We start from the raw sequence: 54,769 nt of genomic DNA on the forward strand, positions 1-54,769 counted from the left end.
CCCTCCTGCACGCCGTCGCCGAACACGCCTGCCAGTGCTTCGACGCTGTCTCGGCCGCAGTGATCCTGCTCGACAAGCGCGCCGACAGCAGCGGCATCCAGATCGTGGCCGAAGCATCCCGTGAAGACACCGTCGCCGACCCGCGCCTGCACATCAGCGGCCCAGGTCTGACAAGCGCACGCGACGGTGCCGTCGCCATGATCACCGATATCGACCAGCCCGACGAAGGCGCCCGCTGGCCCGACTACCGTCAACGCGCCCGCGCGGCCGGTATGCGATCGATGCGCGCGTTCCCCGTCAAAGCCATGACCGAGCCGCTCGGCTCGGTCGTCGTCCACGCCGACGAACCGTGGGGCAATGAGCGTCCCAACGACTTCGGGCAGATCCTGGCCGACCTCACCGCGATCGCCCTGTCCATGGGAACCGAACACGGGCGGGTGAGCACCACCGCCGACACAGTCGCAGCGGTCCTCGACGGCACCAGCGTCATCGCCACAGCCGTCGGGATCCTCGCCGAATACTTCGACCTCGACCTCGATGCCGCCCGCGCCCGGCTCCGCAAACTCGCCCGCGCGCACCAGAGCACCCCCACCGAACAGGCTGCGGCCATCGTCGACGCCCAGAACACCAACCCCACCGACCCGGGCGCCGTGCCTGCCCTGCACATCCCCGACGAGCCCGTAGCACCCCCACACATCGACCGATAGGTGCCGGCGCCTACTCCTTCACAGAGTCGGGCATGTGTGCGGTGAGTAGCACATGGTCCAGCCTGGTGCGCAACTTCACCTCGTCGCCGGCAACTTTCGGCAGCTCGGCGACCACGCGCTCCGCGATCGTGCGCAATTTGACATTGGTTTCCTGCGAGCGCCACCGCAACACGCGGAACGCCTGCTCGGCGCTGATCGCATACACCAGCATCAACGCGCCCTTGGCCTGCTCGATCACTGTGCGCGCCTCGAGCACACCCGGCAACGTGGTGTCGAGCGCCTCCCGCCGGAACTCCTCGGCGGTCTCGGTGACATCGATGTAATACCCCGCGGTGCCGATCACCGCACCGCTCTCGTCGCGCCACGGTTCCGATACCACGAGGACGTCCCTGACCTGGCCGTTGGTGTCGACGATGCGGTGATGACTCGAGAACGCGCCGCCGTCCTCCACCGAGGTGATCATCGCCTCGAGCCGGTCGCGGTCACGCGGATGTTTGTGCGACAGGAGCAATTCCGTCGTCGGCTGGGTTCCCGGCGCATAACCGTGCATCGCGGCGACCTCGTCGGACCACTCCCACCGATGCGTGCCGAACCGGTACCGGAACCACCCCACCCGCAACGGATCGCCCACACCGACAACTCGCTCGACGAGCAAGCGCTCGTCGGAGGACACATCCCGCCGATCGGTCATGCCCTCAGTATTCACCGCCCGCGCGGTCGCGGCGCCGGGGCACAGGTCACGGCTGCGTCCCGAATTTCGGCATCGAGTCGGTCACAGTCCATGACAGCGGCGTACCGACGTGCTCAAATGGGTAGTACCAGCCGATCTTGAGGATCCAGGACCGGTCGGCGCAGCGCGCGAGGCCTGCCGGTGCCGAGGAAATCGAGTACTCGTGAACACCCATTCCAGCCACGTAGAACGATACGAACTACCCGCTTTCGACGGCGAACCACCGGATGTGTCGGCGCGCGTGAGTGCCGACATCGAGACCCGATCGAACGCGATCGTCCTGTACGTACACGGCGACATCGACGCCTACACCATCACCCGCTGGCGCCACGTCCTCGACGACGCCTTCCAGCGAGCATCGGGTGGCAGGCAGTTGGTCGTCGACCTCGACGAGGTCACCTTCATGTCCTGCCGATCGATCATCGATCTGGCCTGTCGCGCCCAGCAACACCACACCGTCCGGGTGAGCGTGGTCAAGGCCGCGCCTTCGGTCCTCGACCGCATCATCACCGCCGCCGGACTCGCCCAGTGGCTGACCCTGCACACAGACCTGGCCGACGTCATCTCGACGTCGACCGATCCGCCCCGACCGAGCCTGCGTGTGTGGACACACCGCGAACCCGACCGGGGCACCCCAACACATCAGTGAAGAAGCAGTTCAGTTCTCTCGAGGAAGTTGTGCAATGCGCTATTCCGATCATCCTGTCTTCGACACCACCGAACCGGCGACCGAGCCGGACGCCACCGTTGTCAGCTGGCCCGAACCGAGCCCACTGCAGTCGTGGTGGAACGACATCATGCAGGGCGTGAAGCCGCCGCGCACTCGAACCGGCGGCCAGAAATCCTCACGTCTGCCGCAGAACTAGCCCGATCGGTGCCGCAGGGCCGTCCGCCCTGCGGTGCCGTCCGGACTGGTCACCCGGTCACCGTGGTACCAGCGGAAATCATCAGATACGCGGTCATCAGGATGAACAGGAACCATCCCGCCCCCTGCCACACCCGCCACGGCCGCCCGTCGCGATAACGCTGATAGGTGTGCACGAAAGCACCGATCCCACCGGCCAGCAATACCAGCGACGGACCGATCATCACGGCGGCCTGCGCCGGGGTATCGCACAGGTGAGTCTGCGCGCCCGCACAATTCGTGCGTGTCGCGGCCCAGAAGTTCACCACGGCGAAGACGATCGCCGCGAAGCCGATCACACATACGCCGTAGAGCACGGCGCGACCGTATGCCTGGTCGTCACCACCGCCGCGGGCGGTCATCTCAGGACCGCGCCCGCGCGGTCGCACGCCGGTTGGCCTTCTCGATGGCTTCGACCAGTTCCTCCTTGGTCATCCGCCACCTTCCGGTGATCGACAACCGCCCGGCGACATCGATGAGGTGACTCTTGGTCGCGTTCGCGTTCACCCCTTCGGCGCTCTCACCGCGCGGCGTCCGCCCGCCGGAAGCAGCCCGCGAATCCGACGGCCCCCTGGTACCTTTCGGTTCCCAGTGATCCCCCACCTTCTCGAAACTGTGCTTCAAAGCGCTGTAGGCGACCCGGTTGGCGCGTTCCTCGGTGCCGTACTCGTCCAGCGCCGCGTCGTGGGCCTTGGCGAACGTCCGCTGTGCCTTGGCGCTGGAACGCTGCAAAGTGCTCGGCAGCTCCGATGTCCGCGCCCGGCCCGAGCTCGTGGTCTTCGGCATCTCGACAGCCTTTCTCTCGCGGTCACTGTGGCGCTACCCAGGCCGGAGCAGCCGAAACCCGCAGATCGAACCGAAAATAACGGTTTAGTAACCGCGGTTCCTGGCAACTATGAAGATATGACCCACTCACGTAATCGGACACCGAATACGACGAGTACGGATCTGACCAGCACCGCCATCATGTTGGCCACCTGCGTGTTCTTCTTGTTCGGTCTCACGACCCTCACCGGATCCCTGGCCGTCGCCGCTCTCGGCGCACTCGGCCTGGCCGCCGCCATGGCTACCGCGACCAAGATGGTCGGCCTCAACCACCTCTGACCCGCGCGCCTACTCGATCAGGTTCGCGCTCTTCAACCACTCGTAGGCGACATCGGCCGGGTCCTCCCCGTCGATGTCCACGCGACCGTTGAGCTCACGCATCAGATCGTCGGTGAGCCGCTCGGAGATGGCGCCGAGCAGCGGACGCAGCTGCGGATGCGCCTCGATCACCGCACCACGCACCACAGCGGTCCCGCTGTAGGGCAGAAAGAACTTCTTGTCGTCTTCCAGCACAACCAGATTCAGGTTCTTCACCCGACCGTCGGTGGTGTAGACCATGCCGAACCGGCACGGCTCACCCTTGGCGGTCGCGGTGTAGACGACCCCCGCGTCCATCCTGGTGACATTGCCCGCGGGCACCCCGTTGGGATCGTTGTAGGGAATGCCGTACTTCGCCAGCATTGGGATGAAACCGTCCGAGCGACTGAAGAATTCGTCGTCGACACAGAACGTGCGCTCCGCTACCGGCAGCTGCGCGACCGCCGACAACGACCGCACCCCCAGCCGTTCGGCCGTCGGCGTCGAGGCGGCGAAAGCGTAGGTGTCGTTGAAATTCGCGGGCGCCAACCACTCCAGATCGTGGTCACGCTTCTCCACATCGTGCACCCGCTGCCACAACTCCTGCGGGTCGACGATCGTCTCGGTCTCGTTGTGGTAGTTCACCCACCCCGTACCCGTGTACTCCCACAGCACATCCGCGTCGCCGTTGAGCTGCGCCTGCCGCGACGACGCCGACCCCGGCGCACCCGTCAGATCCGTGATCGACGCGCCCGCCGCGGCCAGATACGTGGCGGTGATCTTGCCCAGCAGCACGCCCTCGGTGAAACTCTTCGACGTCACCGTCAGCTTCGCGCCCTCGAGCGGCCGATCGCCACCGGGCAGACTCGCGTCGTGGAACGTCCCCGACGAGCTCACCAGCCCACACCCGGCGAGCAGCGAAACACTCGCCACCAGCGCGCACACCAGCCGTCTCATGAGATACCTCGCGGGGTCGCGGCCAGCTCCACGAGCCGGCCGAGCCAGTCGATGATCAACGCGAGCAGCCCGACGAGCACCGCACCGGAGATGAGCAACTTCGGCAGGAACAAGGTCACACCGGTCGTGATGAGCGTCCCGAGACTGGTCGCACCGATGAACGTGCTCAAGGTCGCGGTACCGACCAGGATCACCAGCGCCGTGCGCACACCGTTCAGGATCACCGGCACCGCGAGTGGCAACTCCACCTGCACCAGCGTCCGCAGCCCGGAGAACCCGATCCCCCGCGACGCCTCGATCGTGCGCTGATCCACCTGCCGCAACCCGACGATCGTGTTCTGCAGAATCGGCAGGATCGCGTAGACCACCAAACCGACCACCGCCGTGCGGAACCCGGTTCCCAACCAGAACGTGAAGAGCACGAGCAGACCCACCGCCGGGGCGGCCTGCCCGATATTGGCGATGTTCACCGCCAGCGGTTCGAGCCTGCGCAACGCGGGCCGGGTCAGCGCGATGCCGAGCGGAATCGCGACCGCGACCACGATCAGCGTCGCCACCACGGTGAGCCGCACATGCTCGACGATCGTCGTCCGCAGATTCGCCCAGCCCAGCGACGCCTGCTCGGTCGCGGTGAACGTCGACGCCCGGTACCACAGCAGGTACCCGATCCCGATCACCGCGATGATCAACGGTTCGAACCACACGTCGATCGGCAACGCGCGCAGCCGCTTCACGCCGGATCACCCGGCCCCGGCTCCGCGGCGACCACCGGGGTCGGCGTCGGATCCGAACCATCGACATAGGTCTCGTAGGACGTCTCGCCCTCGGCATTGTGCGCCTCGGCCAGCTTGGTCTGGATCACGTCGGTCACCGCACCGATACTGAGCGAACCGACCACCCTGCCCCGCCCGTCGGTGACCAGCGTGGCGCCCTGGCTCGCCGCGAGCATCGCGTCGAGGGCGTCGTTGAGCGTGGAGGACTGCGCGACCACCGGCAGCCGCCGATCCAGATAGTCCGACACCTCCGGCTTGCTCGACACCTCACGCAGCGACGGCCACGAACGGGGCCGCCCCGCCGAATCGACCACGACCACCCAGGTGTGGCCGGCGCGGGTGGCCCGGCCGATCACCTCTTTGGCTGGCTCACCGATCCGCGCGGTCGTCACCGGATCGACCTCCACATCACCCACCCGGGACACCGTCAGATACGCCAGTTTCGCGCCCGATCCCACGAATTCCTCCACGAACGGTGTCGCCGGATCGGTGAGGATCTCCTCGGGCCGCGCGTACTGCTCCACATGCCCACCCTCGGACAGGATGAGCACCCGATCGCCGAGCTTGGTCGCCTCCTCGAAATCGTGGGTAACGACGACGATGGTCTTACCCAGCTCGTGCTGGATCGCGATCAGGCTGTCCTGCAAGCGAACTCGCGTGATCGGATCGACGGCGCCGAACGGTTCGTCCATCAGCAGTACCGGCGGATCCGCGGCGAGTGCCCGCGCCACACCCACGCGCTGCTGCTGACCGCCGGACATGTCCTTGGGCAGCCGGTCGGCGAAGGTCGCCGAGTCCAGACCCACCAGATCCAGCAGATATTCGGTACGCTCGGCGATGCGCTTCTTGTCCCAGCCGAGCACCCGGGGAATCGCCCCGATGTTCTTGGCCACCGACCAGTGCGGGAACAACCCACCCGACTGGATGACATAACCGATGGACTGACGGAGCTTGTCCGGATCCTCCCTGGTCACATCGCGTCCACCGATGAAGATCCGGCCCTCCGTCGGCTCGATCAACCGGTTGATCATCTTCAGGGTCGTCGTCTTCCCGCAGCCCGACGGCCCGACGAAGGCGACGATCTCACCCGCCTCGATCTCGAGGTCCAGCCGCTCGACGGCCGGCTTGTCCTGCCCCTTGTACCGCTTCACGACGGAGTCGAGGACGATGGACGCGCCGGTCACGTCGCGTTCGGACGGGGTGGTCACCGTGGTCATGAGAGCCCCTTGGCAATGGTGAGTCGTCCGAGCAGGACGAGGAGCGCGTCGAACACCAACGCGACGACAACGATGAGAATGGTTCCGGTGAGCGCCATTTCGAGCGCGTTCGCCCCGCCGAGCCGCGACAGCCCGTTGAAGATGAGCGAACCGAGTCCCGGACCGAGCACATAGGCGACGATGGCGGCGACGCCGACGATCATCTGCGTGGACACCCTGATGCCGGTGAGGATCACCGGCCAGGCGATCGGCAGCTCGACGGTGAGCAGAATCCGCCACCGCGACAACCCGATCCCCCGCGCCGACTCCACCACCGAGGCCGGTACCGAGCGCAGGCCGACGATCGCATTACCGATCACCGGCAGCGCGGCGAAGAACGCCAGCATCAGAAACGACGGAACGACACCGAGCCCGAACGGCACGAGCAGCAGAGCCAACAGCGCCAGCGAGGGAATCGTCAACGCCACCCGGCTCGACGTGAGCGTCAATGCCGACGCCAGCGGCAGCTGGTACACCGCCACCGCGATCAGCACCGCGACAACGGTTCCCACCAGCACGGTCTGGAAAGCCAGCGACGCGTGCTGATAGGTGAGAAAGGTCAGCACCTCGCCCCGACCCTGGATATAACTCCACAAATTCACGGCATTCCCATCGTCGGGCTGGACCGATTCGCGCGCGATCGCCGGATAAACCTGCGGTCGCAGACTAACCGATACCGCTCGGTCGACGGCGGATTCGCGTCAGGCCGCACGGTGGGGCGCGGTGACATAGTCGCGCGCATCGCCCTCGATCACCGTGCTCGGCCGCCCGTCGACACCGACCGGGACCGGTCCCCCGAGCGTGATCCGGGTGAGCCTGCGATGCGCGCCGTCGTAATCGTCCACGGCGTAGTGCTGGGTGGCCCGGTTGTCCCAGATCGCGACATCGCCGAGCGACCAATTCCAGCGGGTGGTGTGCTCGAGGCGCGTCACCCGATCCTGGAAAAGCCTGAACAACGCCCGCGATTCGCTACCGGAGACGCCGACGATTTCCTTCACGAAGCAACCGAGCAGCAGGGCACGCTCACCGGTTTCCGGATGCACTTCCACCACCGGATGCTCGGTCTCGAAATACGTCGACTCGAATTCGCGCCGATACGCCCGTTCGAAATCATCGGCTCGGTCCACAACGTCGGCCGCGTAGTCGTACCGATTGGTGTGCTTGGCGCGCAGATTCTCCGCGAGCAATTTCAGCGAGGCAGGCAGCGAGTTGTACGCCGCGACGGTGGACGCCCAGGTGGTCGTGCCGCCGTACTCGGGCAGCGTCACCGCCCGCAGGATCGAGGCCTTCGGCACCCGGTCGACGAACGTGACATCGGTGTGCCACACATTCGACCTGGTCTGATGCGAGTCGATCGCCAGACTCTTGGCCCCTGCCGAGGTCACCGTGGGGTGCGGGGTGGTCGGTGCACCGAGGAGCTCGGCGAATTCGTACTGCCCGTCCTCGCTCAGGTGCTCCTGACCGCGGAAGAAGATCACTTTGTGTTCGGCGAGCGCGGCGCGAATGGTGTCGACCGAACGCACATCGAGGTCACCACCGAGGCGGATGCCGTCGATGCGGGCACCGATGTGGGCGCCGAGCTTCACCACACGCAGGGCGTCGGCTGGAACGGACATTCGAGGGCCTTTCGATCGAACCTGCGCGAACAGGACCTACGAAACCAGTCGGCGGATACAGCGAACAGCATTCTGTTCACGCTGAGCCGAAGGCGGCTTCTGCCCCTCGTGGTCCTAAGAAGGCCGGCGTAGCCGGTTGTTTTGTTAGGGACTGTAGGGTTATTCATTAGTAGATGCGCATATCGCGCTATCGGCATGCTATTTACCGATCTAAGGCTGGTCCGAGGCGTGCACCGCTCCGGCAAGCACATCGACCGTCGGCCTCGGCCGCCCGAATTACCTTGCCTCCCGGGCGAATAGATCGGGGCCGCGATAACCACTCCCCTCCCCCACCACATGACTGGCAGGATCGGGACGTGACTACCGCCAACCTGACCCGCTCCGAGACCGCCGCGCGATCCACCACGGTCACCGTGCGTGACTACCGCGTCGAACTCGATCTGTCCGGCGCACCCGACCGCACTCGCCCGGGATTCACCACCACGACGACGGTCGCCTTCGACGCCACGGCGACCGAGACGTGGCTCGATTTCCTCGGCCTCGCAGTCGAGTCGGTCACCGTGAACGGACGGGAAGTGGCGGTCGACTTCGACGGCGCGCGGATTTCGGTGACCGGCCTGTCGGCATCGAACGTCGTCGTCGTGCGGGCGATCGGCGAGTACAGCCGCTCGGGTGAGGGCCTGCACCGGTTCCTCGATCCGGTCGACGGCAGCACCTACCTCTACACCCAATACGAGCCGGCGGACGCGCGCCGGGTATTCGCCTGCTTCGAGCAGCCCGATATGAAGGCGCCGTTCACCTTTGTCGTCACGGCGCCCGACGGCTGGGAGGTGGTGTCGAATCGGCCCGCCGATACCGTGACCGTCGACGGCCCGAATCAGACGGTGGAGTTCTCACCGACCCTGCCGATTTCCACCTACATCACCGCGGTCGCGGCCGGTCCGTATCACCGCGTCGAATCCTCCTGGAGCCGTGGGGAACTGACGATCCCGCTCGGGGTGCTGTGCCGCGCCTCGCTGGCCGACCATCTGGACGCGGACACGATTCTCGAGGTGACCCGCCAAGGGCTCGACTTCTTCGCCGAGCATTTCGCCTACCCGTACCCGTGGGGCAAGTACGACCAGGTGTTCGTGCCCGAATACAACCTCGGCGCCATGGAGAACCCGGGCCTGGTCACCTTCACCGAGGCCTACGTGTTCCGTGGTGCGGCGACGGCGGCGCAGTACGAGGGCCGGGCGAACACGATCCTGCACGAGATGGCGCACATGTGGTTCGGTGATCTCGTCACCATGGTGTGGTGGGACGACCTGTGGCTCAAGGAATCCTTCGCCGACTACATGGGCGCGCTGGCCAGCGCGGAGGCCACCGAGTGGACCGACGCCTGGGTGGCGTTCGCCAACCGCCGTAAGGCGTGGGCGTACCTGCAGGATCAGTTGCCGACGACGCATCCGATCGTCGCCGACATCACCGATCTCGAGGCGGCCAAGCTCAATTTCGACGGCATCACCTACGCCAAGGGCGCGAGCGTGCTCAAGCAGCTCGTCGCCTATGTCGGCCGGGAGGCGTTCTTCGCGGGCGCCCGCCGCTACTTCCGGGCCCACGCGTTCGGCAACACGACCCTCGATGACCTGCTGACGGAGTTGTCCGCCGAGTCCGGCCGCGACCTCGACGCGTGGGCGCGCGCCTGGTTGCAGACCACCGGCGTCTCCACCGTGACCCTCGACGACGACCACATCGTGCAGACCGATCCGCGCCCGCACCGGCTCGCGGTCGGTCTCTACGACTTCGACGCCGACGGCGCCCTCGTCCGCCGTGACCGCGTGGAGGTCGACATCGTCGAGGAGCGCACCCCGATCACCCTCTCCCCCGCTCCCCTGCGGCTGCTCAACGACGGCGATCTCACCTATGCGAAGGTTCGTCTCGACGCCGATTCCCTGGTGACCGTGGAGCGCTCACTCGACCGCGTGGTCGACCCGCTGGCCCGCGGGCTGATCTGGTCGGCGCTGTGGAATGCCACGCGCGACGGCGAGCTCGCCGTCGGCCGGTATCTGACGATGGCCCGCAACTTCGCTCCCGCCGAGTCCAATACGGCCCTGCTCACGGCGGTGCTTTCGAACGCCTCCTTCGCCATCGGTCACTACCTGCCGACTGCCGAGCGCGACAGGTGCCGCCAGGAATGGCTCGAATCATGCTGGACGGCACTGCATTCCGCTGCGCCCGGTTCCGGCGAGCAGCTGGCGTTCGCCCGCGCGACCGCGGCCGCCGCCACCGTCGACGCGGGGCGGGCCGCCGATATCCGCGCCCTGTTGCTTGGTGAAACTCCCCCTCCGAAGGGGCTGGCCCTGGACCCTGACCTGCGGTGGGCCCTCTGGACGGCACTGGCCGCGACCGGCGCCGCGACCACCGACGATCTGGACACCGAACTCACCCGCGACGACACCGCCTCGGGCCGCACTGCCCACCTGCATGCCCTGGCCGCCCGCCCGGACCGGGACGTGAAAGCCGCCGCGTGGACGCGCATCTTCGACGACACCGCGCTCACCAACGACCACCTCGACGCCGTGATCGACGGCTTCCGCGCAGGCGACCGCCGCGACCTGATCGGCTCCTACGACGACGAGTACTTCACCCGACTGCGTCCGACCTGGGAGCGGCGCAGCATCGAGATCGCCCGCCGCATCGTCGTCGGTCTCTTTCCCGCCGCCGATTCCCTGGCGGCGGTGGACAACTGGCTCGCGACGAACACCGACGCCCCCGCTGCCCTGCGCCGCCTGGTGGTCGAGCAACGCGATCATCTCGCCCGCGCACTGCGGGTCCGCGCACTCGGATGAAGCTCGACCGCCACGAGCCCCGCAGGGGCCGTAGGCATGTGGATCAGCCGTCGAGGAACTGGTCGGCGTTGGCTTTCGCCCAGTCGCGGAAGGTGGTCGCCGGGCGGCCGGTGATGTCCTGGACGCTGGTGATCGGCAACGTGTCGGTCGGCGGGCTGTAGCCGAGCAGGACGTTGTCGACGTACCACTCGGTGTTTTCGCCCATGCTCGGTGCCAGGGCGGCAATGGTTTCGGCCCGATCGGATCGGCGGAAGGTGAGCTCGCGGCCGATGGCGGCGGCGATCTGGGCGAGCTGCTCGGCGCGGGTGAGGACTTCCGGTCCTGCCAGCGGGTAGGCACGCCCGAGGTGGTCGTCGTCGAGCAGTGCGGTCGCGGCTACCGCGGCGATATCGTCCATCGCGACGGGTGCGGTGGCCGTCTCGGGGCGCGGTTCGCGAACCGCGCCCGTAGCGCGGATCTGCTGTGACCAGCTGACGCTGTTCTCCATGAAGTCGGCGGGCCACAGGTGCGTCCACGCCAGCCCACTGTCCTCGACGGCGTTGCTCACGGTCCCCCACCAGCTGTCGGGTTCGCCGGACAGATCGACGACGTGGCGGACGCCGGCCGCTGCCGCTCGCTCGAGCACCGCACCGACGACTTCGGGCGCCGGGGCGAGATAGATCCGGTCCACGCCGACGAATACTCCGTCCAGGCTGTCCGGCTTACGCAGGTTGCCGCGCACCGGCACCACCCCGGCGGGCAGCGCCGCCCGGTCCGGATTCACCGTAAACGCCCGGATATCGGAGACCCCTCGCGCGATCAGTTGGTCCACGACCTTGCGTCCGACACTGCCCGTTGCTCCTGTCACCAGGATCGTCATGACGTTCCTTCCGCTCGATTCCCTGAATACTCATCCTGCCGAGAAAATCCGGATCCGGCATATACGAATTTCGAGGGCATAGCGAAACCTACGGTGTGGCAATCTCATTCGGTGAATGCGTCCATTCGGTGATGTTTTTCCGGTATGACCGCTGGTGGGTTCACATCCGGTGGGGACAGTGTGAAGATGATCTCGGGCCGAGATCCGGTCCGGCAGAGGATGTTCCGCCGGACTCCGGCGGGCAGACTGGAGGGGCAAGATGAAGAAATTCTGCGCGGTCGCTGTCCTCGCGGTCGGGGCTGTCGGCCTCACCGCCACCACCAACGCTCACGCCGCACCGACGGCGGCCCCGGTTGTCCAGGGCACCGAAAACGGGGTGGCGTTCACCGCGGGCCCCTCGGCCGACGGTGCAGGGCTCACCACCTCGGTGGTCGACGGCACCTTCACCTTCACGGGCGGCACCGTGACCCTCACCGATCGCGAGGGCCGTGCGGTCGCGTCCATTCCGACCCGAATCGCCTCGACCGCGGGCACCTTCGACCTGGCAGCGGCGATCGCGGCCGACGGCCGCTCGCTCACCCTGACTCCGGTGGGCGCTCCGGCCGCCGTCACGGCCCATACGGCCGAGTTCGTCGACGAGGCCGCCGAGACCCAGGCCCGTAAGCAGCACAATGCGGGGATCGGCGCGCTCATCGGCGCCGGAATCGGTGCTGTTCTCGGCTTCTTCCTCGGTGGTGTCGGTGCGCTGGTGACCATCCCGATCGGTGCGGGCATCGGCGCGCTGATCGGCTACTCGACGCCGTAGCGAGGCGGTGGTGGCCGGCCGCCGGGTCGGCCACCACGCTCAGCGGCGCAGTTCCTGCGCCTTCGACTTCACTCCCTGCACGAGCAGCCGCCACGCGCCTGGATCACCTTGCAGCACAGCCCGTCCCAGGTCCTTGACCTGGTCGGCGGTCGCGTGCGGCGGCAGGGGCGGCACCTCGGGATCGCAGCGGATGTCGAGCAGCACCGGGCGATCCGCCGCCAGCGCACGGTCCCAGGCCGGGCCGATGTCCTCGGACCTGTCCACGCTGATGCCGACCATGCCCGCGCAGCGCGCGATATCGGCGTAGGAGACGTCCGGAAGTGTTTGCGATTCCTCGAATTTCGGCGCACCACCCATGGCGCGCAGTTCCCAGGTGACCATATTGAGGTCGTTGTTGTGGAACACGCACACGATCAGCCGCTGATCGGGCCACAGGTCCTGGTAGCGCTGGATGGTGAGCAGTTCGTTCAGCCCGTTCATCTGCATGGCACCGTCACCGACGATGGCGATCACCGGCCGTCCAGGGTGCGCGAATTTGGCGCCGATCGCGTACGGCACGCCCGCGCCCATGCTCGCCAGTGTGCCCGACAGCGATCCCCGCATGGTGCCGCGCATGCGAAGGCAACGGGCGTACCAGGTGGTGGAGGAGCCCGAGTCGGCGGTGACGATCGCGTCGTCGGGGATGCGCTGCGACAGTTCCCACACGATCCGCATGGGATTGGCCGGTTCGGCGTCGAGCATGGACTGGTTCTCGACGGTCTGCCACCACTGCGCCACATTCGCTTCGACCGTCTCGCGCCAAGAGCGGTCGTCCTTGCGCTGTAGCAGTGGAATGAGCTGGCGCAGTGTAGCTTTCGCGTCACCGACCAGGTTCACCTCGGTCGGGTACCGCATGCCGATCAGGGCACCGTCGAGGTCGATCTGCACCGCGCGGGCCTGATCGTATTCGGGCAGGAACTGGCTGTAGGGGAAGTTGGAGCCGACGATGAGCAGGGTGTCGCAGTCGCGCATCAGCTCGTAGCTGGGGCGGGTGCCGAGCAAGCCGATCGAGCCGGTGACGAACGGCAATTCGTCACTGAGTACGTCTTTGCCGAGCAGGGCTTTGGCGATGCCCGCACCGGTCAGTTCCGCGATCTCGAGCACCTCATCCGCCGCGCCGCGCGCACCCTGCCCGATCAGCATGGCCACCTTGGTGCCCGCGTCGAGCAGGGCCGCCGCCCGTCCCAGCTCTGAGCGCACCGGTACCGAGGTGGTCAGCGGTGCGCTCGGCGGGCTGGACGGCACCTCCTTGAAGGCATGCGTGGGTGGCTCGTAGGGTTCCTCCTGCAGATCGGCCGGAATGATGACCGCTGTCGGCGCGCGCCGGGCGAGTGCAGTGCGAAATGCTCGATCCAAGGCGTTGGGCAGCTGGTCGGCGACATTGACCTCGACCAGGTATTCGGATGCCACGTCCTTGAACAGCGCCTGCAGATCCACTTCCTGCTGATAGTTGCCGCCCATGGCGCTGCGGGCGGTCTGCCCGACGATCGCCACCACCGGCACGTGGTCGAGCTTGGCGTCGTAGAGACCGTTGAGCAGATGGATGGCGCCGGGGCCCGACGTCGCCGCACACACGCCGACCCGGCCGCTGAACTTGGCATAACCCACCGCCTGGAACGCCGACATCTCCTCGTGCCTGCTCTGCACGAAACGCGGTGTGTTGTCGGCCCGTCCGAAGGCGGCGATCAGGCCGTTGATGCCGTCGCCGGGGTATCCGAAGACCTGTTCGACACCCCATTCCCGCAACCGGCGCAGCACGTAATCGCCTACCTGTTCCGACATGGTTCTCCTGTCCTCGTCAGTCGGGCCACGTTCCGGTGAGCGACTTGTAGCCCGTGGCGCCGGCTCGGTCGACGGCGGCTTTCACGAGGCCGAAGATGGCGCCCTGGAGAGCGGCGGCCAGCAGCACTTCCCGCCAGGTCGCGTTGCGGGTGGTCGAGGTCGGCGGGTCGCCACCGTCGGCCACCGCGCCCCAGACCCGGTTGAACACCGCGCTCGCGGCGATGCCGCCGAGCACGCCGACAACCATGCCGAGCGGTTTGTACAGCGTTTTCATGCGCGCCGCCGCCGGGCGAGGAACCAGACCAGCAGCGCTGCGAACACCGCGGCCGCCGCGACCGGAACCTGGGGTTTGCGGGCGGCTAGATCCGCAGCCTGCCTGCCGCGGTCGACCACGGGGTCGGGGACCGTGGACTCGACCTTGTCGACCACCTGTCCGGCTTTGTCCCGTGCCTTGTCGGCGGTGTAGAGCGCCTGGTACTTGGCGTCGGTGACACGGTGCTTGGCCGCTTCGGTGGTCTCGTGGACCTTGTCCTTGGTGCGGGCGGGGACGTCGAATTTGTCGGTCAGCTCGGCGACGGTCTCGCCGAGTTCACGGCGGGCCTGGTCACGGTCCCGGCGCAGTGCCTCCGGGTCGTCGGTCATCGTCTGCTCCCGTCCTTGATGGTGTCGATGTCGTCCTTGATGCCGTGCACGGCTTCCTGCGGTACGGGCGGTGCGGCCGAACTGACGTTCTTCTTCCCGACGAGCGCCAGGATCGCGCCGATCACGAGCAGGGCGGCGCCGACGATCAGCGCGGCCGCCCATTCCGGCAGTACCAGCGCCAGCGCGAAGATCGCCGCGACGGTCAGCGCGATGCCGCCGTAGAACGCGACGAGTCCGCTCGCTCCGGCGATGCCCGCTCCGCGAGCGATTCCTTTTGTGCGGTCCTGCATTTCGACGCGTGCCAGCTGCAGTTCGTCGCGCACCAGGCGAGTGATCTGTTTGGTGGCGTCGTCGACGAGTTCGGTGACCGACCGGGTGTGCTGCGTGGGCGGGCCGGTCTGCGTGTGCGCCATCGCGTTACCTCCTGTCCGGGTTCTCCCGATCGTGGGCCGCTTACCCGGCACCCGGGCCGGTAAACAGTGGTTGTCGGACCCTGCTGACAGACTCTGCGCATGCGGTGGGCGGTGGCGGAGACGGGTGACGGTGGCGCTCGCCTGTGCCCGCTCGACCAGGACGGGCGTCCGGCCGGTCCGGTTGTCACGGAGCCGTCGCTGGTCGAGGCGATCCGCGCACGGCCGCACGTGGGGCGGTGGGTGTGGCGATCCACCGCCGAGATCTACCGGCCGCTGCTCGCGGCGGGTGTGCGCGTGGAACGCTGCTACGACGTGCAGGCGGCCGAGGCGTTGCTGATCGGCTACGAGCAGGGGCAATCCGGTCAGCCTCGGTCGTTGGCGGCGGCTTGGGCGCGGCTGCGGAACCTGCCCGTCCCACCGGACGCGCCCGCGCGCAGCGCCGAGACGCAACCCTCCCTGTTCGATTCGGGTCCGGTGCCGTTGCCGCCCGGCACCGATGAGCTCACCGCGCTGGTCGAGGTGTACGCGGGGCAGCTCACACGGACCGAGCGGACCGAACACCCCGATCGGATGCGCTTGCTGATCGCGGCCGAATCGGCGGGCATGCTGGTGGCCACCGAGATGTCGCGTGCGGGCATTCCCTGGCGGGCCGACGTGCACCGCGAACTGCTCGACACCATGCTCGGTGAACGTTTTCCCGGCGGGGCGGAGCCCCGGCGGATGGCAGAACTCGCCGACGAGGTGTCGCGCGCCTTCGGCACCCGTGTGCGGCCCGATCTGCCCCAGGACATCATCCGGGCGTTCGCGCGGGCGGGAGTCGCGCTGTCGTCCACGCGCAAATGGGAATTGCAGCGCGTCGATCATCCGGCCGTCGCGCCGCTGTTGGCGTACAAGACGCTCTACCGCTTGCACACCGCGCACGGTTGGGCCTGGCTCGAGCAGTGGGTGCACGGCGGCCGATTCCGGCCCGAGTATCTGCCGGGTGGAACGGTGTCGGGGCGGTGGACCACCAATGGTGGTGGCGCCCTGCAGATTCCGAAGGTGATCCGGCAAGCGATCCGCGCCGACCCCGGTTGGTGTTTGGTGGTGGCCGATGCCGATCAGATGGAGCCGAGGGTGCTGGCCGCCATCTCCCGTGATCGCGGTCTGATGGAGGTGGCCGGTCGCGGCGAGGACCTGTACGCGGATCTGGCGGCGCGTGGTTTCGGTGGCGACCGGGCCCAGGCCAAGCTCGCGCTGCTCGGCGCCATCTACGGCCAGACCTCCGGCGACGCGCTCACCCATCTCGCCGGTCTGCGGCGCCGATATCCGGCCGCGGTGGCGTATGTGGACGACGCGGCCTACGCCGGGGAGGAGGGTCGGCTGGTGCGTACCTGGTTGGGCCGGACCTGCCCGCCGGTGTCGGCCACTCCGGAAGAGGTCGATGTGCTCCCTGCCGAGCGCAGCGGTTCGGCGGCGCGCGCCAGGGGCCGCTTCACCCGCAACTTCGTGGTGCAGGGCAGCGCGGCCGACTGGGCCCTGCTTGTGCTGGCCGCGTTACGGCAGGCGATCGCGCAGATGCGCGCCGAGCTGGTGTTCTTCCAGCACGACGAGGTGATCGTGCACTGCCCAGCCGAAGAGGCGCCGGTGGTTGCCGAGGCGATCGCGGCGGCGGCCGACCTGGCGGGCAGGCGCACGTTCGGGGAGACTCCGGTGCGGTTCCCCTTCACCACGGCGGTGGTGCAGTGCTACGGGGATGCCAAATAGTCAGGTCATTGGCTCGGTTCGGGCAGTTGGCATTCGCCGACCTTGGGGTTCATGCCGAGGTAGTTCAGCGGACCCGCCGCCACGGTGAGCGCGATGGTCCCCCAGTCACCGCAGTTGGTCGGGGTGTCGGTGAAGTAGTCCCGCTGGAACGCCGCGACCAGCCCGGCCAGCAGCCAGGCGAGTACCAGCAGCGAGAACAGTGACTTGACGGTCTGATGAGGTGGTCGGGCTTGGATTTCTCGTACTTCGCGTACTTCTCGATCACGTCGGTTACGTCGTCCGCGCATCGTCATCGCATCCTTCCCACTCAGGGGTACCACGCGGATACCCGGTGTGATCAGCGCCAACCCTGCACGTCACACCCGATCGCAGGCGTGGCGGAAGAACTCGATCTGATCGGCGACGACGCGGGTGCGCAGCGCCGGTTCGGTGTAGAAGGTGAAGTGAGTACCAGGGTAGACGCGCATGCGGCCGTCGGGTGCTCGTTCTGCCAGCTCGCGGCTGGTGTCGAGGGGTGTCTCCCGGTCGTCGGCGGCGGCGCACACGAGCAGCGGGCAGGTGAGGCGTGCGGCGGACTCGGCCGGGCGGTATCGCATCATCGACAGCAGGGCGCGCGGGGCGATGCTGTTGCGCCAGAGTGTTTCGCCACCGCCGGTGAGGGTGGCGATGTGCCGCTCGGCGTCGGCGGAGGCGGTGACGGCGACTTCGCCCGGTGCGCCGACCATCCGGATGTAGTAGGGCCGCATGCGGAGTTTGCCGCGCACGGTGTCCCAGATGATGGCGGCCAGCAGTGCCAGGTTGTCGGCGGCCGAGCGGCCCTCGACCTTCTCGGGAAATCCGTTGAACGGGATCTGTGCGACGACCGCGGCGATGCGCGGGTCGGTGGCGGCGACGGTGATCGCGTGGGCGCCGCCGAGCGAGTTGCCCCACAGCAGGATGCGCTCGGGGTCGATGCGGTCGTGCGCGCGGGCGAAGGCGACCGCGGCGCGCAGATCGTCGAGTTGTCCGCCGATGTCGGGGACCTGCCGCGGCCCACCCTCGCTCTCGCCGAAGCTTCGGTAGTCGAATACCAGTGTGGCCCAGCCTGCTTCGGCGAATTGTCGCGCGTGGTCGAACAGACGGTCCATCGTTCCACTGAATCCGTGGCACAGGACGACACAGGGCAGCGAACTCCCGCCCTCCGGGAGCTCCAGGTAGCCGACGCACCGGCTGTTTCCGGATGGGAAGGACACTCGGGTTCGCACAGGACTTGCTCCCGCCTCACTAGACTGACTCTTGGTAAGTAATCGTAGCGTCCGAACTGACCCGAGGTAAGTGTTGCGATGACATCCGAGCGAATTCTCGCGGCCGCGCGTTCCCTGTTCGCCGCGCGCGGTTACCGGGCGACCTCGATGCAGGCCATCGCCGACGAGGTGGGCATCACCAAGGCCGCCCTCTACTACCACTTCGACTCCAAAGAGGCGATCCTGCACCAGCTCACCGTCCCCCTGCTGGACGAGCTGGAAGCGACCCTGGCCGCGGCGGAGGCCGGCACCGATGCCGAGGACGTGCGGTGGCGGACCATCGAGGGATATGTCGATGTGCATCTGCGCCACCGGCAGACACTCACCATGCTCGTCAAAGACATGAGCCTGCTCGTCCAGGCGCCGATCGCCGACCGTTTCCGGGCGGCGATCGCGCTGGCCAACGACCTCGTCGCGGGGCCGGGAGCCGGGCTGGAACAGCGCGTGCGAGCGTGTCAGGTGGTCGCCGGGCTGGCCGATCCGGTGGTGCTGTTCCGTGACGCACCGATCGAACGGCTGCGTGGCTTGATCCTGGACGGCGCGCGAGCACTGCTCGGCGAATCCGCCGTTCGACGGGCGGGTGGGCCGGCTCGGGGGCGCAACGGGGGACGCCCGGCGGCGCTCACAGCCGAGCAGGTCGAGCTGGCGCGGGAACTCCACCGCTCCGGAGTCGGCGCCGAGGAACTCGCCCACCGGTTCGCGGTATCCCGCGCGACCGCCTATCGAATTCTCAAAACCTGATGTTCTGAGAATTGATTATGCGACAAGCTATCCCTTATCGAGAAGGAGGCGGAGTTCGGTGCGCAGGACCGCGCCCACGCGGGCAGCCGAGGCCGGCGGCAGACCGGACTCGATCAAGGCGGCGGTGACGTTGTCCACGGCCTCCGCGATCAGATCGCCGGTCGGGACAGCGGTGATCGCGCGCGCGGAATGCGCGTCGTCCCATGCGGATTCAGCGGCGACGACGGCGTTGTCCAACGCACGGTCGTCGGCGCCGGAGTCCATCGCCCCGGGGAGGTCGCCGCGGACCCGGCGACGGATCGCGGCACCGATCCGCTGCGCGAGGGACTCGGTGCCGGATTTCGAGCCCTCCTTGATCGCTTCGGCGACGCCGTCGGCCACGTTCTTCAGCAGCCACAGCCCGACCACAGCGCCGAGCGTGGCCGGATCGAAGCGCACCTGACCTGCTGGTTGCAGCCGGGGCAGGTCGATCGCGAGTTCGTCGGCGAGTGCGGCGGCAGCGGATTCGAGGTCGGTCATGTATCGCCCTTCGTGGTCGGAAGCAGATGTGCGCGTGCGGATCTGGGGCGCAGGAGAGCGGTTTCGCCGTGCAGGAGAATACTGCGGACGCGGCGCCGGTCGCCCGCCGCGACGGCGGCGGCGAGGACGGCGCGTTCCTGGCTCAGGATGGTGCCGTCGAGGTCGAACCACTGGTGGAAGAGGCCGTCGACCACGCGGACCGCCCATTCGTCGGCGACCTGAAGAGTGCGACGATGCGCTTGCTCTCCGGTGACCGCGACGAGAGCGGCGGCGAGCGTTCGCGCCGCGTGCAGATAGGGGTAGGCGTCGTAGAGCGCCTTGGCGAACCCGCCGCGGTCGTAAGTCGGCTGGTCGAGGGCGGCGTCACGCCGCTGCTCGCCCGCTGAGAGAAAACCGGTGGCGAGTTGTTCGACGATGGATTGGTGACCGTCTCGCACCGCGCGCTCGATGAGCGGCGAGATCGGTCGGGCGGTGGTGAGGTACGTGTCGGCCTCGGCCAGATAACGCGCCCACTCGGCGATCCCGGTGTCCTGGGCGGCTGCGGCGCCGAGCATTACCGCGGTGAGCACGTCAGCTGCGAGGGCGCCATCGGCGCGGCCGAGTTCACGCTGCTCCCAGACCGCGGTGATCAGCCGTTGCTGCTGCGCGTCGATCAGGTCGTGCGGATCCATGCCGGGCCGGGCGAGGGCACCGACCCGCAACTCGCGGGCGAGGGCGAGCAGACCGGCCCCCAGCGGCGGCGCCGCTGTGGTGACGGTGACCGCGTTGCGGATGAAAGTCTGGAGATGCGTGAGGTTTTCGTCGTCGATCCGGAGGGCCCGGGGTGCCAGCGCCGCGAGACGGTCACGTGCCGGAGTGCGCGTCAGGTCGATATCGATATCGCGCCAGTGTGTATCGGGCGGCGGAGCGTCGTACAGCCGGCCGGACAGGTCGGCACGAACCTGTGCCCAGCCTTCACGCACGGTTCCGTCGCGATCGTGGTGACGCAGGTGCGCGGAGACATGTTCGACGCCGAGGTGTGGATCGGTGCGCGCCGATGCCGAATAATGCTCGAGGAGCTGGAAATTCGCATCGAGATAGACGGGGTCGGCACCGATCAACGCGCAGGCGAGCAGTGCGGCCTCACGGAAACAGTCGTGGTCGGACTGCGGCAGCACCCACATGCCATGCCCCCCGTCGCCGGTGCGATGCTCTTCGAATGTAACCGACGCCGCAGCCACGAGGGTGGGCTTCCCCACTCGCTAGGCTTGGGACCGACCCGCGCCGTCCCCGTGCGCGATCCGATTTGCGAGGAGCACCATGTGGCCGTCCGAATGGCCGTCGTCGGCCCGCGCGATCGCGGCTACTGTCGCGGCATCCGTCGAGGCCGCGCGAACCCGGGACGAATGCGCCTTCCGCGAACACATCGGTGATCTCGCAGAGCTCCCGACCGACCAGGTGACCGTCGTCTTGTCTGCCGTGATTCGCGAACTTCTCGAGGCAGCCCACCCCGACGGTCTCGCCGCCGACGACATCCGCTCCGTCTTGACCGACGTGATCCGCCAGTCGATCCCCTGGCTTCCCGGCCTCGACCCCACCACCGTCGCCACCGCCCTCACCGGCGCCCTCGGCATCGACGAACATCCCGACCACCCACCGGCCGATCCGCACCCCGCCGCCGTCCTGCTGATCTCCCATCTCGCCGAGGCAACCCGCGTCCCCACGCGCGACAGCATCATCCGTGCCATCGGCGAGATCGCCCGGGCGGAAACCGTCGAAATGCCCTGAGACTCGGAAGCTCGGAGCAGCAGGACGAAGCGCACCGGGACCGCGTTGCCGGCCCCGGTGCGGGGCGAATCAGAGGTTGACGCCGAAATCGCGGGCGATGCCCTCGAGGCCTGAGGCGTAGCCCTGGCCGATAGCACGGAACTTCCATTCGGCGCCGTTGCGGTACAGCTCACCGAAGACCATGGCGGTTTCGGTCGAGGCGTCCTCGGACAGGTCGTAGCGGGCCAGTTCCTCGCCGTTGGCCTGGTCGACCACGCGGATGTAGGCGTTGCGGACCTGACCGAAGGACTGGTTACGGGTGACGCCGTCGTAGATCGAGACCGGGAAGACGATGCTCTCGATGGTCGGCGGGGTATTGGCCAGGTCGACGTTGACGACCTCGTCATCGCCCTCACCCTCACCGGTGCGGTTGTCACCGATGTGCTCGATCGCGCCCTCGGGGGACTTCAGGTTGTTGAAGAACACGAAGTGCTTGTCGGACACGACCTTCTTGTCGGCGCCGAGCGCGATGGCGCTGGCGTCGAGGTCGAAGTCCGTGCCGGTGGTGGTCCGCAGATCCCAGCCGAGACCGACCGCCACGGCGGTGAGGTTCGGCGCCGCCTTGGTCAGCGAGACGTTGCCACCCTTGGACAAACTGACACCCATACCGATTACTCCCATCGATCAACGCGGCACAGAGGGCGCCGACGATTCGCACACTAGCACTGCGTGGCGACGCGGCGACGGCTCGCCGGGAACCCGAAAAAGTCTGGTATACAGCCGGATTCCGCTACCGGATCAGGTCTGATCGACCCGTTCGTGCGCGGTCAGCAGCAGGTGATCGAAGCGGGTTCGGCAACCCGGCACCTGGGGTTCGAGGCCGCGGGCGTCTTCGACGAGCTGGGCTGCGAGGTCGCGGAGTTTGGTATTCGTCTCCTGGGAGCGCCAGCGCAGCACTTTGAACGCCTGGTCGGGGCCGACGCCGTACATGAGGACCAGTACCCCCTTGGCCTGTTCGATGGCGGCGCGCGCCTCGATCAGTTCGGGCAGGGTCTCGTCGAGGGTCTCCTTGCGTTCCTCTTCCAGACGCTGGGTGACGTCGATGTAGTACCCGGTGGTGCCGATCACCGTGCCGTCGTCGTCGGTGAGGTGGTCGCCGACGATGATCACCTCGTGCTCCGCGCCTCGGGTGTCGATGATGCGGTGCCTGCCGCAGACCGGTTCGCCCGCGTCGATGGCGCAGGTGATTGCGGTGCCGAGATCCTGCTGGTCGTCGGGGTGCTTGTGGGACAGCAGCAGCTCGGTGGTCGGCTCGACCTCACCGGGGCCGTAGCCGTAGATCTCGGCGAGCTCGTCGGACCATTCCCAGCGCCCGTCGGCGAACCAGAACTGGAACGAGCCGATGCCCGAACAGGCCTCGGCGCCGATCACCTGGCTGATCGCGGTGACCGCGTCCGGTACTGATTCTTCACTCAACGTCACCTGCGAAGTATCCCCTATCGCACCCGGTCAGGGAGCTATCGGGCTCGAATCCGCAAATTCGATACCTATACCCCCTAGGGGTTTACTTTCCGGCCGCGAAGTCGTACCTTCAGAGCATGATCACCTCGCTGTTCGCCAACCGCGACTATCTCCGGCTGTTCACCGCCCAGATGACGGCGCTGTTCGGCACCGGGTTGACCACGGTCGCACTCGGTCTGCTCGCCTACGAACTGGCGGGCGCCGACGCAGGCGCCGTGCTCGGCACCGCGCTCACCATCAAGATGCTGGTGTACGTCACCGTCGCCCCGATCGTCGCGGCCTATGCCGATCGGTTCCCGCGCAGGCTCTTCCTCGTCTCGCTCAATGCGGTGCGCGGTGCCGTGGTGCTCGCGCTGCCCTTCATCGACCAGATCTGGCACATCTACGTACTCATCGCCGTGCTGCAGACCGCCTCGGCGGCCTTCACTCCCACGTATCAGGCGGTGATCCCCGACATCCTGCCCGACGAACGCGACTACACCCGGGCGCTGTCGGCGGCCCAGCTGGCCGCGACCATGGAGACGCTGCTCAGCCCGATGCTCGCGGCGGCGGCACTCACCCTGATCAGCTTCCACTGGCTGTTCGTCGGCACCGCCATCGGCTTCGTGGTCTCGGCCGTCCTCGTGGTCTCCACCAGGATTCCCGACGCGGGTGCGACCACCGGTGGCAGCTTCCGGCAGCGGATCGCGGTGGGGATGCGGATCTTCGCCGCGACGCCTCGGCTGCGTGGGCTGCTCGGGTTGAACCTGGTGGTCGCGGCGGCGGGGTCGGTCATCATGGTCAACACCGTCAACTATGTGCGCGACACGCTCGGCGGTTCGCAGACCGGTGTCGCGATCCTGCTGGCCGCCAACGGTTTCGGCACCATGGTGGTGGCGCTGTCGTTGCCGCGGCTGCTCGACCGGGTCGGGCCCCGGCCGGTGATGCTGAGCGGTGCGGCCACCCTGATGACCGGGCTCGGCGGGGCCGTCGCGCTGTCGAACGCCGCGGCGGGACAGTGGCGCTGGATCGCGGCAGGCGCCGTGTGGGCCGTGATCGGGGCGGGCACTGCCGCCGTCCTGACCCCGACCGGGCAGATTCTGCGGCGGTCCTCGCAACCCGCCGACCGGGCCGCGTTGTTCGCCGCGCAGTTCTCGCTGTCGCACCTTGCGTGGTTGCTCACCTATCCGATCGCGGGATGGCTCACCACCGCAGCCGGTTTCACGACCACCTGGCTGGTGCTGCTCGGGCTGGCCGCCCTCGGTACCACGGTCGCGCTGCGGTCCTGGCCCCGCCACGACCCGGCCGAGATCACCCATCTGCACGAGATCGGAACAATCGACCCCGCGCGCCTGGCCGACGCCGTTCGCATCACCGACCGGCTCTACCAGCACACCCATCCCTACGTCATCGACGCAGCACATCGACGGTGGCCGCGCGACTCCCACGCCCTCGCCGCCTGAGACCTGCTCATGGACTGTCGCCACATCGCTGTCCGACGCTGCCCGGACCCGGGTTCGTTCGAACAGCGGTGTGGCGAAAGCTGTTGCCGCATAAGGTGGGGGTTTCCGCGACGATCGGTGGTGCATGAACTCCTCGTTTCTTTCCACGGCTCTGCCGCCGGCGCTGGCCGTCATCATGTTCGGGCTCGGCCTGTCGCTGACCGGGGCCGATTTCACGCGGGTCGCCCGGGCGCCGAAAGCCGTCGCGGTGGCCCTGGTGTGTCAGGTGATCGTGTTGCCCGCGGTGGCGTTCGGGTTGGTGATGCTGTTCGACCTCGAGCCGTTGCTCGCGGTGGGGATGATGCTGCTCGCCGCCTCGCCGGGCGGGGCGACCGCGAATCTGTTCAGTCACCTGTTCCGTGGTGACGTGGCACTGAATGTGACGCTCACCGCGGTCAATTCGATGCTGTGTGTGGTGACCGTCCCGCTGGTCACGAATCTGGCCGTCCACCAGTTCGCCGAGAACGAGACGGGCCAGTTGGGGCTGCAATTCGGCAAGACCGTGCAGGTGATCGCGATCGTGCTGATCCCGGTCCTGATCGGCATGCAGGTGCGGCGGCGGGCGCCGGGGTTCGCGGCCCGCATGGACCTGCCGGTGCGCATCGCGTCGGTGCTGATCCTCGCGGTGATCGTGGCGGTCACGATGATCGCGGACCGGGCGGCGATCGGCGGCTACTTCCTCGATGTCGGCGCGATCACCATGGTGTTCTGCGTCATCAGCCTCACCACCGGTTACCTGGTGCCGCTCGCGTTCGGGGTGAGCCCGCCGCAGGCGATCGCGTCGTCGATGGAGGTCGGCGTGCACAACAGCGCGATCGCCATCACCCTGGCCATCACCGTCCTCGACAGTGCGCGCATCGCGGTGCCCGCCGCCGTATACGCCGTGCTCATGACGCCCCTGGCCACGCTGTTCGGCGCGCTCGTCAGCCGCCGGGCGGTGCACCGGGAGCCTGCCCCGGTCACGGCGTAGTCAGCGCATGTCGCGGGGCAGCACCACGGTGAACGTGGCGCCCCGACCGGGCCTGCTCTCGACACCGACGCGCCCACCGTGGGCCGCCACCAGCGCCGCGACGATCGACAGCCCGAGACCTGAGCCCCCGCTGGACCGTGTGCGCGAGTCGTCGGTGCGATAGAACCGTTCGAACACGCGCGACGCGGCCTCGGCCGGCAGACCGGGCCCTTCGTCGACGACATCGATGGCGACCTCGTCGTCCCCGGGGCGTAGACGCACGGTGACCGGGGTTCCTGGCGGAGTATGCGTGAGCGCATTGCCCAGCAGGTTCGCCATGACCTGTCGCAGTCTTGCCTCGTCCCCGACCACGACCATGGCTCCGTCACCGGCGACTTCCAGCTCGATCGCGCGTGCGACGGGCTGTCCGGCATCGTGGGCGTGGGCATCGCCCACCGCGTCGCGCGCCAGGGCCAGCAGGTCGACGGGCGCCCGCTCGAGGGGCCGGTTGGCGTCGAGATCGGCCAGCATCAGCAGGTCGCCGACCAGGCCGCCCATCCGGATGGACTCGGCCTCGATCCGGCCGAACAGGGTCTCGGGGTCGGTGCGGTGCCCGTGCCGGTACAGCTCGGCGAATCCCCGGATGGTGGTGAGCGGGGTGCGCAATTCGTGGCTGGCGTCGGCGACGAACTCACGCATCCTCGCCTCGGAACGCCGCGCCGCCGCCTCGGAGGCCTCGGTCGCGGCGACGCCGTCCTGGATCCGGGTGAGCATCACATTCAGTGAGCGGGCGAGATGATCGACCTCGGTGTCGACACCGCGCACCGGAACACGGCGGTGCAGATCACCGTCGGCGATGGCGGCCGCTGTCTCCTCCACCGCGCGCAACGGGCGAAGGCTCCACTGCACCACCAGATAGCCGACGACGCCGAGCAGCAGCAACGCGGCGACGCCCGCGACGACCTGCACCAGAAGCAGGCCCGTGATCGTCTGCCGGGTTTCCGACAGCGACAGCCCGACAGTGACCGAGCCGTGGCCGTTCGTGGTGGTCAGCACCCGCCAGTCGGTGTCGGGACCGCTGCGCGAGCCGACCGTGCGCGGGCCCCGCGCGTCACCGGTGACATCCGGCAGTCCGAACGAGCCGTCGGTGGCGCCGGGCGACTCGAGATAGACCTCGCCGTCGGGCCCGGTGCGAATCTCGGCGAACCGGCGCGGCTGCTCCCCTTCCATCGGCACGACATCCGGTGCGTCGGCGGGCACCCAGCGGGTGTTGCCCGCCGAGTCGGTGACCTGCTTCATCGCTCTCGGTTGCGCCCAGGTTCGCGCGGCATCGATCAGCTGTTCGTCGACCCGGTCGGTGAGCGAGTTCGACATCACCGAGGTGACCACCGCCCCCACCGCGGTGAGCACCACCGTCGCGAGCGCGAGCAGCACGACCACCAGGCCGACACGCAGCGGCACAGCGGCGAAACGCCGTGCGACCCGAGCCGAGACACTCACCTCGGTTCCCGCAGCACGTAGCCGACGCTGCGCAGCGTATGGATGAGTTTGGGTTCGGTGGTGTCGATCTTGCGCCGCAGATACGACACATACGACTCGACGATATTCGCGTCACCGCCGAAGTCGTAGTGCCACACGTGATCCAGGATCATCGGCTTGCTCAGCACCTTGCCCGCGTTCACCATGAAGTAGCGCAGGAGCGTGAATTCGGTCGGCGACAAGCTCACCGGCTCCCCCGCCTTCCACACTTCGTGGCTCTCGTCGTCGAGCTCGATGTCGGCGACGCGCAACCGGGGATTCCGTTGCGGAGCGACCGTGCCCGCACGGCGCAGGATCACCCGGATGCGGGCGATCACCTCCTCGAGGCTGAACGGTTTGGTCACGTAGTCGTCGGCGCCGAGACCGAGACCGGTCAGTTTGGCCTCGGTCTGGTCGCGGGCGGTCAGGAACAGCACGGGTGCCTGGACACCGTCGGCACGCAACCTGCGCAGCAGGGTGAAGCCGTCCATGCCCGGCATCATCACGTCCACGACCAAGGCATCGGGGCGGAAGCGGCGCGCGGCGTCGAGCGCGGCCGCACCGTCGGCGGCCGTCGCCACCTCGAAACCCTGGAATCGCAGGCTGGTGCTCAGCAGCTCGACGATCATCGGCTCGTCGTCGACGACGAGGATGCGGGCTTCGGGTGGTTCGGCGGTCATGGATTCAGCATGGCTGGCCCACCGCACACGGACCTGGAAGGAAACTGGGCGTTTCCTGTGAACGGGGTACGCGACGGCCTCGTGGACGTCGCGTACCCCGCCGTTCAGCTGGTCAGGTCGTAGACGGTGACGCCGTCGACCTGCACGGCGGTGAAGTTCGCCGCGACCCAGGCGGTGATCGCATCGTCGCCCCGGGCTCCAGGGCCACCGCCGCCGCCCGCGATGAAGTAGTGGATCCGGCCGTCGGCCACGTACTGCTCGAACTGAGCGAGCGTGGGGAACGGGTCGCTGCCGTTGAACCCGCCCAGCGACATCACCGGCAGTTCGGTGGCCAGCTGGTAGGTGGCGGCCGAGTTCGAGCCGGTGGCCGCCGCGATCCAGGTGTAGTCGACCGCGTCGTCGGTGAGCAGCGCGATCATCTTGTCGCTCACCTGGCTCGCGCCGCCGAGGAAGCCACCGCCGTCGGCCCCGCCGTTCGGCCCAGCACTTCCACCAGCACCCCCATCGGGCGCAGTTGTCTCGGCCGTCCCGCTCGGTGCACCGCCCCGACCTGAACCGTTGCCGGGATCTCCACCTGCGGGCACTGTGCCGCCCATCGTCGCGTTGGCGCGACCTCCCATTCCGCCTCGCCCGTCCGGCATTTCGCCACCGGGTCCTGGCATACCCCGTCCGTCCCGGACTTCCGGGCCCGCGCTGGGAATGGACCCGGCATTGACCGAGGCGATGGTCTCGGCGGTGTAGGCGGCGGGCCCGCTCAGTGCGACGGTCCCGGCAAGCAGCGCCGCGAACGCCGACCGTTTCGGTGCGGGCGGAAGCAGCAGCGCGAGCACCGCACCGAGACCGCCGACCAGGATCACCCATCGCAGCCAAGGCACGAAATCGCTGGTGCGCGACAGCAATATCCAGGCCGTGGCCGTGGTCACGCCCATCATCGCGGCGGCGCACACACGAGCCGCCATCCGGTCGCGGTGCTGCCAGAGCATGACAGCGCCGATCGCGGTCAGCGCGGCGACCGCAGGCGCGAGGGCGACCGTGTAGTACTGGTGGAAGATCCCCTTCATGAAGCTGAAGACCAGCCCGGTCACGAGCAGCCAACCGCCCCAGAGCATTACCGATGCCCGTCGCAGATCGGTGCGCGGTACGCGGCCGTAGAAGACCAGTGCCACGACGGCGAGGATCAGCGCGGCAGGCAGCAACCACGCGATCTGCCCACCCTGAGCGGAGTCGAACAAGCGGGTGATACCGGTCTGCCCCCACATTCCGTTGCCACCGGCGGGAAGTTCACCACCGGGACCGACGCTGCCCGTCTCGTCACCACTGAGACGACCGAGGCCGTTGTAGCCAAGGGTCAGCTCGATGATCGAATTGTTCTGGGAGCCACCGAAGTACGGTCGCGAGTCGACCGGCCACAACTGCGCGATCAGCACCCACCAACCCGCACCCACAACCATCGCCGCACCGGCGGCCAACAGTTGCAGCAGCCGGGTACCCAGCTTCGGCGGCCCCGCGAACAGGTACACCAGAGCCAGCGCCGGGAGCACGAGCAACACCTGCAGCTGTTTGGCCAGGAAGCCGAATCCCATGAACAGCCCACACAGCACCAGCCAGCGCCAACGCCCGGATTCGGTGGCCCGCAACATGGCCCAGGCCGCGGCGATCATCAGGAACACCAGCAGTGCGTCGGGGTTGTTGAAGCGGAACATCAACGCGGCCACCGGAGTCAGGGCAAGAGCGAGACCGGCGAGTAGACCGGCCGCCGCACCGTGGTAGCGGCGAACCGTCGCCCACAACAGCGCCACCGACGCGACACCGAGCAGCACCTGCGGTGCCAGCATGCTCCAGCTGCTGAACCCGAATATTCGCGCCGACAATTCCATCGGCCACAGTGCGGCCGGTGTCTTGTCGACCGTGATTGCGTTCGCCGCGTCCGACGATCCGAAGAAGAACGCCTTCCACGACACGGAGCCGGCCTGCACGGCGGCCGCGTAGAACGAGTTGGCCCAGCCGTTGGCGGTCAGGTTGCACAGGTAGGCCGCCGCGGTACCGATCAGCAGCACGGCTAGAGCCGGAAATTCCCAACGTGGTCGGGTCAGCGGGGTGTCGGCTACCGGTTCGGCCGCCGGCTTCGTCATCAGCGCGGTCATCGGCGATCACCCGCACCACGGAACACCCAGCGGAGTCCGATGAAACGAGCTAGCGTGGCAACGCAATTCGCGACGACAAGTACAGCCAGCTCGACCTGCACCGACGCGCCCGCCGCCCACCGATGCAGCGCGAACAACGACCCGCTGGTGATCAGCAGACCGAACAGGAAGATCAGCAGTCCCTGAACATGCTGCGCCGCAAGCCTTTCCGGGCCACGGATGCCGAAGGTGAAGGCGCGGTTGGTCGCGGTGTTCGCCACGGCCGTCACCAGCAGGGCGCCCAGATTCGCCGCCTGCGCGCCGACGGCCGGTTGCATCAGCAGATACAGCACCACATAGGCCAGCGTCGACAGCACCCCGACGACGGCGAAACGCATCAGCTGCCCCACCATGCCCACCGGCACACCGTCGACCAGGGGTTCTCGTCCGATCGCGGCCCGCAGCTCCGCCACCGGCAGGCGCCCGCTCACCATCTCCCGGCCGACCCGCCACATCCCCAGCAGATCCTTGCGCGCGGTGTCGACGATGTCGACGCGGCTGTCGGGATCATCGATCCAGTCGACGGGCACCTCGTGGATGCGCAGCCCCGCCCGCTCGGCCAGCACGAGCACCTCGGTGTCGAAGAACCACTCACGATCGCGCACCAATGGCAGCAGCTCGCGCGCCACCTCCGCACGCATCGCCTTGAAGCCGCATTGAGCGTCGGAGAACCGCACCTGCAGGCAGGTGCGCAGCAGCAGGTTGTAGCCGCGCGAGATCAGCTCCCGTTTGGGCCCGCGCACCACCCGCGCATACGTGGCGAGCCGGGAACCGATCGCGATATCGGAATGCCCCGACAACAGCGGCGCGACGAGCGGCAACAGGGCATTGAGATCGGTCGACAGGTCAACATCCATATAGGCGACCACCTGGGCATCGGAGCTGCTCCACACCGCGTGCAGCGCCCGCCCCCGGCCCTTGCGGTCCAGGTGCACCACCCGCACGCCATCGAGTTCGGCAGCCAGATGTTCGGCGATCAACAGCGTGTTGTCGGTGGAAGCGTTGTCGGCGATGGTGATGCGCGCACTGAACGGGAACCCGTCACGCAGGAAGGCGTGCAGCCTGCGCACGCAGTCGGCCAGGTCGTTTTCCTCGTTGTGCACCGGGACGACCACGTCCACCCCGGGGGCGGTGATCACCTCGGCCACGGTTGCCGCCCAGCTGGCGGTCTCTGTGTCTGTCATGACACCGACAGTGACCGGCGAAACTAGCGCAGACCTGCGTCTGACCTGGGAGGTTCCTGGACGCCTCGCGCGTGGCCCCGCCGAATGGCGAGGAGTGCCCGGAATCGGAGGGTTCAACCATCACGATTCGGGGTACAGAGAGCTGGATACCGCTCGCCGACCCGGCGCGCGGGGCGTCAGACGGCGTTTTCACATACTGGGAGAACACAGTGCTGAAGTTGATCGAGCTCATCAGGGGAACCGGCGCGGCCGAGGACGCCGAGGGAGCACCCCGGTCCGCCGGTCACCTGCGCGCCGGTGACGTCGTGCTCACCGCCAAGCGCAGCTACCGGGTGGTGAGCACCAGCTTCGCCGACGACGCGCGCCGCGCCGGTCGCGTGGTCGCCGATACCGTCGACCTGGTCACCGGGCGGCTGCGCGTCCTCGACTACCCCAGCGCCGACACGGTGGTCACGGTCAAGACCGCCTGACCGCTCACACCGGGCGGTGCCGGATACCGCGCGTTCCGAACCCTCGGGTGTGCGCTCCCTCGGTGGGTGCGACTTCGTCCTGCACCACGCGAGCCCGATCGTCACCGACGACGCGGGTGCGCTCGGCGAAGGCGATATCACGGGTGCTGCGCACCGACAGCCTGCCAAGCGAGCTCGCGGCGAAGAACAGGATCAGCGCGCCGAGCCCGTAGAAGAACGTCAGCTGCAGCAGTGCGCGCTTCACGTCCGAGCCGGCCACAGGTTCACCCATGTCACCGAGCCGGAACCAGGCGGCCAGGAACGGTCCGATCACGAACCACGCGCCCGCCGCGACACCGAGCCACGCACCGAAGCTGGCGACCACCCGATTGCGGCTCATCAGCATGAGCAGGCCGCCCACGATGGCGACCACGCCGGGCAGCACCTGCAGCCAGCCGCGCGCCGTCGTCCAGACCCACGGTTCGTCCGGGGTGTAGGCGAAATCGAAGTACGGACCGATGAACGGTATGAGCGCGCCCCAGATACCGAGCAGCAGCACCGCCAGACCGCCCAGCGCGCCGCGACTGCGCGGGATGTGCAGCTTACCGCCGCGCCCGGCCGCGCCTTTCTCGTCGACATTCACCATGACGCCTCCCATCATCGACAACAGAGGTGGGTGGCGTGTACCCCGCGCCGGACCGAATACGCACGCACCGGGCAATCACTGCCCTGGATACGCCGATGGGCACCGACCCGTCGGATCGGTGCCCACCTGGGAAGATCACACGCTAGGCGTTGATCGTCACCGCGTCGTCGGCGATCGAGTAGCTGATCGAACCGTTCTCGAAGTGGCTGATCTTGCCACCCTCGATGTCCTGCTCGTCGGAGGTCGGGTAGCCGAGACGGCCACCCGCGCCGCCCTCGGCCTCCCACGCCTGCCGGATCGCGCCGTAGACGGTCTTGGCTCCGGTGGGGAGCTTGAAGTAGATGACGCCGCCGGTGAACTCCTGGTACTTGCCGCCGCCCGGGGCGTCCAGTTCGGCCGAGATCGGCTCACCGAGGGGGCTCGACGCGCCACCGGCCTCGTTGTAGTGGTCGCCGATCGCTCCCGTGGCCTCGAATCCCATGAATCCAATTCCTTTCACACAGACAATCATTGGCAAAGCAGCCGCTAAGTTACCGCATCGCGGACATTTTTGGGGAAGACTCGTGCGAAGACACGACTTCGACACGAAAAGTGCTGCCTTCGGCTACTTGTCAGCATCGTGCTCGTCACATCCTGGCTACCCCAACGACATCAACGCGCCACCGCCGCCGAACCGCACGAATACGCCGGTGTATCCGCATGGTCGAGCTCGGTACCGCTTGATGTTTCTTCGACGCCGTGGCCTTCGAGCACCCGCACGATCAGCGGGCCGGTGGGACATCTCGTCCCTGCCACCGCACCACCGTATCCGTCGTGGCGGGAAAATGGTGAGACATCTTGCGGCTGAACATTTCTCGTGTCGCGTATCGGCGCCTCCCGAGACGGGCTTTCACCGTGTTCAACGGATCGATTCGTGCGCTACCTGCGCGGTTCAGCTGCGCGCCATGCCGGCGCCGGACAGCGGCGATACGGTGCCGGGCCCGGAGATGATGTCCAGCAAGGGAGTCGAGTGGAACGGCGTGGCGACGGGATCAGCCGACGCCGGGTGCTGTGGGGTGCGGGCGCGGCGGTGGCGCTCACCGCCCTGGCCCAGCCGACCAGGACGGCGGCGATCACGCGCGGTATCGCGGCGGTGCCCGGGGAGTGCGGACGGCGGGCGGATCTGGCCGAGGAGGCGATCGTCACGCGGCATGTGCGGTCGCTGTGGGGGCTGCCGCAGCGGCAGCTCGGCACGCTGGTCTGGCCCGCGTCGCTCACCGATCAGTCGTTCGGGCGCTGGTGCTATTGGTGGCAGGCCCACCTGGTCGATTGTGCGGTCGACGCCGCCCATCGCGCCCGCACACCCGAGCGGGTCGACCGGGTGGTCGCGCTGGCCCGCGGCATCCGGACCCGCAATGTCACCGGGTGGACGAACCGGTACTACGACGACATGGCGTGGTTGCTGATCGCGCTCGAACGCGCGCGACGATTGCTCGACGTGCGGTTCGATGACGCGCTCGCCGACCTGCGGTCCGCGGTGGTGGACGGCTGGAATCCGGTGCTCGGCGCGGTGCCGTGGCGCTCCGGCGACGACTTCTACAACACGCCCGCGATCGGGCCGACAGGTATCGCCCTGGCTCGGCTCGGTGATCTTCCCCGCGCCGTGCGGCTCGCGGAGTTCCTGCACACCCGGCTGCGTGATGCCGCCAGCGGGCTGGTTCTCGACGGTGTGCACGAGCCGGGCGGCTCGATGGACCGCACGGTGCACACCTACTGCCAGGGTGTCGCGATCGGCCTCGATACCGAATTGTCCTTGCGGACAGGCGAACCCGTGTATCGCGAGCGAGCACGGGAGCTGGTGCGTGCCGTCGCCGAACTCCTCACCGACAACGGCGTGATCAGCGGCGCCACCGATGACGACTCCGGATTGTTCATGGGTATCCTCGCGCGCTATCTCACCGAAACTGCACTGGCGCTCGGTGATACGACCGCGGCGGGGATCGTGCATGCGTCCGCACGGGCGGCGTGGGCGCATCGCGCCGAGGTCGACGGGCTGCCGCTGTTCGGAGCGGACTGGTCCCGGCCCGTCGCCCTGCCTGCCGGGCTGAGCCGGCTCGGCGACTCGGCGGCCGAACCGCCCCATGACCTCTCGATCCAGTTGAGCGCATGGATGCTGCTGGAAGCGGATTGCCGGTTGACAGCTGCCGGGTTCTGAGATTTCCTCAGTTGCCGCCGGCCCGCTTCTCACCCAGGATGGTGGCGATGACAATCGAATTGAACGAAGCTCGCGAGTTGCTCGCCCAGGGTGATCTCGGCGGGTCCGTGCGTTCACTGCGGCCGGTCGCCGAGCAGCTTCCGCTCCCCGAACTTGTGACCTTCCTGATCGAGCTGGCCGACGCCGCCGAGCTGGAGCCGCTGGCGACCAGCGCGCGGGCGGCACTCCCCGACGCCACCGATGCACGCGCGCTCACGATGCTCGGCTACGACTGTGTGGAGTACGGCCTGTCGTTCGCCGCGGTGCCGGTTCTGCACGAAGCGTTGCGGGTGGATTCCACTGTGCGCCAGGCACTCGCGGAGCTGGTCGCCGCGCTGGAAGACGAACACCGTCATGCCGAAGCCGTCGAGGTGTTGGGGCGGTACGCCTCTAGCCCACGCGAATGGGCGGAACACTATCTGCTGGTGTACAACTCGATCCTGGCGGGTGATCCGGCGACTGCCCGCGCCGAGTTCGCCGACCTGCCCGAACCCGACGACGACTGGGTGTTCGCCCGTGATCGGGTGAGCCGCATGCTGATTCGCGCCGATCGTGCGGCCGCCGTGAGCACCCTGGACCATCGGGATCTGCGCGGCTGGCAGTTCACCCTGACCGGCGGCTACCTCGCGACGATGTCGCCGTACGGCTTCGACGCCGGAATGACCGGGCGCTGGGCCTATCTGGGCGACAACGCCGCCCTGTGCCGATACAGCATCCACCGCGTGGGTCTCGCGCTGTCGGCGGCCGGCCGTGCGCCACGGACGGTGTCGCTGCTCCCCGATCGGGCGGACCGCATTATCGGTCTCGCCACGGCCCGCGTCCTCGATCTACCCACCCAGGAGTACGAGCCCGGCACCCCCGACACCCTCGTCGCCGCCTACGACCTGCGCACCGTCGACCCCGACCTCATCGTCACCCTGCACGAGCGCATCCCCGGTCAGATCCTGTTCGAACACGCCACCTGCTGGACCCAGCCTCCGCCGGTCACAGCCGACATCAGCGGCCTGCTCCACCAGACCGTCATCGCACCCTGGGCACCCACCCAGCGGGTCGGCGAGAACGGCCTCGAACCGGTCCCCGCCGACGACCGCCCCGAGTCGGAGATCGCCGCCGAAATCGCGGCCGCCGACCCAACCCCCGACTCCGGAGACGGCGAAACCCCACCCGACCTCGACCCCACCTTCACCACCTTCGTCAGCACCACCGCCGACGCCTGGCTCCTCGGCCCCCGCACCCCCGTCCGCTCCCCCGGCCCCGTGCGCAGTTCCTACTTCGGCTGAACCGCTATCCGCACCGTTCCAGCCACCACCACCCGTCGCCCAATTCGATGCTCGGACACAGCTGATCCCCGAACACCTCGAACGGCTCGGCGGGCGGTTCACCGTCCAGATGCGCGTAACCGATTGCGCCGTCGGGAATCCCGAGATAATCGGGCACAAAACGCGCCGTCTGGTCGTCGACGGTCCGCACCACGGCCACCTTGCAATTGGCCGACATCCAGCACAGATGCGTGGGCAGGTCGGTCCCGTAGTAGTCCCGCACACTCAGATCCCTGGCCACACCCACACCCGTTTCGACTCGCGCACACCGGAAACCTATCCGGCCGATCCGCCGAAAACATGCGGAGAATGTAGAGATCCGGTGCGTATCCAGGTCTGTCGAGTGACAGGATCGGTGTATGGCGAACAAGGTAGTCGACCTCGCGTCCACACTGTCGGCGTTTTCGGAGCGGTGGTCGCCCAAAGTGGTGGCACGCGTCAACGATTACGAGATCAAGCTGGTGAAGCTCGAGGGTGAGTTCGTGTGGCACAAACACGACGAGACCGACGAGCTGTTCTTCGTCGTCGCGGGCGAGCTGACCATTCGGATGCGAGACGGTGACGTCGTGTTGCGGGCGGGGCAGTTGTTCGTGGTGCCGCGAGGGGTCGAGCACTGTCCGGTCGCGGACGGTGAAGTGCAGGCGATGTTGATCGAACCTGCCGGTGTGCGCAATACCGGTGATGCGACGGGTCCACTCACCGCTCGGATGGACGACTCCTTCCTCTGAGGGGTCGTCAGCCGACCTCGGCGGGCTGTGTTTTGCGGGGTCGTTCGTCGACGGCGGTGAAGGCCGCGGCGGCGAGGATGAGGATCGCTGAGGCGAGTAGGGCCGCGTCGAGGCCTTGGTGGAAGGCCACCTTGCCCGCGTCCATGACATCCCTGATGTAGGGCAGGTACTTGAACGGGTTGGCGCCCTCGGGCAGGCGACCGCGTTCCACGGCCTGAACGGCATCGGGCTGCAGGGTGGTCGGCACGCCCAGCTCCGTCATCTTGGCCTTGAGGTCCGCGGACAGGAACGAACTCACGACCGCGCCGAGGATCGCCACCCCGAACGCGGATCCGACCTGGCGCATCGTATTCGTCACGGCCGCAGCCATTCCCGAGTGCTGCGGTGGCACGCCCGTCATCACCGCCGACGTCAACGGCACCACGGCGATCCCGAACCCGATGCCCGCCACCGCCATTGCCGCCGCGATCGTCGGATCGTGCAGTGTTCCGCTCATCGCCTGACGGGTCAGCAGAATGCCACCGGCACCGACCACACAGCCGAGGATCATCGGCACGCGGGCACCTCGGCGCGACACCCAGTACCCGGCGGCCAGCGACCCGATCACGATGGTCCCGGCCATCGGCGCGAAGATCGCCGCCGTGCGGGCGGCCGAATACGACTGCGTCACCTGCAGATACATCGCGGTGAAGAAGAAGATCGAGAAGATCCCGAAGTACACGGCGAACGCGACGACGAGCGCACTGCGCACCACGGGCATCCGCAGGTACTTCAGGTCGAGCATCGGTGCGCGAGCGCGGGTTTCGACGAAGACGAACGCCACCAGCGCCACGGCACCGAGCGCGAAGAAGCCCAACACCGACGGTGATGTGTACCCACGGTCCTGACCGACGGTCGCGGCGTAGATCACCGCTCCGAAAGCGGTGGCACCGAGCACGGCACCCGCCCAGTCGATGGGTTCGGGGCTCGGATCGGAACTCTCCGGTACCGACCACAGCGCCGCGACGAGCGCCACCGCGCCGATCACCAGGTTGAACCAGAAGATCGACCGCCACCCGTACGCGTGCACGAGCACACCGCCGAGCACCGGCCCGGCCGCCAAGGCAAGACCCGATACCGCGGCCCACACACCGATCGCCTTCGCGCGGGCCCGGTCGTCGGGGAAGACGTGGCGCAGCACCGACAGGGTCCCGGGCTCCGAGGCCGCCGCACCGAGCCCCATGATCGCCCGCCCGGCGATGAGCATCCCGACGGTGCTCGCCATCGCCGAAACCACCGATCCCGCACAGAAGATCACCAGCCCGGCGATCATCACCTTCTTGCGCCCGAACCGGTCACCGAGCGAGCCGCCGGCGAGCATCAGCCCGGCGAAGACCACCGTGTAGGAGTTGACCACCCACTGCAGCAGTGTCACATCGGTGCCGAGTTCGGTCCGGATCGCGCCGAGCGCGACACTCACCACCGTCGTATCGAGGAAGGTTACGAACACCACCGCCACGACCGCGGCCAATGCCGTCTTCGGCCGAGCCGCGCCTTTGCCCAACGTGATCACGGGCAAAGGTTACTGGCGATCGCGCGACCGCGCCGACCCTCGCTCGGCCCTCAGCGCACGCCGATGGGCTCCAACACACTCAGGACGGGCTCGTAGGCCCAGTTCAGGATTCGGGTGGCGTCTTCGCGGGCGACCGCACTGCTCGTGTCGGAACTGTGCAGCACGACCCCGATCAGCGGGATACCCGCGCGCACCGTCTCGAACAGCAGGCAGTGCCCGGCCGCGTTGGTGTTGCCGGTCTTCAGGCCGATGGCACCGGGGTATTCGTGCAGCAGTTTGTTCGTTGTCTCCCAATGGTGTTCACGATTGTCGTGGTCGGCGGGGACGTGGTGGTCACGTGCGGCGACGATCTCACGGAACGCGGGCAGTGCCATCGCGCGCACACCGAGCGCGACGAGCGCGGCCGGGGTGGAGTGCGTGGAATCGTCCGTGGGGTTGGGCAAGCCGCTGGGATCGGTGAACTGAGTGGCGCCCAAGCCCATCACCCGGGCGGCGTCGTTCATGCGGCCGATGAAACCGGCCTGGCCGGGACCGAAGGACTCCGCGATGGCATAGGCCGCATCGCAACCCGAGGGCAGCAGCAGCGCGTAGAGGAGCTGGCGGGCGGTGAGCACCTCACCCGCGGTAAGCCCGGCGGTGCTGCCGTTGTGCTGGGCGCAGTAGGCGCCCGCCTCGGCGGGCACGGTGACCGGTCGTTCGAGGTCACCGGTGCTGATCGCCACCACGGCGGTCATCACCTTCGCGATACTGGCGATCGGGACCGGGGTGTTCGCCTCACGCCCCCACAGCACCGTGCCGGTGAATCCGTCGGCTAGTGCCGCTCCCGCGGCCTGCACGCCCTCGGGGCCGCCCGCCCACGGCGCCTCGGCGCTCCCGGACGGTGCGGCGCCCGCGACGCCGTGACCAGCCGCGACGACCAGCGCCCCGGCCACAACTGTGTGCAACACCCTGGCAAATGTCGGCATGCGCACAGTCTGGCGCACAAATCCCGCGACCTGCGGGATTTCCGCGCGTCGCGGTGTCTACATCGCGGCGATCACCCCGACGATCACGGCCGCGAACACGGCGACGAGCACCAGCGTGACGACCACGGCAGCGATCCCGGTGAGCGGGAAGTGGTGGCGGGTGCTCGGTTCCGGCGCCGACAAACCGGAGGTCTGCGGCGATTCCGGCGGGGTGGAGCCGGGCGGTACGCCCCCACCCGGCTCGAGGTCGGGGGTATTGCGCGGGTCGGGATCCATCGAGGTCATGGGGTCACCTGCCTTCCTGACACGGCGCGCTTACCCTGGGTCGGCGTCCTCAATCGCCGCTCAGGCGGGACGTGGCTCCGGAAAGGGCCAGCTGATGTCCCCACCGGGGATCGACAGCAGGAAGTCGGCGCCGAGCGCGTTCGCGGGGGTGTGCGCGCCGGGTGGCGCGGGCCGGGCGTGCAGGGTGATCGCCGCATGCACCATCGAACGCGCGGTGAAGGCGTAAGTGTTGGACACGTCGACGGCGAGCGAAAGGCCGCTGCCGTCGGCGCGGTAGACGCGGGCCCAACCGGTGCTGCGGGTGGCGTCGCGGGTCGCCTGATCGGGAACCGGAATCCGGTCGATCACCAGGTCGGTGACGGTACGACCGGCCCCGCTGGCGGTGACGAACCGCAGCGGCGTGCTCAATGCCCGCACCACCGGCGACAACGGCACGGCGGTGAACGTGGCCACCTCGGTGAGCCCGTAGCCGTGGCCCGCGCTGCACACATCGCCCAGGGGCGTACTGGCGACACCGACCGGACGACCTCGGCCCACGTCGATCGTCAGGGCGCGGTGCGCGTGCGGCACCGCGACCAGTTCACCGCCGGAACGCACGAGGTTGCCGCGGGCGATGCCGTCGACCGCCGTGCGCAACGTGCCCCGGCTGAATCCACCACGGCTGATCATCGCCACGTCGGCGCCGACCGCGTCGGGTACCGCACCGACCAGGCGGGCGACGAGATGATCGGTCGGGACGATGTCGAACCCGACGCCGGGGATCACGGTGATCCCGGCACGCACCGCGTCGTCGTGGCGGGCGTAGATCGCGGCGAACACCTGCGTCTCGCCGGTCACGTCGAGGTAGTTGGTTCCACTGGCCAGGCAGGCCGCGAGCATCGGCTCGTAGGTGTGGACGAACGGTCCGGCGCAGTGCAGCACGGTGTCGACGTCGGCGAGTTGCGCGGCGGCATCGTCGGTGTCGGCGAGGTCGAACGGGCGCGCCGTCAGACCGTGCCGGGCGGCGACTTCACCGACCCGCTCGGCCGAGCGACCCGAGATCAGCGGCCGTAACCCGCGCGAGAGTGCTTCGGCGACAACAAGTTCACCGGTGTATCCGTAGGCGCCGTAGATGAGCACAGTCGGCTCGCCGTCCAGGTGTGACATAGGGGAACACTAAGCGCTCGATCAGCATGTGGTCCAGTTCACTCGATCGTGCTGTCAGGAATCCGGGAGCTGTCTCGTTCAGGGTGTACGCGAACCAGACAGGAGCGAATCATGAAGCACCGCATCGTTGTTCTCGGGGCCGGATACGCCGGGGCCTTCAGCGCCGGTTTCCTCGCCCGCCAGCTGCACGGCGACGACTTCGAGATCACCGTCGTCAATGCCGAACCGGACTTCGTGGAGCGGTTGCGGCTGCATCAGCTCGCCGCCGGGCACGATCTGCCGCATCGCCCGCTGGCCGAGGTCTTCGCCGGCACCGGCATCCGGTTGCGGGTGGCCAGGGTGACCGCCCTCGACGTCGACCGTCGGCGGGTCACCCTCGACGAAGGCGACCACCTGGGCTACGACACCCTGCTCTACACGCTCGGCAGCACCATCGCCGACCACGGTGTCCCCGGCGTCGCCGAACACGCCTACAACGTGGCCGGACGACCTTCGGCGCTGCGGCTACGCGCCCGCCTCGACGACTTGGGCAGGCACGGCGACGTGTTGGTCGTCGGCGGAAACCTCACCGCCATCGAGGCCGCGACGGAGATCGCCGAGGCCCGTCCCGGTCTGCGGGTCACCCTCGCCACCAGCGGCGAGGTGGGCGGTTGGCTCGGGCCGAAAGCGCGCAGGCACCTGCTGCGAGCCTTCGACCGGCTCGGCATCGCCGTGCACGAACACACCACGGTCGAGCGAGTCGAACAGAGCGCGGTGTTCGCGGCGGACGGCACCGCCTTCGTCTCCGACGCGACGGTGTGGGCGGCCGGATTCGCGGTCCACCCGATCGCGGCCGCCAGTGGACTGGCGGTGGAGCCCAACGGGCAGATCACCGCGGATCGCGAGCTGCGGTCGGTTTCGCATCCGGATGTGTTCGTCGCGGGCGACAGCGGGTTCGTCATCGGCGGGAACGGTCGTCCGCTGCCGATGTCGTGCGCGTCGGCCGGGTTCACCGGGCAGCAGGCCACGGCGACGATCATCGGCGAACTCACCGGACGCGCGATCAAGCGCACCTCGCTGAGTTACGTCGGCAACCATGTGAGCCTCGGCCGCAAAGACGCGATCTTCCAGTTCGTCGACGGCGATGCCCGTGCCAAGCCGGGCGCGCTGTGTGGCAGGCCGGCCGCGTGGGTGAAGTCGGCCATCGTGGGGACCAGCGGCTGGGCGATCAGCCACCCGACGTTCGGCAAGCTCGACCACCACTACCGTGCGGCCGCGGGCGCACCGTCGCGCGGGGTTCTCGCCGCCTAGAGTCGTGCTCATGGACACCGCGACCGTCGCGCGTTTCGAGGCCAACCGCAACCGGTTGGCCTCACTCGCGTACCGCCTGCTCGGGTCGGCCGCCGATGCCGAGGACACGGTGCAGGACGCTTTTCTGCGGTGGCAGGCCGCAGATCGCGACCACGTCGAGGTGCCAGAGGCCTGGCTCACCAAGATCGTCACCAACCTGGCTCTCGACCGTCTGCGCTCGGCGAAGGTGCGTCGAGAGCGGGCGGTGGGTGCGTGGATGCCCGAGCCGCTGCTCGACGGCGACCCCATGCTCGGGCCCGCCGACACCGCCGAACAACGGGAGTCGGTGACGCTGGCGGTGCTCATGCTGCTCGAACAGCTCACCCCGGTGGAACGCGCGGTTTATGTTCTGCGCGAAGCGTTCTCCTACAGCCACGCGGAGATCGCCGACATTCTCGGCATCAGCGAATCGGCCAGTCAGCAGCACGCGCATCGCGCCAAGCGCCGGATCACCGCCGCCCGCAACGGAACCGGCACCGATCACGCGGCGGCGCGACGGATCGTGGAGGCGTTCGTCGCGGCCGCGTCGTCGGGACGGACAGAACAGCTCGTCGCCCTGCTCACCGCCGACGCCACCGGCACTTCCGACGGTTTGGGCGGCACCGCACGCAAGCTCGTCCGTTTCATCGGCCCGTCCCGGCTGGCGATCGCCATGCGAGCGGGCTTCCGGCCCGACACGATCAGGCGACACCTCGACGGTCGCCTACCCGATTTCCACGCCGCCCTGGTCAACGGCTGCCCGGCCCTCGTGTTCACGCTCGACGACCGGGTCCTCAGCGTGGCGGTCATGGAGATACGCGACGACCGGATCGCGGGCCTGCGCGCCATCGCCAACCCGGCCCGGTTGGCCCGTTTCGCCCAGCGGTGGCAGCGCGCCGACCACGACAGCCCGCTCATCGAAGCCTGGTAGACCAGCTGGTGATCTGAGTCACATCGTGTCAGGATTCTCGCCCGCGCGGTGTCTTGTGCTCGAACCCCTCGGAGCGAAGGAGACACCATGAACACCAACCACGTGGTCGTGATCGGCGGCGGATACGCCGGGGTGATGGCGGCGAATCGGCTCAGCGCACGCCAGGACGTGCGGATCACCGTGATCAACCCGCGCCCCGTCTTCGTGCCGCGGCTGCGCCTGCATCAGCTGGTCGGCGGAACCCACGACGCGATCGTGGACTACCGCGAGGTACTGGCCGAGGGGGTCTCGCTGGTCGTCGACAGCGTCACCGGGATCGATGCGGCTGCCCGCCGCGTCGCCCTCGCCGACGGCGCGGACCTCGACTTCGACTACCTCGTCTATGCCCTCGGTAGCGGCACCCCCGAACCACAGGTGCCCGGTGCGGCCGAATTCGCCTATCCGGTCGCCACTTTGGAGGCGGCGCAGCGGTTGCGGTCGATCCTGTTCGACCGGGCGATGTCGGCGCCGGTGACCGTGGTCGGCGGCGGCCCCACCGGGATCGAGACCGCGACCGAACTCGCCGAACAGGGACGTTCGGTCACCCTCGTCTGCGGCGGCACGCTGGGCCCGTACCTGCACCCGCGAGCTCGACGAACCGCCCGCAAGTACCTGACGAAACTGGGCGTCGGGCTACTCGAAGGTCCCGAATCGGTCGTCACCGAGGTGACGAAGACGTCGGTGCACCTGGCGACCGGAACCACCCTGCCCAGCGAGATCACCATCTGGGCAGCGGGTTTCGGCATACCGCGACTGGCGGCACACAGTAGCCTGCGCACCGATGCCGCCGGGCGGCTGCTCACCGACGAGACCCTGACCAGCGTCGACGACGACCGGATCGTCGCGGCCGGTGACTCGTCGGCACCCTCGGACCTGCCGTTCCGGATGAGCGCCTATGTGGCCGGTTGCCTCGGCGCACACGCCGCCGACACCATCGCGCACCGCATCGACGGGACCGAACCCACCTCGATCGACCTGGCTTTCCAGGCGATGTGCATCAGCTTCGGCCGCCGAGCGGGCATCTTCCAGCTCGGCCACAAGGACGACACCGCGATGGGCCTCTACTTCACCGGCCCAGCCGGTCGCGCGCTCAAGGAGTTCTCGTGCGCGGCCAGCGTGAAGCATCTGGTGACCGAGGCGAACAAGCCCGGTTCGCACTCCTGGCCGAAGGACGGCAAACACCGTCCGCAGGTGTTGCGCGACCGCCGCGCCGCGATCACCACAGCCTGAGCCACGGACAGGAGAACCGACGATGACCACTCCCGTCGACGCGACGGAAACCTTTGTGCAGCATCGCAATCTGTTGTTCACGGTGGCCTACGAGATGCTCGGCTCGGCGGCCGACGCCGAGGACGTGCTGCAGGAGACCTGGCTGCGGTGGGTGAAGGCCGACCCGGACGAGGTGGCGGACCGGCGCGCGTATCTGGTGCGCATCACCACCCGCCAGGCGCTGAACCGGTTGCGCTCGCTCAAGCGGCGACGGGAGTCCTATGTCGGTTCGTGGCTGCCGGAACCGCTGCTCACCGCACCGGACGTCGCCGCCGATGTCGAACTCGCCGACAGCGTGTCGATGGGATTGATGCTGGTGCTCGAGACGTTGACCCCGACCGAACGCGCGGTGTTCGTGCTGCATGAGGCGTTCGGCATCAGCTACGCCGAGATCGCGACGGCGGTCGACAAGTCGCCCGCCGCCGTGCACCAGATCGCCAGTCGCGCCCGCCGGCACGTAGAGGAACGCAGGCCGCGGCGCACGGTGACCGCACAGCAGGCCGAGGCCACGATCGAAGCGTTCCAGCGGGCGCTGGAGACCCGTGACCTGCAGGGATTGCTCGATGTCCTCGCACCGGACGTGGTTGCCGTCAGCGACGGGGGCGGAATCAAGCAGGCCAACCCGCGCCCGGTCGTCGGCGCCGACAAGGTGTCGCGTTTCATCGTCGGCGGCCTCACCAAACACGCTGTCGACCTCGTCGTCGAGCCGACGCTGGTCAACGGTGGGCCCGCGCTGGCGGTGTCCATCGACGGCGAGCGCGACGGTGTGCTCGCCGTCCGCGTCGAGGACCACCGGATCACGGGCATCTACTACGTCCGCAACCCGCAGAAGCTGACGCACATCGACGCGGCGACCCCACTCACCCTGCGATGAGATGCCCGTACGCGTCGCCGCGCCGGGTGGTGCGGGAGGCCGCACCCATCCACGACTCCCCCACGCACGAATAGTGTGCAGGCGGGCCGGCACCGCACTACCCGCACCACCCACTCCCTGGCGCCGGCCCGCCTGTTTTGTGTCGTCACCAGGTGTTTCCGTGCGTTCCGCCGGGGTAAGCGACTCACGCCAAGCCCTTCTCGGTGAGGAGTGCGATGTCCACCGACGACCGTCCGTCCCGGCCGAATCAGGCCGCGACCCTGGCCCGCGCGCACGGCGCTTTCAATGTCGTGGGCGGCTTATGGCCGCTCGTCAGCAGGCGCAGCTTCGAGGCGATCTTCGGCTCGAAGTACGACCGCTGGTTGCAGTTCACCGTCGCCGGACTGCTCGCCGGCAACGGCCTCGTGCAGCTGACGGCAGCGCGTACACCCGCGGGCCTGGCGAGCGCACGCAGGCTCGGTCTGACCACCGCGGGCTGGTTGCTGGCGATCGACCTGATCTACGTCCCGAAGGGCACGATCCGCAAGACATACCTCCTCGACGCGGCCATGGAAATCGGCTGGCTCGCCGCCTGGCAGGGGCGTTACGGCAGGATCGAATCGACGTAGCCACCGTCCACGCGCAAGGCTCCGCCGGTGGTCGCCGACGCCAGCGGCGAACTCAGGTAAACGACCATGTTCGCGATTTCCGACGGTTCGATCAGCCGCTGGATCAGCGACTGCGGGCGATGCACGCGCATGAACTCCCGCTGCGCCTGCTCCCACGGCAACGACCGGTCGACCAGCTGGTACACGAATTCCTCGACGCCACCGGTGTGCGTGGGTCCGGCGATCACCGAATTCACCGTGACCCCGGTCCCCGCGGCGTCTTTGGCGAAGCCGCGGGTCACGGCGAGCAGCGCCGTCTTGGATACTCCGTAGTGGATCATCTCGGCGGGAGTGACCACGGCGGAATCGCTGGCGATCTGCAGGGCACGACCCCACCCGCGCTCGATCATGCCGGGCAGGTACGCCCGGATGAGCCGCACGGCCGACAGCACGTTCACCTCGAAGAACGACCGCCATTGCGCGTCGGTGATCTCCCGCGCGGGGACTGCCTCGAAGATGCCGAGATTGTTCACGAGGACGTCTACGCCGGGCAATTCGCGCAGCAAGCGGGCGAGGCCCTCGTCGGTGGTCACATCGGCCGCCACACCGACCGCGTCCCCACCGGTGCCGCGAATGGCGTCGACCGCCGCGTCGACCCGATCGGCCGAGCGTCCGTTCACCACCACCCGCGCGCCCGCGTCGGCGAGCCCCTGAGCGATGGCCGCCCCGATGCCCTGGGTGGAGCCGGTGACCAACGCCGTCTTCCCGGTCAGATCGATCCGCACGCGCATCACTCCTCACAACGGTCCTACCGGACTCCGACAAGAACGAACGCTGTGTGCACCCTATCGCCGGATCAGCGCGCAGGGGCCGGTCCGGCGGCGCACCATCTCCTTCACGCTCGTCATGGCGGAACCAGACAGCCACTCCTTCAACCTAATTGAAGGAATCCTGATAACCTTCAAATGCATTGAAGGTTATCAGGATCGGAGTACTCATGGACATCACTCGTCGTAGCGCCCTCGGCACCGCCGCGTCGACCGGGGCAGCCCTCGCCGCGTCGCACGCGATCGCGTCGGCCCGGCCCGACGCGCTGGTCTTCCCGACCACACCCGTCGCCCAGGCAGCGCGTGAACTGATCGACACCGCAGTGGCGGCGCCGGTACGCAATCACAGCTTGCGTGGATATCTGTTCGCCCGTGCCGTCGCCGCGACGAACGGCCTGCGGGCCGGCGTCGATTACGACGACGAGACCATGTATTTGATCTGCGCGCTGCACGACATCGGGCTGGGCGAGGTCGCCAACGGAAACCAACGATTCGAGGTCGACGGCGCGGATTTCGCGGCCCAGTTCCTCGAGCGCCACGGCATCACCGACAGCCGGGTCGAGACAGTGTGGGACGCGATCGCCGCGCACACCTCGGGTTTCAGCGACTCACCGGTCTTCCGCAGGCGCAGGCCGGCCGAGATCTGGATCGCGGTTACGGGCATCGGCATCGATATCGGTGGCGGACCGGGTGATCTGCCGCCCGGCTACGCCGACGTCGTCCATGCCGCCTACCCGCGTCTCGGCGGAACCCCCGCGATCACCACCATCATGGAGGAGCAGATCCTCGCGGACCCCAGGAAGGCGTTTCCGGCCAGCCTGGGGGCCGAGCTCGTGCGCCTGCATCATCCGCAGGTTCCGTTGCCCGACTGGGACGACCTCATGAACTCGAGCGGTTGGCAGGACTGACCCGAGCGCTCAAGCGAGCAGGGCCGCGGCGACGGACTCCCCCGGCGCCGCACCCGGCGGCATGGCGAAGAATCCACTGCCGGTGTGCTGGACGAGCGGGTTGAGCCGGTCGGTCGCCATGGCCCGCTGTGCCTTCACGAATTGCTCGGGCGGGTTGTTCTGATAGGCGGCGAACAGCAGTCCGACATCGAGTTGGCCGTGGCCGCCGTGACTGTGTTCGGGAGTACCCGGTGCGTGCGAATGTGGTTGGGCGGGTGTCGGATCGGGCGAGCCGCCAGCGTTGGCGACCAGCAATCCGTAGTCGTAGTTGTAGCTGCGGCGCAGCATCGGGATGCCGTGCACCAACCGCACATGCGCGTTGTCCGCGATCGCGAGGTCACCGCGTTCGTCCCGCGCGGCCAGGTCGACGGTGTCGAATTCCGATGCGCCACCGAGCGGGGCACCGTCACCACGCCGCCGGCCGATGATCTGGTTCTGCTGGGCGACCGGAAGTTGGTCCCACTCGGCGGTTTTCATCCGGATCTTGCGGAAGACCAAGTACGTACCGCCATGGAACCAGCCGGGTTCGGCGGGCGAGTCGACCCACACCGTTGTATCGAAACCGGCTGTGCCGGTTGGCGGATTGGCGGTGCCGTCTTTGAAGCCGAAGGCATTGCGCGGGGTACCGCCGTCGCCGGGGAGACCGAGGAAGCCGTGCTGCGTCCAGCGCATCCGGGCCAGGCCGGGCATGCGCGCTCGCAAGGCCCGAAAAGCGTGGCTGACCAGTTGGGAGTCGTCGGCGCAGATCTGCACCAGCAGATCACCACCACACCAGGCGGGGTTCAGGGCGTCGCCGTCGAAGGCCGGTAGTGCGCCGAGGTGGCGAGGACGGCGGTCGGCCAGGCCGAACCGCTCGTCGAACACGGCGGCGCCGAGACCGAAGGTCATCGTCAGGCGGGCAGGCTCGAGTCCGGTCGCGAAATCGGTTTCGGCGGTCGTATCCGGTTGGGCGCGTGGCGGTTCGGGCATCGGGCGACCCGCCGTGAGTGCGGCCGAGACCGCGGTCCATTCGGTCAGCAGTTCACGCAGCGCCCCCCGGTCCGGACGCGCCACATCGCAGGCAAGGAACAGTGCGTGCGATTGCGGACTCGTCGCGATTCCCGCCTGGTGTTCGCCGTGGAAAGGCTCGATCGCCGCACCGGCGGAATCCGGCGCGGCACCCCGCCCGATCACCGCGCCCGCCGTCGCCGCACCGGCCACTGTGACGGCCCCACCGATCAGGGCTCGCCGCGAGAAACCCGTGGTCGCACCGTAATTACTACGCTCTGTAGTAGTTTTTCGCATGCCCGCAGAGTAGCTCAGCGAGTCGACAGCTTCAACCTACATGAAGGTGTGCTTACGTGAGCCTTACGGCTGTGCCTCTGGGCGGGTCAGTTGGGTACGTCGGTTTCCTGAAGGGTCCACCAGCGCACCGCGTCGGGCTCCGGGCGTAGAACCGCGAGCACGCGACGCCGGGAGACCACACCGGCGTTCTCGTGCGCTTCGAGGAAACGCACGACCGTCATGGCATCGTCCGCCGACAGCACTTCGATCTCGCTGATGGTGATACGCAACCCCGGCTGGGCGTTACGCGCCGCTCGCAGCCCGGCCAGCAGTTCGTCGCGGTGCAGGATCTGTCCGGTGGTGGTCACCATGGAGAACGAGGCGTCCTGCGCCGCCGCGAAACGGTCGAAAACCGAGTCCGGCGCCTCGGTCCCGAGCCAGGCGGCCAGGTCATCGTGTAGCGCCCGTATCGCACCCTCGAGATCCACGCTCAACTCTTCGCCTTTCGCCGCGATGATTCACACACGAATCGAGGTAGAGCGGGGGGCGGCCGATCACAGTCCCCTGTCCGCTCGCGATCCTGAGGGCGAATACTCTTGTCCGACAGCTTATCCACCGCGTTCGGACGGTGACTCGTCGTCCTCTCCTTCTGCCTGACTGGGCTGCGGGGTGAGGCGGTCGGGTGGCTGGATCATGTCCGGGTCGGCATCCGGGTCCTGGGTGGGGTCGTAGCGGTCACCGGAAGGTTCCTTCGGCTCATGCATGGGGTCCTCCTTTCCTCGTACACCGCCTACCCGGTGCGAGGATGGGAAAACGGTCGGGCACCGCCCCCAGGCCGCTACTCTCGGCGACTCGGGCGCCGACCCTGACGACAGGCCGAAAGGTGTCGGCCACGTCACATGGCCCGGCACCGGCCGCGATCCTCCGAGACGAGATAATGGCGCGGAAATGACCGAGACCATCGAGCCCCGAGGCGATGCCACCCGTGCACGCCTCCTAGAGGCAGCCATCGACGCGTTCGCCGAAAAAGGCTTCAACGGTACGACCACGCGCGATATCGCGTCGGCCGCCGGTATGAGCCCGGCGGCGGTATATGTGCATCACAAGTCGAAAGAGGAACTGCTGTACGTGATCTCGCGCGCGGGGCACGAGCAGTCACTCGAGCTGGTCCGCGCCGCCATCCGGTCGACCGAGGACCCGACGCTTGCCCTGCGCACCGTGGTCCACGACTTCGCGGCCCACCATGTGCGCGGCCACACCAGGGCCCGGATCGTGAACTACGAGCTGTCCGCGCTCACCCCCGAGCACTACGCGGAGATCCGGGGCCTGCGCCGCCAGATCGACCAGGAGATCCGCGACCTCGTCGAACGCGGAGTCGCCACCGGCGCGTTCGACGTGCCCGACACGCGCATGGCCGCGGTCGCGCTGCTCTCCCTCGGCATCGACATCGCCCGCTGGTACCGCGACGGCGGCGACTGGAGCCCCGAAGACATCGCCGAGGGCTACGCGAACATGGCGTTGCGCATCGTCGGCGCGCGCTGAAACCTCCCGATCAGCTGATCGCAAGTCAGCCGGCCGCGTCCCACGCGTCACCCAGCATTTCGGCGACGAGTTCGGGTGCGGCGTCCGCCAGGGTCACCTGCACCGCGGCGAGCTTTCTGCCCCACCACGACTCGGCGCACCAGGCGGGCGATTCCGCGACCGCCTCACGAATGCCTGCTTCGGGGAGCATCACACGCAGGTGTTCGTCGTCGGGCAGGGTCGCGAAAATGGTTCGCCTGCGAAACGAGGGCCGACCGTGGTGGTCTCGTTCGGTCGCGCCCTCGAATCCCAGCGCCAGCAGGCGAACCTCGTCCGGCGTCATCCCGTGACGGCTCCATGGGCCGCCGAGCTGACCAGCTTGCGGTACTTGGCGAGGACACCGGAGGTGTACTTGGGAGCAGCGGGTTCCCAGCCGACCTTGCGGGCGGCGAGGTCGGCCGGGTCGATTTCCACATCGAGGCGCCGGTTGGCGACATCGAGGACGATCGGGTCGCCGTCGCGGACGAACGCGATCGGGCCGCCGTCGACCGCCTCCGGCGCGACGTGCCCGACGCACAAACCCGTTGTGCCACCGGAGAATCGGCCGTCGGTGAGCAACAGGACATCCTTGCCGAGGCCCGCGCCCTTGATCGCCCCGGTGATGGCGAGCATCTCGCGCATACCCGGGCCACCCTTGGGTCCTTCGTTGCGGATGACCACCACATCACCGGCCACGATGCTGCCGTTCTCCAGCGCGTCCATCGCGGCGCGTTCCCCGTCGAACACCCGTGCCGTCCCGGCGAACACATCGGAGTCGAAGCCCGCGCTCTTCACCACCGCCCCTTCGGGCGCCAGCGTGCCGTGCAGGATGGTGAGCCCGCCGGATCGGTGGATGGGCCGGTCGAGCGGCCGGATGACGTCGCCGTCGAGGTCGAGTTCGATGTCGGCGAGGTTCTCGGCCATGGTCTTGCCGGTGACGGTCATGACGTCGCCGTGCAGCAGACCCGCGTCGAGCAGCGCCTTCATCACGACGGGGATACCGCCGACCCGGTCCACATCGGTCATCACGTAGCGGCCGAACGGTTTCAGGTCGGCCAGATGCGGCACCTTGTCACCGACCCGGTTGAAGTCGGCGAGGGTGAGGTCCACCCCGGCCTCGTGGGCGATCGCCAGCAGGTGCAGCACCGCGTTGGTCGACCCGCCGAGTGCCATGACCACGGTGATGGCGTTCTCGAAGGCAGGCATGGTCATGATGTCGCGCGCGGTGATCCCCTTGCGCAGCAGCTCGACGACGGCCTCCCCGGACCGGTGCGCGAAGACGTCGCGGCGGCGGTCGGGGGCGGGCGGCGCCGCCGACCCCGGCAGGCTCATGCCGAGCGCTTCGGCCGCCGAGGCCATCGTGTTGGCGGTGTACATGCCGCCGCACGCGCCTTCGCCCGGACAGATCGCGCGCTCGATGCGGTCGACCTCTTCGCGGCTGATGAGGCCCTTGATGCAGGCGCCGACGGCTTCGAAGGCGTCGATGATGGTGACGTCCTTGCCGTCGAGATTGCCCGGCAGCGTCGATCCCGCGTAGAGGAACACGCTGGCCAGGTCGAGCCGGGCGGCGGCCATCAGCATGCCGGGCAGGCTCTTGTCGCACCCGGCGAGCAGCACCGACCCGTCGAGACGTTCGGCCATCATGACCGTCTCGACGGAATCCGCGATGATCTCGCGGCTGACCAGCGAGAAGTGCATGCCCTCATGGCCCATCGAGATGCCGTCGGACACCGAGATCGTCCCGAACTCGAGCGGGTACCCACCGCCCGCGTGCACACCTTCCTTCACGGCGTCGGCCAGCCGGTCGAGCGACAGGTTGCACGGGGTGATCTCGTTCCAGCTCGACGCCACCCCGATCTGGGGCTTCACCCAGTCCTCGTCCCCCATGCCGACCGCGCGGAGCATGCCGCGCGCGGCGGTCTTCTCGAGCCCGTCGGTGACATCGCGCGAGCGGGGCTTGATATCGAACGATGATTCGGTGTCGGATGCCATGGCCCAAGCCTACGACTCACCAGCGAAAACACCGACGGCCCGCCCGCGTGGGAGTCTCCGGCGAAACCACCGGACAGCTCAGCGCGGTGCGGGGCACTGACCTTCGTAGCGGCTGAGGCCCAGGCCGTTGCTGGATTTGCTGCGGCCGACCGGGCCGTTCTTGGCTGCGCGAACCCAGGTGCCCTCGGTGTCGAGGACAGGCATGCGTTCGCTGAAAGCCCGGCTGTACCTGGTGGTTCCGTCGACGGTGAGGATGCCGTCGCGGACGTCGATGTGGGCGACGGTCGCCCAGAAGGAGTTCTTGCCGTTGCCGATGACGACGGTGATCTGATCCGCGTCGGGACCGGGCAGTCCGTCGGGCCCGGGGCGGCCGTAGCGCACCCGGACTCGCGGGCGGCCGAACGTATCGATGGCTCCGGCACCGTTGTCGACGGACTGGTACACATTGAGCAGCAGGTCACCGTTCTCGGTGGGCCGGACGACCACCTGTTCGGTGGCGGGCAGGCCACCGGCCCCGGGGCCCCGGCTGTCGCCCTGGTGGTGGATGTGCGGCCAGACGTTCAGATCGCCCTGGTGCCCCTTCTCACCGCTGACCACGACATAGTCGCCGGTGAGTTCGTTGCGGCAGAAGAAGTACACGTCCAGGTCGCCGGTGCCGAATTCGGTCGGCTTGCCGTTGGTGTCGTATTTCGCGCCACGACCGTCCCATTCGAGGCCGACGGTGAGAACGTGGCCCGCACCGCCCTTGCGGAGGTCGATGGTGGCTCGCTTGTCCGGCGAGTCCTTGGTGAGCACCACATCGACTTTGCGCAGATCGATGGTCGGGTTCTGCTGCGCCGCAACAGGTTGCGGTGCGGCGAGCGCAGGCGCGGACTCCTCCACGACCTCGTCGTCGACCGTGATTCCGTGCTCAGTCGCGAAGGCCGCGAGACCGGCGCTGTAACCCTGGCCGATCGCGTCCAGCCGCCACCCACTCCCCCGGCGGTACAGTGCGACCGCCTGCAGGACGGTCTCGGAATCGAGTCCGGCGGGCGTGAAGCTCAGCGCCTGCCCGCTACCGGTCACCGACACCCGCAGCCCCGTCACCTCACCGAACCGGATGCCCTGTGCCTCGGTACTTCCCGCGATGACAACCCGGTGGATCTCGGCGGGAATCGCCGAAAGGTCGACGGAGACAACAGCATCCGATTCGAGCTGCACACCGGGAGCGGACGGGTTGTTGAAGAAGACGAAGTCGGCGTCGGAGCGCACCTTCCCGTCGGCGGTCACCAGGACCGCTGACACGTCGACCGCGCCCGCGGGACCGTCGAGATCCAGGCGGACGGTGTAGCGTCCGTCGGTGAGATCGGTCTTCGATCCCTTCGCCACTTCGACCACCGTCGCACTCATGACGTCCGCTCCTCCACTCGCCGGTCGTCGCCGTCGACGGCGAACAGTCCAACCGTACCGGTCCGCGGCGCCGCGCTGTCCGTTTCACCAGCTACTCCGACCTCGCCGTTGGCTCCGGTCACAAGATGTCGCCGCATCGCTGGCAGGTGCGCGGTCACTGACGTTCACTGATCGATATGGACGTCCGTGAGCTCATCGACCGCAAGTCGGGTCGCCGGGTCTCGGTGGTTGTCCCCGCCCTGGACGACGAGGACACCGTGGCCGGGGTCGTGGCGTCGGTGCGACCACTGCTCGGTGGTCTGATCGACGAACTGATCGTGCTCGACGCCGGCTCGACCGACCGCACCGTCGCCCGGGCGCAGGCGGCGGGCGCCGCCGCCTACACCCTCGAAGAGGCGATGCCGGGAGTGCCGCCCAGGCCCGGCAAAGGCGAGGTGGTGTGGCGGTCGCTCGCGGTGGCGACCGGCGACCTGCTGGTGTACCTCGATGCCGACCTCGTGGCACCCGATCCGCTGTTCGTGCCTGCCCTGCTGACCCCGCTACTCACCGAACCCGGCATCACGCTGGTGAAGGGCTTCTACCGGCGGCCCATCACCACCGGCGCCCAGCTGGACGCCGACGGCGGCGGCCGGGTCACCCAGCTGGTCGCGCGGCCGCTGCTCACCGCGCTGGCACCCGCGCTGGCCGAGATCGTGCAACCCCTGGGCGGCGAATACGCCGTCACCCGCGCCTTCCTCGGTGATGTCCCCCTGGCAGGCGGATACGGCGCCGAGATCGGGATCCTGCTCGACTGCTGGCAACGCCACGGTCTGTCCGCCATCGCCCAGGTCGATCTCGGTGTCCGTGTGCACCGCAACCGCCCGACCCACGAACTGGCGGTGATGAGCCGTCAGGTGGTCGCCACCTTGCTCGACCGCCTCGGCATCCGCGACTCCGGCATCGGTCTGGTCCAGTTCCTACCCTGCGAAACCGGCTGGCGCCGAACACCTTCGGAGGTCAGCCTGGTCGACCGCCCGCCCATGCGACGGGTCGTCACCGCGCACCGCGAGATCGCCTGAGCCCGGACACAATTGTGCCCCGGTCGACGAATCGACCGGGGCACCGGCGATTACGCCGCGACCAACCCGAAGTCGAGCTTCACCAGCTGATCGGCGCAGTCGAAGTACCGGTCGTCGTGGGTGATCACGATGACGGTCTTCCCGCGCTGTTTCAGATCGGTGAGGATCTCCCGGTAGAACACCTCACGGAACCTCGGCTCCTGATCGGCGGCCCACTCGTCGAACACATAGATCTGCCGGTCCTCGAGCAGCGCGGTGAGCAGGGCGAGGCGTTTGCGCTGCCCCTGGGACAGGTCGACGGTCGACAGGCGCCCGCCCTCCACACTCACCTTGTGCGCGATCTGCAGCTCCTCGAGATACCGCCGCACCTCGGCGTCGATCCCCGGCCGGTCGAAGCCCAGGTAGTCCTCGAACA

General features: G+C 68.1%; 62 protein-coding genes (2 of these 62 running past the window's edge). 23 read left to right on the plus strand and 39 right to left on the minus strand.

All coding sequences use genetic code 11. The features are described from left to right. Positions 1-707: the 3' portion of a GAF and ANTAR domain-containing protein gene (locus NCO8_RS10765; RefSeq protein WP_067638601.1), read on the plus strand. 73 nt of this gene lie to the left of the window's left edge; 707 of the gene's 780 nt are visible here — the last part of the coding sequence; the start codon falls outside the window, past its left edge; its stop codon occupies positions 705-707. Positions 708-717: 10 nt separating this feature from the next. Here the strand turns inward: NCO8_RS10765 and NCO8_RS10770 are convergent, their stop codons facing one another. After that, positions 718-1,398: a PAS and ANTAR domain-containing protein gene (locus NCO8_RS10770; protein ID WP_067638602.1), complete on the minus strand. Its 681-nt coding sequence runs from the start codon at positions 1,396-1,398 to the stop codon at positions 718-720. Between the two features lie 202 nt (positions 1,399-1,600). Here NCO8_RS10770 and NCO8_RS10775 point away from each other — a divergent pair, with 202 nt between their 5' ends. Next, positions 1,601-2,086: an STAS domain-containing protein gene (locus NCO8_RS10775; RefSeq protein ID WP_167353269.1), complete on the plus strand. Its 486-nt coding sequence runs from the start codon at positions 1,601-1,603 to the stop codon at positions 2,084-2,086. A gap of 34 nt (positions 2,087-2,120) precedes the next feature. Then, complete coding sequence (locus tag NCO8_RS10780; protein ID WP_067489689.1) at positions 2,121-2,303, plus strand: hypothetical protein; 183 nt, start codon at positions 2,121-2,123, stop codon at positions 2,301-2,303. A 49-nt stretch (positions 2,304-2,352) separates the two neighbouring features. Here NCO8_RS10780 and NCO8_RS10785 read toward each other — a convergent pair whose 3' ends face one another. Both NCO8_RS10785 and NCO8_RS10790 read right to left on the minus strand, forming a co-directional pair. Continuing rightward, positions 2,353-2,703, minus strand: coding sequence for a hypothetical protein (locus NCO8_RS10785; protein WP_067638608.1), 351 nt, complete (start codon positions 2,701-2,703; stop codon positions 2,353-2,355). A gap of 1 nt (position 2,704) precedes the next feature. Further along, positions 2,705-3,127: a ChaB family protein gene (locus tag NCO8_RS10790; protein ID WP_067489684.1), complete on the minus strand. Its 423-nt coding sequence runs from the start codon at positions 3,125-3,127 to the stop codon at positions 2,705-2,707. A gap of 117 nt (positions 3,128-3,244) precedes the next feature. Here NCO8_RS10790 and NCO8_RS31245 point away from each other — a divergent pair, with 117 nt between their 5' ends. Then, positions 3,245-3,445: a hypothetical protein gene (locus NCO8_RS31245; RefSeq protein ID WP_133734118.1), complete on the plus strand. Its 201-nt coding sequence runs from the start codon at positions 3,245-3,247 to the stop codon at positions 3,443-3,445. A gap of 9 nt (positions 3,446-3,454) precedes the next feature. On the opposite strand, the gene NCO8_RS10795 is transcribed toward NCO8_RS31245, so the two are convergent. The 5 genes from NCO8_RS10795 to NCO8_RS10815 all read right to left on the minus strand — a co-directional run bounded on the left by NCO8_RS10795 (position 3,455) and on the right by NCO8_RS10815 (position 8,065). Beyond that, positions 3,455-4,420 carry a glycine betaine ABC transporter substrate-binding protein gene (locus NCO8_RS10795; protein WP_067638610.1) on the minus strand — a complete coding sequence of 322 codons (966 nt, stop codon included), beginning with the start codon at positions 4,418-4,420 and terminating at the stop codon, positions 3,455-3,457. Next, complete coding sequence (locus NCO8_RS10800) at positions 4,417-5,154, minus strand: ABC transporter permease (RefSeq protein WP_067638612.1); 738 nt, start codon at positions 5,152-5,154, stop codon at positions 4,417-4,419. The genes NCO8_RS10795 and NCO8_RS10800 overlap by 4 nt, the downstream gene beginning before the upstream one ends. Continuing rightward, the gene (locus NCO8_RS10805; protein ID WP_067489678.1) at positions 5,151-6,410 is read right to left on the minus strand and encodes an ABC transporter ATP-binding protein; all 1,260 of its coding nucleotides are present in this window, start codon (positions 6,408-6,410) and stop codon (positions 5,151-5,153) included. Before NCO8_RS10805 ends, NCO8_RS10800 begins: the two co-directional genes overlap by 4 nt. Further along, positions 6,407-7,051 (minus strand): ABC transporter permease, encoded by a 645-nt coding sequence (locus NCO8_RS10810; RefSeq protein WP_067638614.1) that lies wholly within the window; start codon positions 7,049-7,051, stop codon positions 6,407-6,409. The genes NCO8_RS10805 and NCO8_RS10810 overlap by 4 nt, the downstream gene beginning before the upstream one ends. Before the next feature lie 99 nt (positions 7,052-7,150). Further along, a complete protein-coding gene (locus tag NCO8_RS10815; RefSeq protein ID WP_067638616.1) occupies positions 7,151-8,065 on the minus strand; it encodes a TauD/TfdA dioxygenase family protein in 915 nt (304 codons plus the stop codon). A 356-nt stretch (positions 8,066-8,421) separates the two neighbouring features. On the opposite strand from NCO8_RS10815, the gene pepN reads away from it, so the two are divergent. Continuing rightward, on the plus strand, positions 8,422-10,896 hold the full coding sequence (gene pepN, locus NCO8_RS10820; RefSeq protein ID WP_067638618.1) for an aminopeptidase N: 2,475 nt from the start codon (positions 8,422-8,424) through the stop codon (positions 10,894-10,896). A 43-nt stretch (positions 10,897-10,939) separates the two neighbouring features. Here pepN and NCO8_RS10825 read toward each other — a convergent pair whose 3' ends face one another. Next, entirely contained in the window at positions 10,940-11,755 is an 816-nt protein-coding gene (locus NCO8_RS10825; protein ID WP_067638620.1) for an SDR family oxidoreductase, read from the minus strand. Between the two features lie 259 nt (positions 11,756-12,014). Here NCO8_RS10825 and NCO8_RS10830 point away from each other — a divergent pair, with 259 nt between their 5' ends. After that, positions 12,015-12,560, plus strand: coding sequence for a DUF8020 domain-containing protein (locus NCO8_RS10830; protein ID WP_067638622.1), 546 nt, complete (start codon positions 12,015-12,017; stop codon positions 12,558-12,560). A gap of 39 nt (positions 12,561-12,599) precedes the next feature. Here the strand turns inward: NCO8_RS10830 and NCO8_RS10835 are convergent, their stop codons facing one another. From NCO8_RS10835 to NCO8_RS10850, 4 genes are read right to left on the minus strand one after another with little or no spacing between them, the layout of a single operon-like run. Then, complete coding sequence (locus NCO8_RS10835; RefSeq protein WP_067638625.1) at positions 12,600-14,381, minus strand: thiamine pyrophosphate-requiring protein; 1,782 nt, start codon at positions 14,379-14,381, stop codon at positions 12,600-12,602. Positions 14,382-14,397: 16 nt separating this feature from the next. Continuing rightward, complete coding sequence (locus tag NCO8_RS10840; protein WP_067489661.1) at positions 14,398-14,655, minus strand: DUF4235 domain-containing protein; 258 nt, start codon at positions 14,653-14,655, stop codon at positions 14,398-14,400. Further along, positions 14,652-15,023 (minus strand): DUF3618 domain-containing protein, encoded by a 372-nt coding sequence (locus NCO8_RS10845; RefSeq protein WP_067638626.1) that lies wholly within the window; start codon positions 15,021-15,023, stop codon positions 14,652-14,654. Before NCO8_RS10845 ends, NCO8_RS10840 begins: the two co-directional genes overlap by 4 nt. Next, complete coding sequence (locus NCO8_RS10850) at positions 15,020-15,436, minus strand: phage holin family protein (protein ID WP_067638628.1); 417 nt, start codon at positions 15,434-15,436, stop codon at positions 15,020-15,022. Before NCO8_RS10850 ends, NCO8_RS10845 begins: the two co-directional genes overlap by 4 nt. Positions 15,437-15,535: 99 nt before the next feature. Here NCO8_RS10850 and NCO8_RS10855 point away from each other — a divergent pair, with 99 nt between their 5' ends. After that, complete coding sequence (locus NCO8_RS10855; RefSeq protein WP_067638630.1) at positions 15,536-17,182, plus strand: bifunctional 3'-5' exonuclease/DNA polymerase; 1,647 nt, start codon at positions 15,536-15,538, stop codon at positions 17,180-17,182. A gap of 5 nt (positions 17,183-17,187) precedes the next feature. Here NCO8_RS10855 and NCO8_RS10860 read toward each other — a convergent pair whose 3' ends face one another. Further along, positions 17,188-17,469, minus strand: coding sequence for a hypothetical protein (locus tag NCO8_RS10860; protein ID WP_370465704.1), 282 nt, complete (start codon positions 17,467-17,469; stop codon positions 17,188-17,190). A gap of 69 nt (positions 17,470-17,538) precedes the next feature. Next, entirely contained in the window at positions 17,539-18,426 is an 888-nt protein-coding gene (locus tag NCO8_RS10865) for an alpha/beta hydrolase (protein ID WP_067638632.1), read from the minus strand. Between the two features lie 78 nt (positions 18,427-18,504). On the opposite strand from NCO8_RS10865, the gene NCO8_RS10870 reads away from it, so the two are divergent. Continuing rightward, positions 18,505-19,206, plus strand: coding sequence for a TetR family transcriptional regulator (locus NCO8_RS10870; RefSeq protein ID WP_067638634.1), 702 nt, complete (start codon positions 18,505-18,507; stop codon positions 19,204-19,206). Between the two features lie 27 nt (positions 19,207-19,233). Here NCO8_RS10870 and NCO8_RS10875 read toward each other — a convergent pair whose 3' ends face one another. Both NCO8_RS10875 and NCO8_RS10880 read right to left on the minus strand, forming a co-directional pair. After that, positions 19,234-19,725: a hypothetical protein gene (locus tag NCO8_RS10875; protein ID WP_067638636.1), complete on the minus strand. Its 492-nt coding sequence runs from the start codon at positions 19,723-19,725 to the stop codon at positions 19,234-19,236. Then, on the minus strand, positions 19,722-20,888 hold the full coding sequence (locus NCO8_RS10880; protein WP_067638638.1) for a hypothetical protein: 1,167 nt from the start codon (positions 20,886-20,888) through the stop codon (positions 19,722-19,724). Before NCO8_RS10880 ends, NCO8_RS10875 begins: the two co-directional genes overlap by 4 nt. A gap of 136 nt (positions 20,889-21,024) precedes the next feature. Between NCO8_RS10880 and NCO8_RS10885 the strand changes: the two genes are divergently transcribed. After that, positions 21,025-21,492: a hypothetical protein gene (locus NCO8_RS10885; protein WP_067638640.1), complete on the plus strand. Its 468-nt coding sequence runs from the start codon at positions 21,025-21,027 to the stop codon at positions 21,490-21,492. A 69-nt stretch (positions 21,493-21,561) separates the two neighbouring features. Here the strand turns inward: NCO8_RS10885 and NCO8_RS10890 are convergent, their stop codons facing one another. Further along, a complete protein-coding gene (locus NCO8_RS10890) occupies positions 21,562-22,137 on the minus strand; it encodes a TerD family protein (RefSeq protein ID WP_067638642.1) in 576 nt (191 codons plus the stop codon). Between the two features lie 132 nt (positions 22,138-22,269). After that, positions 22,270-22,953, minus strand: a complete 684-nt coding sequence (locus NCO8_RS10895) for a PAS and ANTAR domain-containing protein (RefSeq protein WP_067638644.1) — start codon at positions 22,951-22,953, stop codon at positions 22,270-22,272. 116 nt (positions 22,954-23,069) lie between these two features. On the opposite strand from NCO8_RS10895, the gene NCO8_RS10900 reads away from it, so the two are divergent. Both NCO8_RS10900 and NCO8_RS10905 read left to right on the plus strand, forming a co-directional pair. After that, positions 23,070-24,434: an MFS transporter gene (locus NCO8_RS10900; RefSeq protein ID WP_067638646.1), complete on the plus strand. Its 1,365-nt coding sequence runs from the start codon at positions 23,070-23,072 to the stop codon at positions 24,432-24,434. Positions 24,435-24,558: 124 nt separating this feature from the next. Next, the gene (locus NCO8_RS10905; RefSeq protein WP_067638648.1) at positions 24,559-25,443 is read left to right on the plus strand and encodes a bile acid:sodium symporter family protein; all 885 of its coding nucleotides are present in this window, start codon (positions 24,559-24,561) and stop codon (positions 25,441-25,443) included. Here NCO8_RS10905 and NCO8_RS10910 read toward each other — a convergent pair whose 3' ends face one another. The 4 genes from NCO8_RS10910 to NCO8_RS10925 all read right to left on the minus strand — a co-directional run bounded on the left by NCO8_RS10910 (position 25,444) and on the right by NCO8_RS10925 (position 30,987). Further along, entirely contained in the window at positions 25,444-26,922 is a 1,479-nt protein-coding gene (locus NCO8_RS10910; RefSeq protein ID WP_245655307.1) for a sensor histidine kinase, read from the minus strand. It lies immediately after the preceding gene. Next, entirely contained in the window at positions 26,919-27,620 is a 702-nt protein-coding gene (locus NCO8_RS10915) for a response regulator transcription factor (RefSeq protein WP_067638650.1), read from the minus strand. The genes NCO8_RS10910 and NCO8_RS10915 overlap by 4 nt, the downstream gene beginning before the upstream one ends. A gap of 104 nt (positions 27,621-27,724) precedes the next feature. Further along, the gene (locus tag NCO8_RS10920; protein WP_067638652.1) at positions 27,725-29,764 is read right to left on the minus strand and encodes a glycosyltransferase family 39 protein; all 2,040 of its coding nucleotides are present in this window, start codon (positions 29,762-29,764) and stop codon (positions 27,725-27,727) included. Further along, positions 29,761-30,987, minus strand: a complete 1,227-nt coding sequence (locus tag NCO8_RS10925; RefSeq protein WP_067638654.1) for a bifunctional glycosyltransferase family 2/GtrA family protein — start codon at positions 30,985-30,987, stop codon at positions 29,761-29,763. Before NCO8_RS10925 ends, NCO8_RS10920 begins: the two co-directional genes overlap by 4 nt. 209 nt (positions 30,988-31,196) lie before the next feature. On the opposite strand from NCO8_RS10925, the gene NCO8_RS10930 reads away from it, so the two are divergent. Further along, positions 31,197-31,457: a hypothetical protein gene (locus NCO8_RS10930; RefSeq protein WP_067638656.1), complete on the plus strand. Its 261-nt coding sequence runs from the start codon at positions 31,197-31,199 to the stop codon at positions 31,455-31,457. A 4-nt stretch (positions 31,458-31,461) separates the two neighbouring features. Here NCO8_RS10930 and NCO8_RS10935 read toward each other — a convergent pair whose 3' ends face one another. The 3 genes from NCO8_RS10935 to NCO8_RS31250 form a co-directional block, all read right to left on the minus strand. Next, positions 31,462-32,082, minus strand: a complete 621-nt coding sequence (locus NCO8_RS10935; protein ID WP_067638657.1) for a hypothetical protein — start codon at positions 32,080-32,082, stop codon at positions 31,462-31,464. A gap of 142 nt (positions 32,083-32,224) precedes the next feature. Continuing rightward, a complete protein-coding gene (locus NCO8_RS10940; RefSeq protein ID WP_067489573.1) occupies positions 32,225-32,563 on the minus strand; it encodes an LGFP repeat-containing protein in 339 nt (112 codons plus the stop codon). 170 nt (positions 32,564-32,733) lie between these two features. Next, positions 32,734-32,877 carry a hypothetical protein gene (locus NCO8_RS31250; RefSeq protein ID WP_157104663.1) on the minus strand — a complete coding sequence of 48 codons (144 nt, stop codon included), beginning with the start codon at positions 32,875-32,877 and terminating at the stop codon, positions 32,734-32,736. A 214-nt stretch (positions 32,878-33,091) separates the two neighbouring features. Here NCO8_RS31250 and NCO8_RS10945 point away from each other — a divergent pair, with 214 nt between their 5' ends. After that, the gene (locus NCO8_RS10945; protein ID WP_067638658.1) at positions 33,092-34,276 is read left to right on the plus strand and encodes a glycoside hydrolase family 76 protein; all 1,185 of its coding nucleotides are present in this window, start codon (positions 33,092-33,094) and stop codon (positions 34,274-34,276) included. A gap of 47 nt (positions 34,277-34,323) precedes the next feature. Continuing rightward, positions 34,324-35,595, plus strand: coding sequence for a tetratricopeptide repeat protein (locus tag NCO8_RS10950; RefSeq protein ID WP_218022661.1), 1,272 nt, complete (start codon positions 34,324-34,326; stop codon positions 35,593-35,595). A 4-nt stretch (positions 35,596-35,599) separates the two neighbouring features. On the opposite strand, the gene NCO8_RS10955 is transcribed toward NCO8_RS10950, so the two are convergent. Then, complete coding sequence (locus NCO8_RS10955) at positions 35,600-35,875, minus strand: hypothetical protein (protein WP_157104867.1); 276 nt, start codon at positions 35,873-35,875, stop codon at positions 35,600-35,602. 118 nt (positions 35,876-35,993) lie between these two features. Between NCO8_RS10955 and NCO8_RS10960 the strand changes: the two genes are divergently transcribed. Continuing rightward, a complete protein-coding gene (locus NCO8_RS10960) occupies positions 35,994-36,362 on the plus strand; it encodes a cupin domain-containing protein (RefSeq protein WP_067638663.1) in 369 nt (122 codons plus the stop codon). A gap of 7 nt (positions 36,363-36,369) precedes the next feature. On the opposite strand, the gene NCO8_RS10965 is transcribed toward NCO8_RS10960, so the two are convergent. The 4 genes from NCO8_RS10965 to NCO8_RS10980 form a co-directional block, all read right to left on the minus strand. Further along, positions 36,370-37,914 (minus strand): MFS transporter, encoded by a 1,545-nt coding sequence (locus NCO8_RS10965; RefSeq protein ID WP_245655308.1) that lies wholly within the window; start codon positions 37,912-37,914, stop codon positions 36,370-36,372. A 50-nt stretch (positions 37,915-37,964) separates the two neighbouring features. Then, a complete protein-coding gene (locus tag NCO8_RS10970; RefSeq protein WP_084456914.1) occupies positions 37,965-38,861 on the minus strand; it encodes a D-alanyl-D-alanine carboxypeptidase family protein in 897 nt (298 codons plus the stop codon). A gap of 75 nt (positions 38,862-38,936) precedes the next feature. Continuing rightward, positions 38,937-39,164 (minus strand): DUF6480 family protein, encoded by a 228-nt coding sequence (locus NCO8_RS10975; protein WP_067638667.1) that lies wholly within the window; start codon positions 39,162-39,164, stop codon positions 38,937-38,939. Positions 39,165-39,224: 60 nt separating this feature from the next. Then, positions 39,225-40,310, minus strand: a complete 1,086-nt coding sequence (locus tag NCO8_RS10980) for a saccharopine dehydrogenase family protein (RefSeq protein WP_067638669.1) — start codon at positions 40,308-40,310, stop codon at positions 39,225-39,227. Between the two features lie 111 nt (positions 40,311-40,421). Between NCO8_RS10980 and NCO8_RS10985 the strand changes: the two genes are divergently transcribed. From NCO8_RS10985 to NCO8_RS11005, 5 genes are all read left to right on the plus strand, one after another. Then, positions 40,422-41,600, plus strand: a complete 1,179-nt coding sequence (locus NCO8_RS10985; protein ID WP_067638671.1) for an NAD(P)/FAD-dependent oxidoreductase — start codon at positions 40,422-40,424, stop codon at positions 41,598-41,600. Positions 41,601-41,610: 10 nt separating this feature from the next. After that, on the plus strand, positions 41,611-42,549 hold the full coding sequence (locus tag NCO8_RS10990; protein WP_067638672.1) for a sigma-70 family RNA polymerase sigma factor: 939 nt from the start codon (positions 41,611-41,613) through the stop codon (positions 42,547-42,549). 87 nt (positions 42,550-42,636) lie between these two features. Beyond that, on the plus strand, positions 42,637-43,818 hold the full coding sequence (locus NCO8_RS10995) for an NAD(P)/FAD-dependent oxidoreductase (RefSeq protein WP_067638673.1): 1,182 nt from the start codon (positions 42,637-42,639) through the stop codon (positions 43,816-43,818). Between the two features lie 22 nt (positions 43,819-43,840). Beyond that, a complete protein-coding gene (locus NCO8_RS11000; protein WP_067638674.1) occupies positions 43,841-44,731 on the plus strand; it encodes an RNA polymerase sigma-70 factor in 891 nt (296 codons plus the stop codon). 215 nt (positions 44,732-44,946) lie between these two features. Next, on the plus strand, positions 44,947-45,339 hold the full coding sequence (locus NCO8_RS11005) for a hypothetical protein (RefSeq protein ID WP_067638676.1): 393 nt from the start codon (positions 44,947-44,949) through the stop codon (positions 45,337-45,339). On the opposite strand, the gene NCO8_RS11010 is transcribed toward NCO8_RS11005, so the two are convergent. Then, complete coding sequence (locus NCO8_RS11010; RefSeq protein WP_067639986.1) at positions 45,315-46,103, minus strand: SDR family NAD(P)-dependent oxidoreductase; 789 nt, start codon at positions 46,101-46,103, stop codon at positions 45,315-45,317. The genes NCO8_RS11005 and NCO8_RS11010 overlap by 25 nt on opposite strands. 212 nt (positions 46,104-46,315) lie before the next feature. On the opposite strand from NCO8_RS11010, the gene NCO8_RS11015 reads away from it, so the two are divergent. Continuing rightward, on the plus strand, positions 46,316-47,053 hold the full coding sequence (locus NCO8_RS11015; protein WP_084456918.1) for an HD domain-containing protein: 738 nt from the start codon (positions 46,316-46,318) through the stop codon (positions 47,051-47,053). Between the two features lie 9 nt (positions 47,054-47,062). Here NCO8_RS11015 and NCO8_RS11020 read toward each other — a convergent pair whose 3' ends face one another. From NCO8_RS11020 to NCO8_RS31815, 3 genes are all read right to left on the minus strand, one after another. Next, the gene (locus NCO8_RS11020; protein ID WP_067638678.1) at positions 47,063-48,376 is read right to left on the minus strand and encodes a Dyp-type peroxidase; all 1,314 of its coding nucleotides are present in this window, start codon (positions 48,374-48,376) and stop codon (positions 47,063-47,065) included. An 86-nt stretch (positions 48,377-48,462) separates the two neighbouring features. Then, positions 48,463-48,843 carry a DUF4440 domain-containing protein gene (locus tag NCO8_RS11025; protein ID WP_245655309.1) on the minus strand — a complete coding sequence of 127 codons (381 nt, stop codon included), beginning with the start codon at positions 48,841-48,843 and terminating at the stop codon, positions 48,463-48,465. A gap of 120 nt (positions 48,844-48,963) precedes the next feature. Continuing rightward, positions 48,964-49,119, minus strand: coding sequence for a hypothetical protein (locus tag NCO8_RS31815; RefSeq protein ID WP_166655796.1), 156 nt, complete (start codon positions 49,117-49,119; stop codon positions 48,964-48,966). Between the two features lie 184 nt (positions 49,120-49,303). On the opposite strand from NCO8_RS31815, the gene NCO8_RS11030 reads away from it, so the two are divergent. Continuing rightward, positions 49,304-49,897: a TetR/AcrR family transcriptional regulator gene (locus NCO8_RS11030; protein ID WP_067638681.1), complete on the plus strand. Its 594-nt coding sequence runs from the start codon at positions 49,304-49,306 to the stop codon at positions 49,895-49,897. A gap of 25 nt (positions 49,898-49,922) precedes the next feature. On the opposite strand, the gene NCO8_RS11035 is transcribed toward NCO8_RS11030, so the two are convergent. The 3 genes from NCO8_RS11035 to NCO8_RS11045 form a co-directional block, all read right to left on the minus strand. Beyond that, complete coding sequence (locus NCO8_RS11035; RefSeq protein WP_067638683.1) at positions 49,923-50,219, minus strand: MmcQ/YjbR family DNA-binding protein; 297 nt, start codon at positions 50,217-50,219, stop codon at positions 49,923-49,925. Continuing rightward, positions 50,216-51,907 (minus strand): dihydroxy-acid dehydratase, encoded by a 1,692-nt coding sequence (ilvD, locus tag NCO8_RS11040; RefSeq protein ID WP_067638685.1) that lies wholly within the window; start codon positions 51,905-51,907, stop codon positions 50,216-50,218. The genes NCO8_RS11035 and ilvD overlap by 4 nt, the downstream gene beginning before the upstream one ends. A gap of 78 nt (positions 51,908-51,985) precedes the next feature. Further along, positions 51,986-53,296, minus strand: coding sequence for a TerD family protein (locus tag NCO8_RS11045; protein WP_157104868.1), 1,311 nt, complete (start codon positions 53,294-53,296; stop codon positions 51,986-51,988). Positions 53,297-53,472: 176 nt separating this feature from the next. Between NCO8_RS11045 and NCO8_RS11050 the strand changes: the two genes are divergently transcribed. Beyond that, complete coding sequence (locus tag NCO8_RS11050; RefSeq protein WP_067638687.1) at positions 53,473-54,354, plus strand: glucosyl-3-phosphoglycerate synthase; 882 nt, start codon at positions 53,473-53,475, stop codon at positions 54,352-54,354. Positions 54,355-54,404: 50 nt separating this feature from the next. Here the strand turns inward: NCO8_RS11050 and NCO8_RS11055 are convergent, their stop codons facing one another. Then, positions 54,405-54,769, minus strand: partial view of an ATP-binding cassette domain-containing protein gene (locus NCO8_RS11055; RefSeq protein ID WP_067638690.1) — the end only. Its footprint extends 1,480 nt past the window's final position; the window shows 365 of its 1,845 coding nt (coding positions 1,481-1,845); its start codon lies off the right edge, out of view; it ends in the stop codon at positions 54,405-54,407.

Source organism: Nocardia coubleae NBRC 108252 (genome assembly GCF_001612805.1).
In the GTDB taxonomy this organism is placed as follows: domain Bacteria; phylum Actinomycetota; class Actinomycetes; order Mycobacteriales; family Mycobacteriaceae; genus Nocardia; species Nocardia coubleae.

Excerpts from the sequence above, each read along its gene's own strand:
- NCO8_RS10770 (WP_067638602.1), bottom strand. The coding sequence starts at position 1,398 with ATGACCGATCGGCGGGATGTGTCCTCCGACGAGCGCTTGCTCGTCGAG.
- NCO8_RS10780 (WP_067489689.1), top strand. The coding sequence starts at position 2,121 with ATGCGCTATTCCGATCATCCTGTCTTCGACACCACCGAACCGGCGACC.
- NCO8_RS10785 (WP_067638608.1), bottom strand. The coding sequence starts at position 2,703 with ATGACCGCCCGCGGCGGTGGTGACGACCAGGCATACGGTCGCGCCGTG.
- NCO8_RS10790 (WP_067489684.1), bottom strand. The coding sequence starts at position 3,127 with ATGCCGAAGACCACGAGCTCGGGCCGGGCGCGGACATCGGAGCTGCCG.
- NCO8_RS31245 (WP_133734118.1), top strand. The coding sequence starts at position 3,245 with ATGACCCACTCACGTAATCGGACACCGAATACGACGAGTACGGATCTG.
- NCO8_RS10795 (WP_067638610.1), bottom strand. The coding sequence starts at position 4,420 with ATGAGACGGCTGGTGTGCGCGCTGGTGGCGAGTGTTTCGCTGCTCGCC.
- NCO8_RS10805 (WP_067489678.1), bottom strand. The coding sequence starts at position 6,410 with ATGACCACGGTGACCACCCCGTCCGAACGCGACGTGACCGGCGCGTCC.
- NCO8_RS10815 (WP_067638616.1), bottom strand. The coding sequence starts at position 8,065 with ATGTCCGTTCCAGCCGACGCCCTGCGTGTGGTGAAGCTCGGCGCCCAC.
- NCO8_RS10825 (WP_067638620.1), bottom strand. The coding sequence starts at position 11,755 with ATGACGATCCTGGTGACAGGAGCAACGGGCAGTGTCGGACGCAAGGTC.
- NCO8_RS10830 (WP_067638622.1), top strand. The coding sequence starts at position 12,015 with ATGAAGAAATTCTGCGCGGTCGCTGTCCTCGCGGTCGGGGCTGTCGGC.
- NCO8_RS10835 (WP_067638625.1), bottom strand. The coding sequence starts at position 14,381 with ATGTCGGAACAGGTAGGCGATTACGTGCTGCGCCGGTTGCGGGAATGG.
- NCO8_RS10840 (WP_067489661.1), bottom strand. The coding sequence starts at position 14,655 with ATGAAAACGCTGTACAAACCGCTCGGCATGGTTGTCGGCGTGCTCGGC.
- NCO8_RS10845 (WP_067638626.1), bottom strand. The coding sequence starts at position 15,023 with ATGACCGACGACCCGGAGGCACTGCGCCGGGACCGTGACCAGGCCCGC.
- NCO8_RS10850 (WP_067638628.1), bottom strand. The coding sequence starts at position 15,436 with ATGGCGCACACGCAGACCGGCCCGCCCACGCAGCACACCCGGTCGGTC.
- NCO8_RS10855 (WP_067638630.1), top strand. The coding sequence starts at position 15,536 with ATGCGGTGGGCGGTGGCGGAGACGGGTGACGGTGGCGCTCGCCTGTGC.
- NCO8_RS10860 (WP_370465704.1), bottom strand. The coding sequence starts at position 17,469 with ATGCGCGGACGACGTAACCGACGTGATCGAGAAGTACGCGAAGTACGA.
- NCO8_RS10870 (WP_067638634.1), top strand. The coding sequence starts at position 18,505 with ATGACATCCGAGCGAATTCTCGCGGCCGCGCGTTCCCTGTTCGCCGCG.
- NCO8_RS10875 (WP_067638636.1), bottom strand. The coding sequence starts at position 19,725 with ATGACCGACCTCGAATCCGCTGCCGCCGCACTCGCCGACGAACTCGCG.
- NCO8_RS10880 (WP_067638638.1), bottom strand. The coding sequence starts at position 20,888 with ATGTGGGTGCTGCCGCAGTCCGACCACGACTGTTTCCGTGAGGCCGCA.
- NCO8_RS10885 (WP_067638640.1), top strand. The coding sequence starts at position 21,025 with ATGTGGCCGTCCGAATGGCCGTCGTCGGCCCGCGCGATCGCGGCTACT.
- NCO8_RS10890 (WP_067638642.1), bottom strand. The coding sequence starts at position 22,137 with ATGGGTGTCAGTTTGTCCAAGGGTGGCAACGTCTCGCTGACCAAGGCG.
- NCO8_RS10900 (WP_067638646.1), top strand. The coding sequence starts at position 23,070 with ATGATCACCTCGCTGTTCGCCAACCGCGACTATCTCCGGCTGTTCACC.
- NCO8_RS10905 (WP_067638648.1), top strand. The coding sequence starts at position 24,559 with ATGAACTCCTCGTTTCTTTCCACGGCTCTGCCGCCGGCGCTGGCCGTC.
- NCO8_RS10915 (WP_067638650.1), bottom strand. The coding sequence starts at position 27,620 with ATGACCGCCGAACCACCCGAAGCCCGCATCCTCGTCGTCGACGACGAG.
- NCO8_RS10920 (WP_067638652.1), bottom strand. The coding sequence starts at position 29,764 with ATGACCGCGCTGATGACGAAGCCGGCGGCCGAACCGGTAGCCGACACC.
- NCO8_RS10925 (WP_067638654.1), bottom strand. The coding sequence starts at position 30,987 with ATGACAGACACAGAGACCGCCAGCTGGGCGGCAACCGTGGCCGAGGTG.
- NCO8_RS10935 (WP_067638657.1), bottom strand. The coding sequence starts at position 32,082 with ATGGTGAATGTCGACGAGAAAGGCGCGGCCGGGCGCGGCGGTAAGCTG.
- NCO8_RS10940 (WP_067489573.1), bottom strand. The coding sequence starts at position 32,563 with ATGGGATTCGAGGCCACGGGAGCGATCGGCGACCACTACAACGAGGCC.
- NCO8_RS10950 (WP_218022661.1), top strand. The coding sequence starts at position 34,324 with ATGACAATCGAATTGAACGAAGCTCGCGAGTTGCTCGCCCAGGGTGAT.
- NCO8_RS10960 (WP_067638663.1), top strand. The coding sequence starts at position 35,994 with ATGGCGAACAAGGTAGTCGACCTCGCGTCCACACTGTCGGCGTTTTCG.
- NCO8_RS10975 (WP_067638667.1), bottom strand. The coding sequence starts at position 39,164 with ATGACCTCGATGGATCCCGACCCGCGCAATACCCCCGACCTCGAGCCG.
- NCO8_RS10980 (WP_067638669.1), bottom strand. The coding sequence starts at position 40,310 with ATGTCACACCTGGACGGCGAGCCGACTGTGCTCATCTACGGCGCCTAC.
- NCO8_RS10985 (WP_067638671.1), top strand. The coding sequence starts at position 40,422 with ATGAAGCACCGCATCGTTGTTCTCGGGGCCGGATACGCCGGGGCCTTC.
- NCO8_RS10990 (WP_067638672.1), top strand. The coding sequence starts at position 41,611 with ATGGACACCGCGACCGTCGCGCGTTTCGAGGCCAACCGCAACCGGTTG.
- NCO8_RS10995 (WP_067638673.1), top strand. The coding sequence starts at position 42,637 with ATGAACACCAACCACGTGGTCGTGATCGGCGGCGGATACGCCGGGGTG.
- NCO8_RS11000 (WP_067638674.1), top strand. The coding sequence starts at position 43,841 with ATGACCACTCCCGTCGACGCGACGGAAACCTTTGTGCAGCATCGCAAT.
- NCO8_RS11005 (WP_067638676.1), top strand. The coding sequence starts at position 44,947 with ATGTCCACCGACGACCGTCCGTCCCGGCCGAATCAGGCCGCGACCCTG.
- NCO8_RS11015 (WP_084456918.1), top strand. The coding sequence starts at position 46,316 with ATGGACATCACTCGTCGTAGCGCCCTCGGCACCGCCGCGTCGACCGGG.
- NCO8_RS11020 (WP_067638678.1), bottom strand. The coding sequence starts at position 48,376 with ATGCGAAAAACTACTACAGAGCGTAGTAATTACGGTGCGACCACGGGT.
- NCO8_RS31815 (WP_166655796.1), bottom strand. The coding sequence starts at position 49,119 with ATGCATGAGCCGAAGGAACCTTCCGGTGACCGCTACGACCCCACCCAG.
- NCO8_RS11030 (WP_067638681.1), top strand. The coding sequence starts at position 49,304 with ATGACCGAGACCATCGAGCCCCGAGGCGATGCCACCCGTGCACGCCTC.
- NCO8_RS11035 (WP_067638683.1), bottom strand. The coding sequence starts at position 50,219 with ATGACGCCGGACGAGGTTCGCCTGCTGGCGCTGGGATTCGAGGGCGCG.
- ilvD (WP_067638685.1), bottom strand. The coding sequence starts at position 51,907 with ATGGCATCCGACACCGAATCATCGTTCGATATCAAGCCCCGCTCGCGC.
- NCO8_RS11045 (WP_157104868.1), bottom strand. The coding sequence starts at position 53,296 with ATGAGTGCGACGGTGGTCGAAGTGGCGAAGGGATCGAAGACCGATCTC.
- NCO8_RS11050 (WP_067638687.1), top strand. The coding sequence starts at position 53,473 with ATGGACGTCCGTGAGCTCATCGACCGCAAGTCGGGTCGCCGGGTCTCG.